The 50981-nt window shown below is 69.3% G+C and carries 50 protein-coding genes, 2 tRNA genes and 1 other RNA gene; 45 read left to right on the top strand and 8 right to left on the bottom strand.

Translation table 11 applies throughout. From position 1 onward, the window contains the following. Positions 1-145 precede the first annotated feature (145 nt). A complete protein-coding gene (locus tag ASG87_RS08875) occupies positions 146-544 on the top strand; it encodes a DUF6165 family protein (protein WP_056003967.1) in 399 nt (132 codons plus the stop codon). Positions 545-733: 189 nt separating this feature from the next. On the opposite strand, the gene ASG87_RS08870 is transcribed toward ASG87_RS08875, so the two are convergent. Beyond that, positions 734-1777 carry a glycosyltransferase family 9 protein gene (locus ASG87_RS08870; RefSeq protein ID WP_056003964.1) on the bottom strand — a complete coding sequence of 348 codons (1044 nt, stop codon included), beginning with the start codon at positions 1775-1777 and terminating at the stop codon, positions 734-736. 55 nt (positions 1778-1832) lie between these two features. Between ASG87_RS08870 and ASG87_RS08865 the strand changes: the two genes are divergently transcribed. The 9 genes from ASG87_RS08865 to ASG87_RS08830 all read left to right on the top strand — a co-directional run bounded on the left by ASG87_RS08865 (position 1833) and on the right by ASG87_RS08830 (position 7639). Further along, a complete protein-coding gene (locus tag ASG87_RS08865; protein WP_056003961.1) occupies positions 1833-2564 on the top strand; it encodes a 3-deoxy-D-manno-octulosonic acid kinase in 732 nt (243 codons plus the stop codon). Continuing rightward, positions 2561-3319 (top strand): MBL fold metallo-hydrolase, encoded by a 759-nt coding sequence (locus tag ASG87_RS08860; RefSeq protein ID WP_056003958.1) that lies wholly within the window; start codon positions 2561-2563, stop codon positions 3317-3319. The genes ASG87_RS08865 and ASG87_RS08860 overlap by 4 nt, the downstream gene beginning before the upstream one ends. 247 nt (positions 3320-3566) lie before the next feature. Next, a tRNA-Ser gene (locus ASG87_RS08855) sits at positions 3567-3659 on the top strand. Between the two features lie 56 nt (positions 3660-3715). After that, positions 3716-3812, top strand: an RNA gene (ffs, locus tag ASG87_RS19295) — signal recognition particle sRNA small type. Between the two features lie 264 nt (positions 3813-4076). Then, positions 4077-5777: a DNA polymerase III subunit gamma/tau gene (gene dnaX, locus ASG87_RS08850; RefSeq protein WP_056003955.1), complete on the top strand. Its 1701-nt coding sequence runs from the start codon at positions 4077-4079 to the stop codon at positions 5775-5777. 40 nt (positions 5778-5817) lie between these two features. Further along, positions 5818-6141 (top strand): YbaB/EbfC family nucleoid-associated protein, encoded by a 324-nt coding sequence (locus ASG87_RS08845; RefSeq protein ID WP_056003954.1) that lies wholly within the window; start codon positions 5818-5820, stop codon positions 6139-6141. A 111-nt stretch (positions 6142-6252) separates the two neighbouring features. Continuing rightward, the gene (gene recR / locus ASG87_RS08840; protein WP_056003951.1) at positions 6253-6855 is read left to right on the top strand and encodes a recombination mediator RecR; all 603 of its coding nucleotides are present in this window, start codon (positions 6253-6255) and stop codon (positions 6853-6855) included. A 7-nt stretch (positions 6856-6862) separates the two neighbouring features. Then, positions 6863-7276, top strand: coding sequence for a GNAT family N-acetyltransferase (locus ASG87_RS08835; protein WP_056003949.1), 414 nt, complete (start codon positions 6863-6865; stop codon positions 7274-7276). Positions 7277-7294: 18 nt separating this feature from the next. Then, complete coding sequence (locus ASG87_RS08830; protein WP_056003946.1) at positions 7295-7639, top strand: histidine triad nucleotide-binding protein; 345 nt, start codon at positions 7295-7297, stop codon at positions 7637-7639. A gap of 57 nt (positions 7640-7696) precedes the next feature. Here the strand turns inward: ASG87_RS08830 and ASG87_RS08825 are convergent, their stop codons facing one another. The 4 genes from ASG87_RS08825 to ASG87_RS08810 are packed head-to-tail and all read right to left on the bottom strand — an operon-like array spanning position 7697 to position 12198. Continuing rightward, positions 7697-8278 (bottom strand): Slp family lipoprotein, encoded by a 582-nt coding sequence (locus tag ASG87_RS08825; RefSeq protein ID WP_056003942.1) that lies wholly within the window; start codon positions 8276-8278, stop codon positions 7697-7699. Positions 8279-8330: 52 nt separating this feature from the next. Next, positions 8331-10304: a DUF3488 and transglutaminase-like domain-containing protein gene (locus ASG87_RS08820; RefSeq protein WP_082582856.1), complete on the bottom strand. Its 1974-nt coding sequence runs from the start codon at positions 10302-10304 to the stop codon at positions 8331-8333. Then, positions 10301-11257 carry a DUF58 domain-containing protein gene (locus ASG87_RS08815; protein WP_056003939.1) on the bottom strand — a complete coding sequence of 319 codons (957 nt, stop codon included), beginning with the start codon at positions 11255-11257 and terminating at the stop codon, positions 10301-10303. The genes ASG87_RS08820 and ASG87_RS08815 overlap by 4 nt, the downstream gene beginning before the upstream one ends. Beyond that, a complete protein-coding gene (locus tag ASG87_RS08810) occupies positions 11257-12198 on the bottom strand; it encodes an AAA family ATPase (protein WP_056003936.1) in 942 nt (313 codons plus the stop codon). Before ASG87_RS08810 ends, ASG87_RS08815 begins: the two co-directional genes overlap by 1 nt. On the opposite strand from ASG87_RS08810, the gene ASG87_RS08805 reads away from it, so the two are divergent. Continuing rightward, a complete protein-coding gene (locus ASG87_RS08805) occupies positions 12197-13828 on the top strand; it encodes a glycosyltransferase family 39 protein (RefSeq protein WP_056003983.1) in 1632 nt (543 codons plus the stop codon). The two genes, ASG87_RS08810 and ASG87_RS08805, sit on opposite strands and share 2 nt — an antisense overlap. Positions 13829-13841: 13 nt before the next feature. Here the strand turns inward: ASG87_RS08805 and ASG87_RS08800 are convergent, their stop codons facing one another. Beyond that, positions 13842-14426, bottom strand: coding sequence for a Maf family nucleotide pyrophosphatase (locus tag ASG87_RS08800; RefSeq protein WP_056003932.1), 585 nt, complete (start codon positions 14424-14426; stop codon positions 13842-13844). Beyond that, a complete protein-coding gene (locus ASG87_RS08795; protein ID WP_056003931.1) occupies positions 14423-14878 on the bottom strand; it encodes a hypothetical protein in 456 nt (151 codons plus the stop codon). The genes ASG87_RS08800 and ASG87_RS08795 overlap by 4 nt, the downstream gene beginning before the upstream one ends. A gap of 137 nt (positions 14879-15015) precedes the next feature. Between ASG87_RS08795 and ASG87_RS08790 the strand changes: the two genes are divergently transcribed. From ASG87_RS08790 to ASG87_RS08640, 31 genes are all read left to right on the top strand, one after another. Next, complete coding sequence (locus tag ASG87_RS08790) at positions 15016-15534, top strand: YceD family protein (protein WP_082582855.1); 519 nt, start codon at positions 15016-15018, stop codon at positions 15532-15534. A gap of 34 nt (positions 15535-15568) precedes the next feature. Then, positions 15569-15760, top strand: coding sequence for a 50S ribosomal protein L32 (gene rpmF / locus ASG87_RS08785; protein ID WP_056003926.1), 192 nt, complete (start codon positions 15569-15571; stop codon positions 15758-15760). Positions 15761-15912: 152 nt separating this feature from the next. Then, positions 15913-16887: a beta-ketoacyl-ACP synthase III gene (locus ASG87_RS08780; protein WP_056003921.1), complete on the top strand. Its 975-nt coding sequence runs from the start codon at positions 15913-15915 to the stop codon at positions 16885-16887. 157 nt (positions 16888-17044) lie between these two features. Next, positions 17045-17842, top strand: a complete 798-nt coding sequence (locus ASG87_RS08775; protein WP_056003916.1) for a hypothetical protein — start codon at positions 17045-17047, stop codon at positions 17840-17842. Continuing rightward, the gene (gene fabD, locus ASG87_RS08770; protein ID WP_056003915.1) at positions 17839-18786 is read left to right on the top strand and encodes an ACP S-malonyltransferase; all 948 of its coding nucleotides are present in this window, start codon (positions 17839-17841) and stop codon (positions 18784-18786) included. The genes ASG87_RS08775 and fabD overlap by 4 nt, the downstream gene beginning before the upstream one ends. Positions 18787-18842: 56 nt before the next feature. Further along, positions 18843-19586, top strand: a complete 744-nt coding sequence (fabG, locus tag ASG87_RS08765) for a 3-oxoacyl-ACP reductase FabG (protein ID WP_056003980.1) — start codon at positions 18843-18845, stop codon at positions 19584-19586. 216 nt (positions 19587-19802) lie between these two features. Continuing rightward, the gene (gene acpP, locus ASG87_RS08760; RefSeq protein WP_056003912.1) at positions 19803-20042 is read left to right on the top strand and encodes an acyl carrier protein; all 240 of its coding nucleotides are present in this window, start codon (positions 19803-19805) and stop codon (positions 20040-20042) included. A 193-nt stretch (positions 20043-20235) separates the two neighbouring features. Next, positions 20236-21474 carry a beta-ketoacyl-ACP synthase II gene (gene fabF, locus ASG87_RS08755; RefSeq protein ID WP_056003909.1) on the top strand — a complete coding sequence of 413 codons (1239 nt, stop codon included), beginning with the start codon at positions 20236-20238 and terminating at the stop codon, positions 21472-21474. A gap of 7 nt (positions 21475-21481) precedes the next feature. Next, positions 21482-22825 carry an aminodeoxychorismate synthase component I gene (locus ASG87_RS08750; protein ID WP_056003907.1) on the top strand — a complete coding sequence of 448 codons (1344 nt, stop codon included), beginning with the start codon at positions 21482-21484 and terminating at the stop codon, positions 22823-22825. Beyond that, entirely contained in the window at positions 22825-23658 is an 834-nt protein-coding gene (pabC, locus tag ASG87_RS08745; protein WP_056003904.1) for an aminodeoxychorismate lyase, read from the top strand. Before ASG87_RS08750 ends, pabC begins: the two co-directional genes overlap by 1 nt. Continuing rightward, positions 23655-24692: an endolytic transglycosylase MltG gene (gene mltG / locus ASG87_RS08740; RefSeq protein WP_056003902.1), complete on the top strand. Its 1038-nt coding sequence runs from the start codon at positions 23655-23657 to the stop codon at positions 24690-24692. Before pabC ends, mltG begins: the two co-directional genes overlap by 4 nt. Further along, positions 24689-25330, top strand: a complete 642-nt coding sequence (gene tmk, locus ASG87_RS08735) for a dTMP kinase (protein WP_056003900.1) — start codon at positions 24689-24691, stop codon at positions 25328-25330. The genes mltG and tmk overlap by 4 nt, the downstream gene beginning before the upstream one ends. Continuing rightward, a complete protein-coding gene (holB, locus tag ASG87_RS08730; RefSeq protein ID WP_056003897.1) occupies positions 25327-26262 on the top strand; it encodes a DNA polymerase III subunit delta' in 936 nt (311 codons plus the stop codon). The genes tmk and holB overlap by 4 nt, the downstream gene beginning before the upstream one ends. Before the next feature lie 98 nt (positions 26263-26360). Further along, positions 26361-27986 carry a glycosyltransferase family 39 protein gene (locus tag ASG87_RS08725; protein WP_056003893.1) on the top strand — a complete coding sequence of 542 codons (1626 nt, stop codon included), beginning with the start codon at positions 26361-26363 and terminating at the stop codon, positions 27984-27986. Between the two features lies 1 nt (position 27987). Beyond that, the gene (locus ASG87_RS08720) at positions 27988-28917 is read left to right on the top strand and encodes a PIG-L family deacetylase (RefSeq protein WP_056003890.1); all 930 of its coding nucleotides are present in this window, start codon (positions 27988-27990) and stop codon (positions 28915-28917) included. Positions 28918-29020: 103 nt separating this feature from the next. After that, on the top strand, positions 29021-29374 hold the full coding sequence (locus ASG87_RS08715; RefSeq protein WP_056003887.1) for a PilZ domain-containing protein: 354 nt from the start codon (positions 29021-29023) through the stop codon (positions 29372-29374). Positions 29375-29612: 238 nt separating this feature from the next. Beyond that, positions 29613-29969, top strand: coding sequence for an NADH-quinone oxidoreductase subunit A (locus tag ASG87_RS08710; protein WP_056003978.1), 357 nt, complete (start codon positions 29613-29615; stop codon positions 29967-29969). Further along, positions 29960-30517 carry an NADH-quinone oxidoreductase subunit B gene (locus ASG87_RS08705; RefSeq protein WP_056003884.1) on the top strand — a complete coding sequence of 186 codons (558 nt, stop codon included), beginning with the start codon at positions 29960-29962 and terminating at the stop codon, positions 30515-30517. The genes ASG87_RS08710 and ASG87_RS08705 overlap by 10 nt, the downstream gene beginning before the upstream one ends. A gap of 11 nt (positions 30518-30528) precedes the next feature. Beyond that, positions 30529-31257 (top strand): NADH-quinone oxidoreductase subunit C, encoded by a 729-nt coding sequence (locus ASG87_RS08700; protein WP_056003882.1) that lies wholly within the window; start codon positions 30529-30531, stop codon positions 31255-31257. A gap of 25 nt (positions 31258-31282) precedes the next feature. Next, positions 31283-32512, top strand: a complete 1230-nt coding sequence (locus ASG87_RS08695) for an NADH-quinone oxidoreductase subunit D (RefSeq protein ID WP_235499599.1) — start codon at positions 31283-31285, stop codon at positions 32510-32512. A gap of 169 nt (positions 32513-32681) precedes the next feature. Next, a complete protein-coding gene (nuoE, locus tag ASG87_RS08690; RefSeq protein WP_056003876.1) occupies positions 32682-33248 on the top strand; it encodes an NADH-quinone oxidoreductase subunit NuoE in 567 nt (188 codons plus the stop codon). After that, positions 33248-34558, top strand: coding sequence for an NADH-quinone oxidoreductase subunit NuoF (gene nuoF, locus ASG87_RS08685; protein WP_056003872.1), 1311 nt, complete (start codon positions 33248-33250; stop codon positions 34556-34558). Before nuoE ends, nuoF begins: the two co-directional genes overlap by 1 nt. Positions 34559-34685: 127 nt before the next feature. Then, the gene (nuoG, locus tag ASG87_RS08680) at positions 34686-37028 is read left to right on the top strand and encodes an NADH-quinone oxidoreductase subunit NuoG (RefSeq protein ID WP_056003870.1); all 2343 of its coding nucleotides are present in this window, start codon (positions 34686-34688) and stop codon (positions 37026-37028) included. A 3-nt stretch (positions 37029-37031) separates the two neighbouring features. After that, the gene (nuoH, locus tag ASG87_RS08675; RefSeq protein WP_056003868.1) at positions 37032-38084 is read left to right on the top strand and encodes an NADH-quinone oxidoreductase subunit NuoH; all 1053 of its coding nucleotides are present in this window, start codon (positions 37032-37034) and stop codon (positions 38082-38084) included. An 8-nt stretch (positions 38085-38092) separates the two neighbouring features. Next, a complete protein-coding gene (gene nuoI, locus ASG87_RS08670; RefSeq protein WP_056003866.1) occupies positions 38093-38584 on the top strand; it encodes an NADH-quinone oxidoreductase subunit NuoI in 492 nt (163 codons plus the stop codon). A 10-nt stretch (positions 38585-38594) separates the two neighbouring features. Continuing rightward, positions 38595-39260: an NADH-quinone oxidoreductase subunit J gene (locus ASG87_RS08665; protein WP_056003976.1), complete on the top strand. Its 666-nt coding sequence runs from the start codon at positions 38595-38597 to the stop codon at positions 39258-39260. After that, positions 39257-39562, top strand: coding sequence for an NADH-quinone oxidoreductase subunit NuoK (gene nuoK, locus ASG87_RS08660; protein ID WP_056003863.1), 306 nt, complete (start codon positions 39257-39259; stop codon positions 39560-39562). The genes ASG87_RS08665 and nuoK overlap by 4 nt, the downstream gene beginning before the upstream one ends. Positions 39563-39566: 4 nt before the next feature. Then, positions 39567-41594 carry an NADH-quinone oxidoreductase subunit L gene (gene nuoL / locus ASG87_RS08655; RefSeq protein WP_056003860.1) on the top strand — a complete coding sequence of 676 codons (2028 nt, stop codon included), beginning with the start codon at positions 39567-39569 and terminating at the stop codon, positions 41592-41594. A gap of 15 nt (positions 41595-41609) precedes the next feature. Beyond that, complete coding sequence (locus ASG87_RS08650) at positions 41610-43118, top strand: NADH-quinone oxidoreductase subunit M (protein ID WP_056003856.1); 1509 nt, start codon at positions 41610-41612, stop codon at positions 43116-43118. Positions 43119-43130: 12 nt separating this feature from the next. Continuing rightward, complete coding sequence (nuoN, locus tag ASG87_RS08645) at positions 43131-44579, top strand: NADH-quinone oxidoreductase subunit NuoN (RefSeq protein WP_056003854.1); 1449 nt, start codon at positions 43131-43133, stop codon at positions 44577-44579. A 92-nt stretch (positions 44580-44671) separates the two neighbouring features. Continuing rightward, a tRNA-Met gene (locus ASG87_RS08640) sits at positions 44672-44748 on the top strand. Between the two features lie 213 nt (positions 44749-44961). On the opposite strand, the gene ASG87_RS08635 is transcribed toward ASG87_RS08640, so the two are convergent. Then, positions 44962-45264, bottom strand: a complete 303-nt coding sequence (locus ASG87_RS08635; RefSeq protein WP_056003851.1) for a hypothetical protein — start codon at positions 45262-45264, stop codon at positions 44962-44964. Positions 45265-45774: 510 nt separating this feature from the next. Here ASG87_RS08635 and rimP point away from each other — a divergent pair. The 3 genes from rimP (at position 45775) to infB (ending at position 50917) form a co-directional block, all read left to right on the top strand. After that, complete coding sequence (gene rimP / locus ASG87_RS08630) at positions 45775-46305, top strand: ribosome maturation factor RimP (protein WP_056003848.1); 531 nt, start codon at positions 45775-45777, stop codon at positions 46303-46305. Positions 46306-46459: 154 nt separating this feature from the next. Next, positions 46460-47965, top strand: a complete 1506-nt coding sequence (gene nusA / locus ASG87_RS08625; protein WP_056003845.1) for a transcription termination factor NusA — start codon at positions 46460-46462, stop codon at positions 47963-47965. 165 nt (positions 47966-48130) lie between these two features. Continuing rightward, positions 48131-50917 (top strand): translation initiation factor IF-2, encoded by a 2787-nt coding sequence (infB, locus tag ASG87_RS08620; protein WP_056003842.1) that lies wholly within the window; start codon positions 48131-48133, stop codon positions 50915-50917. Positions 50918-50981 lie beyond the last annotated feature (64 nt).

Raw genomic sequence — 50981 nt, 5'->3', positions numbered from 1 at the left:
AACACTGCGAGCGGCAAACTTCTCCTTTTGAGTGCGCTACTTGACGGGGAAGGCTACGGATGGCTGGAGGCGAGGTTATGATGTGCCCTTGTCCCTGGCCCTCACGGAGGGAGGGACTGCGTAATCCCCTTGTCCGGAGCCTTGCATGAGCCTGATCCAAACCCCCGTGTCATACGGCGAGCTGATCGACAAGATCACCATCCTTGAGATCAAGTCGCGGCAGATCCGCGACGAGGCGAAGCTGGCCAATGTGCGCAACGAGCTGGACCTGCTCAATGCGACGTGGGCGAACGATGCGGCGTCGCAGACGGACATCGCGGACGAGCGGGCGCGGCTGTTGGCGGTGAACGAGGAGCTGTGGGACATCGAGGACCGCATCCGGCTGAAGGAGAAGGCGCAGGCGTTCGATGCCGAGTTCATCGAGCTGGCGCGCTCGGTGTATTTCCGCAACGACGTGCGCGCGGCGGTGAAGCGCGAGATCAACCTCAAGCTGGGTTCGCAGTTGGTGGAGGAGAAGTCGTACCAGGATTATCGGGCGGTCTAGTTCCGCGCGGGCGTCGTGCCGTAGGCGGGACGGGCGTGATGCGCCGGTGGACCCGCTTCAATCGCAGCGCTTTTGCGGTATTCCCGATCGGCTCGCTGCGGCTCAAGCATTCTCGCCCGTTTCCCATGCAGAGTGTTGCCCCCACGGTCTCCAGTGCAGGATTCCAGCCTCCTTGCGCGGGGAGCCTTGCTACGGCAGATCGAGATGACGGGCCGCGGCCTCGAAGCGCTCGACCACGTCGTCCACGCCGATCAGCTCCATCACGCCGGGTCGCTCGATCTTGCGGCCCCAGGCGATCTCGCTGGCCGGCTTGCCCAGGTATCGGCGCGCGGCCTCGTCGTATTTGTTCACGCACCAGCGTCGGTCGGAATAGGGGCCGGAGCGGTCGGGATTGCTCGCGGCGTGCAGCCCCAGCACCTTGGTGCCGACGGCGTTGGCCATGTGCATGGGGCCGGAATCGGGGGTGAGCAGCAACTGCGCGCGCCCGAGCATGGCGAGCAGGCGCTTGAGCGTGTCCTTGCCGGTGAGGTCCAGCGGCGCGCGCTTGCAGGCGGCGAGCACCGCATCGGCCATGCGGCGTTCGCCCGGCGACGGGCCGCCGACCAGGGCCACGCGCCAGCCGCGCGTCGCGGCATGGTCCATCACGGCGGCGTAGCGTTCCGGCAACCAGTTGCGCAGGGCGTGGCTGGAGGCGGGGCTGACCAGCAGGGTCGGTGCCTCGCCCGGCAATTGTTCGGCGGCCCAGGCGCGGGCTTCGTCGGGCACCGGGATATCCCAGCGCACCTCGGTCTGTTTCAGTCCCAGTGGCTCGCAGAAGCTTCCCAGTGCATCCAGCACATGCTCGCCGGTGCGCGCGGGGATGCGCTCGTTGACGACCAGGCCATGCAGGTCGCGCGAGCGGGCACGGTCGTAGCCGATGCGGCGGCCGGCCTGGATGCCGAGGCTGAGCAGGTTCGAGCGCATCGCCACCTGCATCTGCAGCAGCGCGTCGAAGCGGCGGTCGCGCAAGGCGGCATGCACTTCGCGCATGCCCGCCCAGCCCTTGCCCTTGTCGAAGGTGACGAAATCCACCCCGGGAAGGTCGCCGACCAGCTTGCGCTCCAGCTTGCCGACGATCCAGGTCAGCGCGGTATCCGGCCAGGCGCGTTGCAGCGTGCGCACCAGGGGGACGACATGGGTGACGTCGCCGATGGCGGAGGTGCGGAGCAGGCAGAGCGAGGCGGGAACGGTCATGGGCTTGGGCTAGAATCGCGGGACTTGGACTGATGGCGCCGCGGCACGGCCGGGCATGAAGATGCAGGAACGAATCCGCGAAGGGGCGGTCGGGGCGATTCTGTTCGACGCCGCGGTGTCCCCACAAGTCGACGACGACTGGTTCTCGCCCGCGTACTGGCGCGCGCAGGGCGGCCTGCACGTCCAGTCGGGCGGGCGCGGCGGCGTATCGGTCATCGCGACGCCGGCGGGGGAATGCGTGCTGCGGCATTACCGCCGAGGCGGCCTGGTGGCCGCCCTGATGGGCGACCGCTACCTGTGGACCGGCGCGGACAGGACGCGCTGTTTCGAAGAGTTCCGGTTGCTCGCGCGCATTGCCGAGCTGGGCCTGCCCGGGCCGCGGGCGGTGGCGGCGCGCTATGTGCGCCGCGGGCCGTTCTATACCGCCGACCTGATCACCGGCCGCATCGCGGACGCGGACACGCTGGCCGCGCGCCTGGCCGCAGGGCGGCTGGATGCCGGGCTGGCGGAGGAAGTCGGCGCGCTGGTGGCGCGCTTCCACCGCGAGGGCATCTGGCATGCCGACCTCAATGCGCACAACGTGCTGGTCGCGCCGGGCGGGCTGTACCTGCTGGATTTCGACCGCGGCCGGCTGCGTCGGCCGGCCGAGTCCTGGCGCCAGGCCAACCTGCTGCGGCTGCGCCGGTCGCTGCTGAAGCTGGGGGCGGCCAGCGAGGGCGAGGCGCGGTTCGAGGAAACGCTGTGGCAACCCCTGGTCTACCGTTACGAGCGTACGCTGGCCGCATGAACTGGTCCCTGCATTTCCTTGGCGTCGGCGCGGCGCATGCCGTCGAACTGGGCGCGTCGGCCGCGGTGCTGGAGCGCGATGGCGAGCCGGTGCTGCTGATCGACTGCGGCCCGGATACGCTGGACCGTTACCTGGCCGCCTACGGCGCGCTGCCGCGCGCGCTGTTCATCACCCATACGCACATGGACCACGTGGCGGGGATGGAGCGCCTGTTCATCCGCCTGTGGTTCGACGAACGGCTGCGCGGCAAGACGCGGGTATTCCTGCACGCCCGCCTGCTGCCGTGGTTGCAGGCGCGGGTGGCCGACTACCCGGGCGTGCTGGCCGAGGGCGGCGTGAACTACTGGGAGGCGTTCCAACTGGTGCCGTGCACGCGCGGGTTCTGGCTGGACGGCTTGTGGTTCGATGTGTTCGCCACCCGGCACCACGTGCCCGGCACGTCCTACGGCATCGCGCTGCCCGGCAGCTTCGCCTACACCGGCGACACCCGGCCCATTCCCGAGGTGCTGGAGCAGCATGCCGGCGGCGGCGAGCTGGTCGCGCACGATTGCGGCCTGACCGGCAACCCCTCGCACACCGGCATCGACGACGTCGAGCGCGAGTACCCGCCCGCGCTGCGCGAGCGGCTGCTGCTCTACCACTACGGCAGCGCGGCGGACGGCGCAGCGCTGCGCGGGCGCGGCTACCGCATCGCGGCCGCCGGCGAGCGCGTGGCGTTGCCCGCGCCGTCGGTGCCGCGGGCCGATGCCGGATAGCGGCCGGGAATACCGCAGTCATCCAAGGGTAGGGCGCATCATGGTGTGCGGCTGCGACCCTTCGCTTCCCGTGTGGAGTGAATTCGCCGGGCGTCGCGGCGGAAGCCGGCCAAAGGCCGGCCGCGGAAGGCCGCGCGTGCGCGTCCGTTTTTCGCCCCGGCTCGCTCTTGTCCCCGCGCGGGGCTCCCGCTATCCTTCCGCTTCTTTGCCGCGGCCTGAGTGCCGGGCAAGGCGGTTTCACCCATGCGGAGAGGTGTCCGAGTGGTTGAAGGAGCACGCCTGGAAAGTGTGTATACGGCTTATCCCCGTATCGCGGGTTCGAATCCCGCCCTCTCCGCCAGTGTGAAACCGCGCAGCGGCCCCGGCCGGTGCGACAGCACGTCTCTATGGTGACCCTGTCGGTCCCCCCGCGACGATAGTTCGTAAACTCCGCCAGGTCCGGAAGGAAGCAACGGTAGCGAACGATTCGGGTGCCGGGGTGTGGCTGGCAGGGTCGCCGCCTTTTGGGCTCCCGATTTGCCCCCATCTGGAATGAGTCAGCGATGACCTGGCGACAGTCCGGACAAGCCGTTTTCGTCCGTCATTCCCGCGCAGGCGGGAATCCCGTGTCCTTGCGTTCCATGGATCGAGGACGCCGGATCCCGGCTTGAGCAGCCCTTCGGCTGTTGAAAAGCAGCGCGCCGGGACGACGGGCAAAATCGGACCTTCCTTAGTGGCACAATCGACCTCCGATCCAAGGCAAGCAGGCTTCCGACGCATGTCCTATCAGGTACTCGCCCGCAAGTGGCGGCCCCGCAAGTTCGCCGAGCTGGTGGGGCAGGAACACGTGGTGCGCGCGCTCACCAACGCGCTGGATTCCGGGCGCATGCACCATGCCTACCTGTTCACCGGTACCCGCGGCGTGGGCAAGACCACCATCGCGCGCATCTTCGCCAAGTCGCTCAACTGCGAGCGCGGCGAGTCGGCCGATCCGTGCGGCGAGTGCGCGGTGTGCACGGCGGTGGACGCCGGCCGCTTCGTCGACCTGCTGGAGATCGACGCGGCCAGCAACACCGGCGTGGACGACGTGCGCGAGGTGATCGAGAACGCGCAGTACGCGCCGGCGCGCGGCCGCTTCAAGGTGTACCTGGTCGACGAGGTGCACATGCTGTCCAAGCCGGCCTTCAACGCGCTCCTCAAGACGCTGGAGGAGCCGCCGCCGCACGTGAAGTTCCTGCTGGCGACCACCGACCCGCAGAAGCTACCGGTGACCGTGCTGTCGCGCTGCCTGAAGTTCAACCTCAAGCGCCTGCTGCCCGAGCAGATCGCTGGCCAGATGCGGCACATCCTCGGTGCGGAAAACATCCCCTACGAAGACGGCGCGATCGGCGAGCTGGCGCGCGGCGCCGACGGCTCGCTGCGCGACGGCCTGTCGCTGCTCGACCAGGCGATCGCCTACGGCGGCGGCACGCTCAGGGCCGACGACGTGCGCGCCATGCTCGGCAGCGTGGCGCGCGGCCAGGTGCTGGGCCTGCTCGACGCGCTGGCGGCCGGCGACGGCGCGCAGCTCCTGGCCGAGTGCGAGCGGATCGCCTCGTTCTCGCCCGATTTCGGCGGCGTGCTCGACGATCTCGCCGCCACGCTGCATCGGCTCCAGTTGATCCAACTGGTGACGGGCTACCGCCACGAAGGCGGCGAAGCCGACGGCGACGACGCGCTCGGCACGCTGGCCGAGCGGATGGCGCCGGAAGACGTGCAGCTTTACTACCAGATCGCCACCACCGGCCGCCGCGACCTGGCGATGGCGCCGGATGCGCGCATCGGCTTCGAGATGGCCATGCTGCGCATGCTGGCGTTCCGGCCGGGCGAAGCGGGCGCGCCCACGCCGGCCGAGCGCGCGCCGCGTCCCGTGCCTGCGCCGCGCCCGGCGCCGGCTGCGCCCGTCGCGCTCGTCACGCCGCGCAACGAGTCGCCGGCCGTCCGCGCGGCGCCTTCGCACGCGCCGCCGGCCCAGCCGGCGCCAACGCCTGCCGCACCGGCACCCGCCGCCGCGGCGCCCAGCGTGCAGGCGCCGGTACCGGCCGATGCGCGCGGCCTGCCGCACTGGGAATCGCTGATCGAGCGGGCAGGGCTGCGCGGCGGCATGGGCCAACTCGCGCAGAACGCCGCCTTGCGCGAACGCGACGGCAACACCCTGGTGCTGGTCGTGCAGTCCATGTACATGGGGCTGGCGGTCGAGCCGATGGTCAGCCAGATGGCCGACCGCATCGGCGACGTGCTGGGCGAGCGGATCAAGCTGCGCTTCGTGGTCGACGGCCAGGGCGCCGCGCAGACGCCGGCGGCCCGCGCGGCGACCGTGCGCGAAGCGGCGCAGTCCGCGGCCGAGCAGGCGATCGAGGACGACCCGCTGGTGCAGTCGCTCAAGCGCGAGTTCGGCGCGCGGGTGGTACCGCAATCCATCAAGCCTTTTGAAAGCTGATTTTTGAAAGCTGATTATCGAAAACCGACGGAGCATCGAGATGAGAGGACAGATCGGCCAGTTGATGCAACAGGCCCAGCGCATGCAGGAAGACATGAAGCGCGCGCAGGAAGAGATCGCCAGGCTGGAAGTCACCGGCAGCGCCGGCGGCGGCCTGGTGTCCGTGCTGATGACCGGCGCGCACGAAGTGCGCCGGGTGCAGATCGACCGCAAGCTGTTCGCGGACGATCCGGAAATGGCCGAGGACCTGGTGGCCGCCGCGATCAACGACGCGGTGAACAAGGTGGCCGAGGCGAGCAAGAGCAAGCTGGGCGGGGTGACCTCCGGCCTGAACCTGCCGCCCGGCTTCAAGATGCCGTTCTGACAGAGCAGGAGTGAGTGGAGAGGAGTGAGGAGCGAGAGCAGGCACCAGCCTGCGCGCCTCTGCCTTTCTCTCGCTCCTCACTCCTCTCCACTCACTTCTCAGACCGTCCCCATGTCATCAGGCTCCCCTCTGCTCGCCGACCTCATCGAAGCCCTGCGCTGCCTGCCCGGCGTGGGCGGCAAGAGCGCGCAGCGGATGGCCTTCCACCTGCTGGAACGCGAGCGCGAGCGCGGGCTGAAACTGGCCGCGGCGATGGAGCAGGCGATGCGGCGCATCGGCAACTGCACGCGCTGCCGCAACTTCAGCGAGGAGCCGGTCTGCGCGCTGTGCGCTGGCACCGGCCGCGACCGCCACGTACTGTGCGTGGTGGAGTCGCCCACCGACCTGGCGGCGATCGAGCAGGCCACCGGCTACCGCGGCCAGTACTTCGTGCTGCTGGGCCGGCTGTCGCCGCTCGACGGCCTGGGGCCGGACGAACTGGGCCTGGCGCAACTGGCCGAGCGCCTTGGCGAAGGCGAGATCGAGGAAATGATCATCGCCACCAATCCCACCGTGGAAGGCGAGGCGACCGCGCACTACCTGGCGCAGTTGGCGCGCGCCGGCGGCGTCAAGCCGACCCGGCTGGCGCATGGCGTGCCGCTGGGCGGCGAGCTGGAGTTCGTCGACCGCGGCACGCTGGCGCATGCGTTCGGCAGCCGGCAGTCACTGGAATGAGGTTGCGATGAGCAAGAGCGAAGCCGTGTTGACCCTGGAGATTCCCGCGCCGGACGAATACCGCGCGCTGCGGACGGCGGCCGGCCTCAGCGCGATGAGCGGGCCGCAGGCCAGCCAGGGCCTGCCGGCGAGCTGGTGCGCGGTGTGCGTGCGCGACGGCGGCGAGCTGATCGGCATGGGGCGCGTGGTCGGCGACGGCGGCTGCTTCTTCCTGGTGGTCGACATCGCCGTGCGCCCGGACCGCCAGCAGCAGGGCATCGGCAAGCGCATCATGGCCGCGCTGATGGAGCAGTTGCATGCGCGCGCGCCGGCCGGCGCGATGATCGGCCTGTTCGCCGACGGCGAGGCCTACCGGCTGTACCAGCAGTACGGCTTCAAGCTGGTGGCGCCGGCGTCGCAAGGTATGCTGTTGCGCCTGTAGGTCCATCGGAGCATCCGCATGAGCGACACCCTTTTCGGCAAGATCATCCGCCGCGAGATTCCCGCCGACATCGTGTACGAGGACGACGAGGTGCTGGCGTTCCGCGACGTGAACCCGCAGGCGCCGGTGCACGTGTTGTTCATCCCCAAGCGCCCGCTGGCGACCCTGGACGATGCCGTCGCCGGCGACGCCGAACTGCTAGGCAAGCTGCTGCTGGCGTGCGCCGCCTACGCGAAGCGCGAAGGCTTCGCGCAGCAGGGCTATCGCACCGTCATCAACTGCAACGAGCACGGCGGGCAGACCGTGTTCCACCTGCACGTGCACCTGCTGGCCGGGCGGCGCATGCATTGGCCGCCGGGCTGAGCGGCACGGCCGCGGTACATGCGAAAACGCCGGCTTGCGCCGGCGTTTTCGTTTCGGTCACTTGTGCGGGTGGGGGTGTACCGTGCGGGGCACCACGATCACGCGCGGCTGATACCAGAACGGGTCGCCCCAGGGGCCCCAGTACGGGCCCCAGCCGGGACCCCAGAACGGATCGTAGTAGCCCGGCGGGTAGCGCACGGCGACGCGCTTGGGCCACAGGTAGACCACGTCGGCCTCGACCCGCGGATAGGCGTAGTCGTAGTCGCCGACCTTCTGCGAGACGGTGCCGTGCAGGGTGCCGGTCACGGTGACTTCGCGGCCGCGGACGAACACTTCCGGATCGTAGAAGCCCTGGTGGCAGGCGACGAAGCGCCCCTGGTTGTCGCCGTTGTCGCCGCTCTTCGGGCGCGCCTGGCTGTCGAGAGGTCGCGACAGCAGGAAGAAGCAGGTCTGCTGCTCGCCCGGCTCGGTCTTGATGATCTCGCCGCCCCAGCGAACCTTGGTGCCGCCGGCGCCGCCCTGCTGGGCGCTGCGGGTGGAGATATCGGTATACGTGCCCTGCAGTGGTTGGGGCACCGTCGCGCAGGCGGCCAGCACGGCGGTGCCGGCGGCCAGGATCAGGGGGCGGTACAAGGACATGGCGGCTTCTCCAGGTGGGGCGGTGGCATGCGATGCGTCACCGTGTTGCGGTTCATTTGACCACGCGGCGCGGCCGAAAATCCCGTGCCGCCCGTTGGAATGCGCGCGCCAGTTCAGGCGGTGGTTCGGCATGGGCGTAGCGCAGGTCCAGGTAGCGTCGCATCAGTCGTTCCAGTTCGCCGCGCTGCTGCGGCAAGGCGCGCGCCGCGCGGCTGAAGTAGTGCTGCGGGCCTTCGCTCGGGCGGCGCACGATGCCGCGGCCGGCCAGCTTCCTTTCCAGCATGCGCATGGCGGCGAGCACCGGGTCGCGTGCCTGCCGCCGGCGCAGCGCCCACAGCAGGCCGATGCCGGCGAACAGCCCGCACGCCGCCGCCAGCAGCGCGCCCAGTGTCGCCGAGTCGGTACGGCGCACGCCGAACGGCGTGAGCAGCCCGCGCTGGCGCAGCGCGTCGAAGCCTATAACGCCCTGGTTCCACCAGCGGTTGACGATGTCCCAACGGTTGCGCAGGTCGCGCAGCCAGCCGCCCCGGTACCAGCCGAGCTGGTTGCCGGCGGCCGCCGCGGCGCCGAGGCTGACCCGCTCCGGGCGGACCGCGGCGGTGGGATCGATGCGGACCCAGCCGCTCCCGGACAGCCAGACCTCGCCCCAGGCGTGCGCGTCGGAATTGCGCACCAGCAGGTAGCTGCCGGTCCTGTTCCAGTAGCCGCCCTGGTAGCCGGTGACCACCCGCGCCGGGATGCCGGCGGCGCGCATCAGCACGGCGAAGGCCGAGGCGTAGTGCTCGCAGAAACCTTCGCGGGTGTCGAACAGGAAATCGTCCATCGCGTCGCGGCCCAGCGGCACGGGCGCCAGCGTGTAGCGGAAGCCGCCGTCGTGGAACAGCGCGAGGGCGGCCTGCACAATGGCGCGGTCGTCGTTGCCGTATCGCTGCCGCCATTGCACGGCCAGGGCGATGGCGCGCGGGTTGAAGCCTTGCGGCAGCCGCAGCCCGCGCTGCCGTACCGGGTCCGGCAGGTCCGGCTGCAGGCGGTAATGCAGGGCCGAGCGCAGGCGATAGGTCAGGGCGTCCTGGCCGGAGCCGGCGCGGCGGAAGATTTCGCGGTCGGCGCTGAGCCGGGCCTGGGACGGGGCTTCCAGCGGCACGTCCAGCGCCGGCAGCACGCGCGTCGCGGCGGATTCCATGGCGACCTGGTAGCCGACCGCATCGGCGGCTACGAGCGGCGCCGGCGCCTGGCGGGTCTCGCCGCGGCGCCATCGGCGGCCGTCGTAGTCCCACATCACGTAGGCGCGGAAATAGCGCGATGCCGCGGGCGGCGGCGCGCCGTCGAAGTTGACGCGCAGCGCCGGGCTGTCGTCGACCAGCAGTTCGGAGAATTCGCCCGGCGACATCGTGTCGCCCAGGCCGGTGCGCGCCTCGCCCGTGTTCGGCGCGCCCCACAGCGGCGTGCTCAGGCGGGGCACCAGCAGAAAGGCGAGGATGGCCAGCGGCAGGGCGGCGGCCAGGAGGCCCAGCCCGGGCAGCAGCGTGCGCGGCAGGCTGGCCGGCGCATGCGCCGGTTCGAGCGCGCGCAGGGCGGCCAGGGCCGGCAGCAGGCCGAGCATGACGAGAATCGTCGCCAGCAGGCCCTGGCCGAACAACAGGGCCGCCATCAGGGCGAAGCAGCCGAAGCCGATGCCGACCCGCGCGTCGCGCGAGGCTTCGGTTTCCAGCAGCTTCAGCACCAGCAGGCCCACCGCCAGCGCCGAGCCGGGCTCGCGCCCGAAGATGGTGCCGTAGCTGAAGACCACGGCACCGGCGAGCAGGGCGATCAGGGGCAGCTTGAGCCATGGCGATGCGCGGCCAGGGCGCCTGCGCCGCTGCCACCAGCGGATGCCGAGCATCGCCGCCAGCGCGGCGGCCAGCCAGACCGGCAGGTGCGGCGCGTGCGCGACGAGCACCACCGCGATGGTCGCCGCCAGCAGGTCGAAGGCGCGCGCATCGATCGCCGGCTCGGCGGATGCGGCCATGCCGCGTGGCGCCGTCATGGCAGCTTCGCCAGGGCGTCCATGCAGCGCGCGTAGTGGAGCGGTCCGCTGCCGGTCGCGATGTGCTGGTCCGGCAGCCACAGGCTGCACGGGCGGCCCTGCGCCAGGGCCTCGCCGAGCCAGCGGGCCAGCCGGGCGATGCGCATCTCGTTGCCCAGGCCGGGCAACTGGCGCCAGTCCAGTCGCCATTCGCCGAGCGTCTCGGGCTGCTCGAAATCCTTGGTCAGCAGGTCCTGCTGCCGTGCGCTGGCCTTCCAGGCGATGTGCCGCCGCGGATCGCCGGCACGGTAGGGGCGAAGCGTGGCGAGGTCCTCGCCCTGGTGCAGGCGGAAACGCTGCCGCGCGTGCTCGGCCGGCGGCCGCGGCGGCGGGCCGCCGAACTCCGGTCGCGGCCATACCAGTACCTGCTGCTGCGGATGCAGCCAGCTCCAGGCGCGGAACAGGCCCAGCGGCCAGTGGGTCCAGAGGCGCAGCCTGGGCAGCGCCTGCCAGCCGCGCTGTGCGGTGGGCAACGGTATCTCCACGCGTGCCTTGCCGCCGTCATCGATGGCGAAAGCCTTGTGCGTGGCGTCGAGGTCGATGCGGATCGCGCTGCGCGGTCGCTGCGATTCGAATTCGAGAATGAGCGCCAGCGTTTCGCCGGCCACCGCGTGTCCCGCATGGATGTGGGTCAGGCGCAGGCCGTCGAGGGCGCGGAAGGCCACCAGCATGCTCGCCACGCTGGCGGCGCCGAGCAGGCAGGTCAGCAGCAGCGCTGCGTTGTTGGCGTAGTTGAGCGCGCCCAGCAGCATCACCAGCAGCAGGACACCGAAGCCGAGGCCGAAACCGGTGGGCACGATGTAGATGCGCCGGCGGTGAAGCTCGATCGGCAAGGCCTCGGGTCGGCGGTGGCGGGTCAGTGCCGGCAGCCGTTGTTCGCCCCATTGCTGGAGGCGGCGCCACGCCCCGCGCATCAATCCACCGCGACGTCGGCCAGCAGCGCGCGGGCCAGCGCGTCGCCGTTGGCGCCGCGCGCCGGCACCAGCCGATGCGCCGCCAGCGGCACGAACAGGGCCTGCACGTCCTCCGGCAGCACGTGGCGCCGCCCGCTGAGCAAGGCCCAGGCGCGGGCGGCGCCGAGCAGGGCCAGGCCGGCGCGCGGCGACAGCCCCACGCGGATGTCGGCGTGGCGGCGGCTGGCCAGCAGCAGGGCCTGCAGGTAATCGAGCAGGGCGGGGCTCGCGGTGACCGCCTGGCTTTGCCGGTGCAGCGCAGCCAGGCTTTCGCCGTCGAGCTGCGGGGTCAGCCGCGCGAGCAGGTCGCGGCGGTCGCTGCCGGTGAGCAGGGCGCGTTCGGCGGCGGCGTCCGGATAGTCCAGCGACAGCCGCAGCATGAAACGGTCGAGCTGGGAGTCGGGCAGCGGGAAGGTGCCGTGCAGGTCGAGCGGATTCTGCGTCGCCACCACGAAGAACGGTTGCGCCAGGGCGTGGGTCTGGCCGTCCACGGTGACCTGGCCCTCGGCCATCGCTTCCAGCAGCGCGCTCTGCGTCTTCGGCGTGGCGCGGTTGATCTCGTCGGCCAGCAGCAGGCCGGTGAAGATCGGGCCGGGATGGAAGCGGAACAGCCCCGTCTCGCGCTCGTAGACGCTGACCCCGATAATGTCCGACGGCAGCAGGTCGCTGGTGAACTGCACGCGCTGGAACTCCAGCGCGAAGCTCGCCGCGAGGGCATGGGCCAGGGTGGTCTTGCCGACGCCGGGCACGTCTTCCAGCAGCAGGTGGCCGCCGGCGATCAGGCAGGCGAAGGCCAGCTTGACCTGGCGCGACTTGCCGAGCAGCACGCGGTTGACCTGGGCGATGGCCGCTTCCAGGCGTTGTGGCAGGGTTTCTTCGGGCAGCGGAGTGGTGGCGGACATGGTTCCCTGGCAATGGACGCAAGCGGCGCGCTGCGGTGATCGGACGAGTGTAGCGGCCGGCCTCGCGCGCTGGCGAGCGGCCTTCGTCATCCTTTTCGCGGCGCTGCTGCTGGCCAAGCTGGCGATCGCCTGCACGCTGTCGCCGTTCGGCGACGAGGCGTTCTACTGGCAGGAGAGCCGGCGGCTGGCCTGGGGCTACAGCGACCTGCCGCCGTTGACGGCGTGGCTGATCCGGCTCGGCGAAAGCGTGGCCGGGCATGGCCTGTTCGGCATGCGCTGGCCCTTCCTGTTGCTGGGCAGCGCGCTGCCTTGGCTGGTGGTTGCGTTGGCGCGGCATGCGTTCGACGCGCGCGCCGGCTGGCAGGCCGGGCTGCTGTGCCTGCTGCTGCCGCTGGCCGGCACGCTCGGCGTGCTGGCGCTGCCGGACGTGCCGCTGACCGTGGCGATCCTGCTGGCGCTGTATGCGCTGCTGCGCGCGATGGCGGAGGACCGTGCATGGCAGTGGTGGTTGCTCGGCCTTGCGCTGGCGGCATGCTGGGTGACGCATTACCGCGCGGCGATGCCGATGCTGGTCGGCCTGCTGCTGTTCGCGCTGACGCCGCGCGGGCGCGCGCAGTGGCGCCGTGGCGGCTTCTGGCTGGCGATGGCGCTGGCCTCGCTCGGGCTGGTGCCGCTGGCGGTATCGAACTGGCAGCAGCGCGGTGCCGGCGTCGCGTTCCAACTGGTCGAGCGCAATCCCTGGCGGTTCCACGCCGACGCGCTGGTGCAGCCGCTGGAGCAGGCGCTGGCGTGCACGCCTTTGCTGTACGCGCTGCTGCTGTGGGCCGCATGGCGTTGCTGGAAGCGCCGCTCGGAAGGGGCGCCGTGGGACGTGTTCGCGGTGGCCTCGCTTGGCTTCATCGTGCTGTATTTCCTTCTGGGCCTGTTCGCCGACGACCTGCGCTTCCGCGCGCACTGGCCCTTGCCCGGCTACCTGCCGCTGCTGGCGGCGCTGCCCGCGTTGTGGCGGGGAACGCCGCGCGGCTGGCGGCGGTTCGTCGCCGCGGCGGGCGGGCTGGCCGCGCTGGGGCTGGCGCTGGGGCTGGGCTATCTCGCGCTGGCCGCCAGCAGCCAGGGCGCCGGCCTGCTGGCGAACGCCAAAGCGTTCCCGGGCAACTTCGTCGGCTGGCGCGAGAGCGCCGCGGCGGCGCGGGAACTGCTGGAACGGCAGCCGGCCGTGCTGGTGGCGGACAACTTCATGCTGGCGGCGGAACTCGATTTCGCGCTGGATCGCGGCCAGCCGGTCTATGCGCTGGACAACCCCCTGAACGTGAAGCACGGCCGCGCGCCGCAACTGGCGATCTGGCGGTACGACGAGGCTGGCCTGCGCGCGGCGCACGCCAGCCAGCCGGTCCTGCTGGCGGTGGACGAGGGCGCCTTGCGCGAGCGGGAGCGCGCCGCCTGGCTCGGCTCGGTCTGCGCGCGCATCGCCGACCTGCGGCCGGTGCGGCGGTTGAGCCTGTTCGGGGGGCGCAAGCGCATCGCGTTCTATCGCGGCACGGTGCCGCCGTCCGCGCTCTCGCCCGGCGCGCCCGCAGCGTCCTGCCTGGTCTGGCGGCAGGCGCACGCGGCCCAGTACGGCGGCGGCTGAGCCGGACGGACGCTCAGGGAAGTTCGAGGCCGGCCTCGCGCAGCAGGCGCGCCAGCGCGATCAGCGGCAACCCGATCAGGGCGCTGGGATCGTCGGTGTCAATGCGTTCGAACAGGCTGATACCCAGGCCCTCGCACTTGAAGCTGCCGGCGCAGTCCAGCGGTCGTTCGCGCGCCACGTAGCGGGCGATCTCGTCGTGCCGCAACGGGCGGAACCGCACCCGCGTCAGGTCGACGTGGGTGGTGCGGTGCCCGTTGCGGGTATCGAGCAGGCAAAGCGCCGTATGGAAGCGCACCTCGCGCGCCGAGCTGGCGGCAAGCTGCGCGCAGGCGCGCTCGCTGCTGCCGGGTTTGTCCAGCAACCGGCCATCGAGTTCGGCGACCTGGTCGGAACCGATCACCAGGGCGTCGTCCAGGCCGTCGCCGGCGGCTTCGGCCTTGGCGATGGCCAGGCGCAGGGCGCGGTCGGCCGGCGCCTCGCCGGCGATCGCGGCTTCGTCGGTGCCCGGGGCGCGCTGCCCGAAGTCGTCGAGCAGGCGCCGCAGCAGCTCGGCGCGGTAGTACGAGGTGGAACCGAGGATCACGCGCGGCCCGCTCATGCGCCCGGCTCGCGGCGGATGTGTTCGCGCATCGCGTCGTCCAGCGCGTGCTGGGCCTGGTCCAGCGCGCGCATCAACGGCTGCAGGCGGTCGCGCGTGCCGCTCATGGCGGCCGCCGCGTCGTCGAGTTCCTGCTGGCTGGCCCCGGGCGAGCGGTCGCGGATCCAGATGCGCTGCTGCAGCAGCGAGCGCAGGCCGGCATCGATCGCGTGACGGGCTTCCTGTTCGCCGGCCGCCGGCAGGTCGGGGTTGAGCGACATCACGGCGTGCGCCTGCTGCAGGCCGCTGCGGCAGGCCTTCAGGTCGGCCTCCAGCAGGTCGGCCAGCCGCACCAGTCGCTGCAGGCTGTCGGTGCGCCGGTCCAGCCGGCGCCGCCGCAGCAGGGCGAAGCAGACCGTTGCCAGCAGCAACAGGAAGAACGCGGCGATGCCGAACGTCAAAGGTCCATTCACGGAGGCATTCGGCGGGAGCGAAGGGGAACGGCAGTCTGCCGCAAGCGGCGGGCCGCAGGCAAAATGCCTGTCCGGCGGGGGCACGGCACGGCGGCCCGGTTGACTTGGGGCCACCGCAAACTTAAGATTTCGCGATTATGTCCGTGACACTGCCAGAGTCCGTGGACGCTTGGCGCATGGTCTCGGCGCGGCGTTCTTTCGCCGGGGCGCTGCCCGTTTCCGCCATGCCGCGCCTGTGCGAGGCCCTGGCGGGCACCGAAGGGGCCGTGGAATACGTGCTGGATTTCGGCCGCGACGAGTTCGGCACGGCCTACCTCGACGTTCGCGTCAAGGCGCCGCTGACCATGCTCTGCCAGCGGTCGCTGGAGCCGTTCGTGCTGCCGGTGGCGATCGAGAGCCGGCTGGGCCTGATCAGGGCCGAGCGCGAGGAGGCGGCGTTGCCGCCGGGTTCCGAGCCGCTGCTGGTCGGCGAGGACGGCAAGCTGAATCCGGCCGAGGTGATCGAAGACGAATTGCTGTTGGCGCTGCCGCTGGTCCCGGTCGATCCGGACAGCGCGCTGCCCGATGAAGTGGTAGGGCCCGGCCCGGAGGAGTCATCCGACGGCGAAGGGCGTTCCGACAATCCGTTCGCGGTTTTGCGCGAACTGAAGAAATAACCCAAGAAATTAACGATTTCGCTGGAGAACCATCATGGCCGTTGCCAAGAGCCGCAAGACCCCGTCCACCCGCGGCATGCGTCGTTCGCACGACAAGCTGCAGACCGTGCAGTTGTCCACCGACCCGACCAGCGGCGAGGTGCACCTGCGCCACCACGTCACCGCCGACGGTTTCTACCGCGGCAAGAAGGTGATCCAGACCGCCGCGGTGGTCGAAGAGGACTGATCGGTCCCCGCCAGGGGCCCGAATCCGCAAGGCGGCGCGGCGACGCGCCGTTTTGCGTTAAGGCGCACGTGAACGTAACTTTGCGGTCTGGCCGCGGCGTCGCCCGCCCACGCGGCGCGACCTGCCGGCCCGACCTCACCGACGGATAGTCAATGGCCCAGACCTACGCCCGCATCATCGGCACCGGCAGCGCGCTGCCCGAGCGCGTCCTCAGCAATGCCGACCTGGAGAAATTCGTCGATACCAGCGACGAATGGATCCGCACCCGCACCGGCATCCGCCAGCGCCACATCGCCGCCGAGGGCCAGACCACCGGCGACCTCGCGCTCCAGGCCGCGCAGCGCGCGCTGGAGGCGGCCGGGGTGAAGGCCTCCGAGCTGGACATGATCGTGCTCGGCACCACCACGCCCGACATCATCTTCCCGTCCACCGCCTGCCTGGTGCAGAACCGCCTGGGCGCGAACGGCTGCGCCGCGTTCGACGTCAACGCCGCCTGCTCGGGCTTCGTCTATGCGCTCGGCGTGGCGAACAGCTTCATCCGCAGCGGCCAGTCGAAGAAGGTGCTGGTGATCGGCGCCGAGACGCTGACCCGCATGATCGACTGGAACGAGCGCGAGACCTGCGTGCTGTTCGGCGACGGCGCCGGCGCGGTGGTGCTGGAAGCCTCCAGCGAGCCGGGCATCTACGCCACCTGCCTGCATGCCGACGGCGGCTACAAGGAGCTGCTGTGGAATCCGGTGGGCGTTTCCGCCGGCTTCCGCGACGAGCCCAACCACGGCGTGCGCATCAAGATGGCCGGGCGCGAGGTGTTCAAGGTCGCGGTGAAGACGCTGGACTCGCTGGTCGAGCAGACCCTGCAGGCCGGCGGCATGGAGGCGTCCCAGCTCGACTGGCTGATCCCGCACCAGGCCAACCTGCGCATCATCGAGGCCACCGCCAAGCGCCTGAACATGTCGATGGAGCAGGTGATCGTCACGGTCGACCAGCACGCCAACACCTCGTCCGGCTCGGTACCGCTGGCGCTGGACTACGCGGTGCGTTCGGGCAAGGTGCAGCGCGGGCAGAACCTGTTGCTGGAGGCTTTCGGCGGCGGTTTCACCTGGGCTTCGGCGCTGCTGCGCTATTGAGCGCGTCGCGCGGCGGGCCTGTCGCAGCCCGCCGCGCGACGAAACGAAAACTAGGGAGAGGGGTGTGCTTCGCAGGCGAAGCCGTTGCGTGCGCGCGCCCGTCATCCGGCAAACCGCTCCATCGGTGCGTCCTGCGCAATGGATGGAGGCAGGACCGATGGTGCAGAAGCTGCAGTTGGGAGCCCGCGACGTCTGGCTCAAGCGCTACGAGCGCAGCCCGCGGCCGCGCCGGGCGATGACCCGGCTATGGAATTTCGTCGCGAAGGAACTGGACGCGGAGCCGCTGCGCTCGCCGCCGCGCCACGAGGGAGAGCAGGCCAAGCTGCTGGAGTTGCGCCGCATCGGCGAATTGAGCGCGAGCGGCGTGCGGGTGCCCGAGGTGCTGGGCGAGGGGCACCGGACGCTGCTGCTGAGCGACATCGGCCCGTCGCTGTCGAACCGCCTGAAGCGGGCGGTCGACGACTCGCAGGTGGACCGGCTGGTGAAGAAGGCGGCCGGGGAGATCGCGGCCGTGCACGGCCGCGGCGCGTACCTCGGCCAGGCTTTTCCCCGCAACATCACGGTCGGCGACGAACGCATCGGCTTCCTGGATTTCGAAGAAGACCCGCTCGAGGTGATGCCGCTGCGCGATGCGCAGGCGCGCGACTGGCTGCTGTTCGCCGCCGGCGTGTCGCGCCACTACGCTGGACGCAGCGATGCGCTGGCCGGCATCCTGGGCGGCGTGCTGCCGCAGGCCGCCAACGACGTCACGCAGGAAGTGCGGCGTCTCGCCGAGCGGCTCGGCTTCCTCGACCGCTGCACGCGCTACCTGGGCACCCGCGCGCGCGCCGTCGGCGTGGCGGTGTTGTCGTTGCGCCAGAGCTTCGGCAAGCTGGCGCTGCTGGCATTGCTGCTCGTCGACTACGCCACCGACGGCGACATGGATACCTTCAACCTACTGTGGAACCTGCTATGAGCGATACACGACCCGACCTCGCGATGGTCTTTCCCGGCCAGGGCTCGCAATCCGTGGGCATGCTGGCCGAGTTGGCCGCGGCGCATGCCGAAGTGGGGCAGGCCTTCGACGAGGCGTCCGCCGGCGCCGGCCGCGACCTGTGGGCGCTCGCCGCGCAGGGTCCGGAGGACGAATTGAACCGCACCGAGAACACCCAGCCGGCGCTGCTCGCGGCGAGCGTGGCCGTGTGGCGCGTGTGGCGCAAGCTCGGCGGCGCGCAGCCGGCGCGGCTGGCCGGCCACAGCCTGGGCGAATACAGCGCCCTGGTCTGCGCCGGCGCGCTGTCGCTGCACGACGCCGCGGCGCTGGTGGCCGAGCGCGGCCGCCTGATGCAGGCGGCGGTGCCGGCCGGCGTCGGCGCGATGGCGGCGATCCTGGGCGGCGACGATGCGCAGATCGCCGCCGCCTGCGAAGAGGTGGCGGACGGCCAGGTGGTGGCGCCGGCGAACTTCAATTCGCCGGGGCAACTGGTGATCGCTGGCCATGCCGAGGCGGTCGACCGCGCGCTGGCGCGGCTGGCCGAGCTGGGCGTGAAGAAGGCGGTCAAGCTCGCCGTCTCGGTGCCGTCGCATTGCGCGCTGATGCGCGAGGCCGCCGACCGGCTGGGCGAGCGGATGGCCGCGATCGACTGGCGGGTGCCGTCGATCCCGGTGGTGCAGAACGCCGAGGCGCGCAGCTACGACGACATCGAAGAGATCCGCGGCGCGCTGCAGCGCCAGCTCTACCTGCCGGTGCGCTGGACCGAATGCGTGCAGGCCCTGGTCGCCGGCGGCGCCACGCGCATCGCCGAGTGCGGCCCGGGCAAGGTGCTGACCGGCCTGGCCAAGCGCATCGACAAGAGCGTCGAGGCGCGCGCGATCGCCTCGCCAGCGGAGCTGGACGCGGCCCTGGCCGAATGGGCCTGAGCGCCCGCCCGATGCAGACCTGGCCGAACGGCCGCATTCCCAAGGAATCGACACAGATGAGCAAGACATTGCAGGGCGAGATCGCGCTGGTCACCGGCGCCAGCCGCGGCATCGGCGCGGCGATCGCGGCCGAGCTGGCCGCGCAGGGCGCGACCGTGATCGGCACCGCGACCAGCGACAGCGGCGCGGCCGCGATCGGCGAGCGGCTGGCCGCGCAGGGCGGCCACGGGCGCAAGCTCGACGTGACCGACGGCGCCGCGGTCGCCGCGCTGATCGATGCGATCGGCAAGGAATTCGGTGCGGTCTCGATCCTGGTCAACAACGCCGGCATCACCCGCGACCAGTTGCTGATGCGCATGTCCGACGACGACTGGCAGGCGATCCTCGACACCAACCTCAGCTCGGTCTACCGCACTTCCAAGGCGGTGATGCGCGGCATGATGAAGGCGCGCAAGGGGCGCATCATCTCGATCGCCTCGGTGATCGGGCTCACCGGCAATCCGGGCCAGGCCAACTACGCGGCGGCCAAGGCCGGGATCATCGCGTTCTCCAAGTCGCTGGCGCGCGAGATCGGCTCGCGCGGCATCACCGTCAACGTGGTGGCGCCTGGCTTCATCGACACCGACATGACGCGCTCGCTGCCGGAGGAGTCGAAGCAGGCGCTGCTGGGGCAGATCGCGCTGGGCCGCCTGGGCGAGGCCGACGACATCGCCAAGGCGGTGGCTTTCCTCGCCTCGCCGGCGGCGGCCTACATCACCGGCGAGACGCTGCACGTCAACGGCGGCATGTACATGCCGTGATCCGGCCGGGCGACGCCCGCGTTCAGGCACGGGGGTTGTCGCCAGCGGCCGCGTTTTAGGCGACAATTGCCCTTTCGCGCCGACCCGGCAGGGGCACGGCGTTTACCATCGCCGGCGGAGCCGTGGCGGCCTGAGGGCTTACCCACTACAATCCGCCGGCCTTGCCGGACCGTACCGGCGTTGAACAAGCAATTTCTCCTTGGGAGGTTTGGCAACATGAGCACCATCGAAGAGCGCGTCAAGAAAATCGTCATCGAGCAGCTGGGCGTGAAAGAGGATGAAGTCACGGCGAACGCTTCGTTCGTGGACGATCTGGGCGCCGATTCGCTGGACACGGTGGAGCTGGTGATGGCCCTCGAGGAAGAGTTCGAGACCGAGATCCCGGACGAGGAAGCGGAAAAGATCACCACCGTGCAGCAGGCCGTCGACTACATCAAGGCCCACTCCAAGGATTGATCGCCGGTGCCGGCAGGGGCGCGCCGCGCCGCCGTCCGCCACGAAAGCGATGTCGAAAGCTGCGCCTCCCGGCGCAGTTTTCGTTTCTGCATTTTGCAACGTCCGATCCCGTATGGTTTACGGGTTGGACGGCGCCCGCCGGTACGGGCGCCAGCCCGATGCAGTTCCCGAAGAACCACGAAGGAAGGACAGCATGAGCAAACGACGTGTGGTAGTGACCGGCATGGGCATCATCTCGCCGGTCGGCAACGATATCGCCACCGCCTGGGAGCATGTTCTCAAAGGTGCCAGCGGGATCGGCCCGGTGACCCACTTCGATGCCTCCGGCTATGCCACCCGCATTGCCGGCCAGGTGAGCGGTTTCGATCCGTCGCAATGGATGGCCGCGAAAGACGTCAAGAAGATGGACCCGTTCATCCACTACGGCGTGGCCGCCAGTACGCAGGCCCTGCGCGACTCCGGTCTGGAAGTGACGGAAGCCAACGCGCCGCGCATCGGCGTGGCGGTGGGCGCCGGCATCGGTGGCCTCTACACCATCGAGGCGACCACGCTGGAGCTGGCCGCGAAGGGGCCGCGCCGCGTGTCGCCGTTCTATGTGCCCAGCTCGATCATCAACATGGTCTCGGGCCAGTTGTCGATCATGTTCGGCCTGAAGGGTCCCAACATCGCCTGCGTCACCGCCTGCACCACCGGAGCCCACAACATCGGCCTGGCGGCGCGGATGATCCAGTACGGCGATGCCGACGCGATGATCGCCGGCGGCGCCGAGTTCGCCACCACCGGCACCGCGATGGCGGGCTTCTGCTCGGCCAAGGCGATGTCCACCCGCAACGACGAGCCGACCCGGGCTAGCCGCCCGTGGGACAAGGATCGCGACGGCTTCGTGCTGTCCGACGGCGCCGGCGTGCTGATGCTTGAAGAATACGAACACGCCAAGGCGCGCGGTGCGCGCATCTACGCCGAGCTGGTCGGTTTCGGCATGAGCGGCGATGCGTTCCACATAACCGCGCCCAGCGAAGGCGGCGAAGGTGCGGCGCGCTGCATCCAGACCGCGCTGGACGATGCCGGCCTCAATCCCACCGACGTGCAGTACGTCAACGCGCACGGCACTTCCACTCCGCTGGGCGACCTGGGCGAGGTGCTTGCGGCGAAGAAGGTGTTCGGCGACCACGCCTACAAGCTGGCGATGAGCTCGACCAAGTCGACCACCGGCCACCTGCTCGGCGCGGCCGGCGGCGTGGAGGCGATCTTCTCGATCCTCGCGCTGCGCGACCAGGTGCTGCCGCCCACGATCAACCTCGACGAGCCGAGCGAGGGCTGCGACCTGGATTTCGTCGCCCACACCGCGCGCGAGGCGAAGGTCGACGTGGCGATCTCCAACTCGTTCGGCTTCGGCGGCACCAACGGCACCCTGGCCTTCCGTCGCGTCTGAGCGACGCGTGGGCTGCCATCGCAGGGTCCTGCAAGGCCGGCGCGACCTGCTCGCGCCGGCCGCCGCGTTTCCGCAGCGCTATCCGGGCCTGCTCGAAAGCGTGGTGCGCGGCACGCCGCAGGCGCGCTACGACATCCTGTTCGCGTTTCCGCAGCACGGCCTGAGCCTGCAGGCGGACGGCCGCCTGCACGGCGCCATGCCGGGGGAAACGCGTTTCCTCGACGCGCTCGACGCCGCCTGGCGGGCCGAACGGCTGCCGCACGATGCGGACGACGGCCTGCCGTTCCACGGCGGCTGGGTGCTGCTGCTGGCCTACGAGCTGGCCGGCGAGATCGAGCCGCGGTTGCGGCTGGCGCCGCCTGCCGGCCTGCCGGTGGCGCTCGCGCTGCGTTGCCCGGCGGCGGTGATCGTCGACCACCGCAACGACTGCACGATCCTGGTGGCGGAGCAGGGGCACGAGCCGCTGCTCGACCGGCTCGCGGCGGACCTCGAGGCCGCGCCGGCCATCGCGCCGCTGCCGTTGCCGGCCGTGCTGGAAGAGGACGAGCCGGGACGCTTCCTCGACGGCGTCGCACGCATCCACGAACACCTGCAGGCGGGCGACATCTTCCAGGTGAACCTGTCGCGCGAGTGGCGCGCGCGCTTCGCGCAGGTCCCCGCGCCGGCATCGCTGTACGCCGCCCTGCGCCGGGCCAACCCGGCGCCGTTCGCGGGATTGCTGCAGCAGCCCGGCTGGGCGGTGGCCAGTTCCTCGCCGGAGCGGCTGGTGGAAGTGCGCCGCGGCCTGGCGCAGACGCGGCCGATCGCCGGCACCCGCCCGCGCCACGCCGGCGACGACGACCTGGCGCGCATCCGCGAACTCAGCACGCATCCCAAGGAGCGCGCCGAGCACGTCATGCTGATCGACCTGGAACGCAACGACCTCGGCCGCGTATGCGTGCCGGGCTCGGTCGAGGTGGACGAGCTGATGGTGGTGGAGAGCTACGCGCACGTGCACCACATCGTCTCCAACGTGCGCGGCCGCCTGCGCGACGGCACCGCGCCGGGCGAGGTGATCGCCGCCACCTTTCCCGGCGGCACCATCACCGGCTGCCCCAAGGTGCGCTGCATGGAGATCATCGCCGCGCTCGAAGGCGCGCCGCGGGGCGCCTACACCGGCGCGCTGGGCTACCTGGACCGCAACGGCGACCTGGACCTGAACATCCTGATCCGCACGCTGACCCAGCACGGCCGCGAAGTGGGCCTGCGCGCCGGCGCCGGCATCGTCGCCGACTCGGTGGCGGAGAAGGAACTGGACGAGACCCGCGCCAAGGCGCGCGGATTGCTGCGCGCGCTCGGGGACGCGGACTGATGGCCGTACCGGGCCTTCGGATGCTGGTCGATGGCGTGGCGGCGTCGAGCGTCTCGGCCACCGACCGCGGGCTGGGCTACGGCGACGGCTTGTTCGAGACGATCCGTTTCCGCGCGGCCGATGCGCCGCTGTGGCCGCGCCACATGCGGCGGCTGCGCGAAAGCTGCGCGCGGCTGCACCTGCCGCCGCCCGACGAGGCGGTGCTGCTGGGCGAGGCGCGTACCGTCATCGCGGGCCTGGCGCAGTCGGTCGTGCGCATTACCGTGACCCGCGGCAGCGGCGCGCGCGGCTACGCGCCGCCGCCCGACGCGCGGCCGACCCGTATCGTCGCGGGCTTCGCGCTGCCGATGTTGAATGCCGACGATTACCGGCACGGCGTGCGCGTACGGCTGTGCCGCCTGCGCCTGGCCGAGCAGCCCCTGCTCGCCGGCATGAAGCACCTCAACCGGCTCGAACAGGTGCTGGCGCGGGCCGAGTGGGACGATCCGGCGGTCGCCGAGGGCCTGCTGTGCGACGGGCACGACCGGGTGATCGGCGCGACCATGGCCAACCTGTTCGCCGTCGTCGATGGCGTGCTGGTGACGCCGGCGCTCGACCGCTGCGGCATTGCCGGCGTGGCGCGGGCCGAGATCCTGTCCGCGCAGCCGGCCGCCCGGGTGCGCGAGCTGAAGCTGGGCGAACTGGCGCAGGCCAGCGAACTCTTCCTATCCTCGAGCGTGCGCGGCATCCTGCCGGTTCGCGAACTGGACGGCCGCCCCTGCGCGGCCGGGCCGGTGGCCCATGCGCTGCAATTGCACTGGCGCGGGCTGGGTTTTCCGATGGAGGCCGAATGAGGCACAGAAAGATGCGGGGCGGTGCGTTGTTTCGTGCCTTGATGCTGGTCGTGCTGCTGGCGGTGGCCGCCGCCGTCGCGTGGGGCTGGTACGACTTCGACCGCTTCAGCCGCGCGCCGCTGGACGTGGCCGGGCAGGGCGAGACGATCGACGTGGAGCGCGGCAGCGGGCTGCGTACCATCGTCGAGCAGTTGCGCCAGCGCGGGGCGACACACGCACTGCCGCTCTACTGGCGCGTGCTGGCCGAGCAGATGCGCGTGGCCGGCCGGCTGCACGCCGGCGAATACGCGCTGCCGGTGGGCATCACGCCGCGCGCGCTGCTCGCCAACATGGCCGGCGGCAAGGTGCTGCAGCGCAATTTCACCATCGTCGACGGCTGGACCTTCAGCGAACTGCGCCAGGCGCTGGCGCGCGCGGACAAGCTGCGCCACGACAGCGCCGCGCTGGACGACGCGGCCCTGATGCAGCGGCTGGGCGCGGCCGGCGAGGCGCCGGAAGGGCGCTTCCTGCCGGAAACCTATGCCTACGTGAAGGGCGACAGCGACCTGGACGTGCTCAAGCGCGCCTACGCCGCGATGCGCAAGACCCTCGACGCCCTGTGGCCGCAGCGCGCCAAGGACCTGCCGCTGGCGACGCCGTACGACGCCCTGATCCTCGCCTCGATCGTGGAAAAGGAAACCGGCCGCGCCGACGAGCGGCCGCAGATCGCCGGCGTGTTCCTGCGCCGGCTGCAGAACCACATGCTGCTGCAGACCGATCCCAGCGTGATCTACGGCATGGGCGCCAGCTACGCCGGCAACATCCGCAAGAGCGACCTGGCCGCCGACACACCCTACAACACCTATACGCGGGCCGGCCTGCCGCCGACGCCGATCGCCTTGCCCGGCAAGCCGGCGATCGAGGCCGCGCTGCACCCGGCGCCCGGCACGGCGCTGTACTTCGTCGCGCGCGGCGACGGCAGCCACGTGTTCGCCGATACGCTGGAAGAACACAACCGCAACGTCGCCTGCTACCAGTTGAAGCGTTGCCCATGACCATGCGGCGCGGACGTTTCATCACGCTCGAAGGCGGCGAAGGGGCAGGCAAGAGCACCCTGCTGTCCGGCCTGGCCGGCCATTTCGCCGGGCGCGGCATCGACCTGGTGCAAACCCGCGAGCCGGGCGGCACCGCGATCGGCGAAGCGGTGCGCGCGATCGTGCTCGATCCGTCGCGGGCGGCGATGGCGGCGGAGACCGAACTGCTGCTGATGTTCGCCGCGCGCGCGCAACTGGTGCGCGAGGTGATCGAGCCGGCCCTGGCGGCCGGGCGATGGGTGCTGTGCGACCGCTTTGCCGACGCCAGCCACGCCTACCAGGGCGGCGGCCGCGGCCAGCCGGCCGAGCGCATCGCCGAACTGGAGCGCTGGGCCTGCGCCGGGCTGAAGCCCGAGCGCACCCTGCTGCTCGACCTGCCGGTGGCGGACGGTCGCGCGCGCGCCGCGGGGCGCGGCGAGGCGGACCGGATCGAGGCCGAGGCGGACGGCTTCTTCGAGCGGGTGCGCGCGGTCTACCGCCAGCGCGCCGCCGCCGAGCCGCAGCGTTTTCGCGTGATCGACGCCAGCCTGCCGCCGGACGGCGTGCTGCAGGCGGCCATCGCGGCGGTCGCCGACCTGTTCGCGGAGCCGGGCCGATGAACGCGCGTCCCTGGCATGCCGAGCACTGGCGGCGCCTGCAGGCGCGCCGCACCCGCGATGCGATGCCGCATGCGCTGCTGCTGTGCGGCCCGGCCGGGCTCGGCAAGCGGGATTTCATGCGGCGCTTCGTGCGCGGCCTGCTGTGCATGCAGCCGCGCGACGGCGATGCCTGCGGCACCTGCCGCAGTTGCCTGCTGCTGGACGCCGGCACCCATCCGGATTTCGTCGGCATGAGCTACGGCCTGCGCAAGGACGGCGTGCAGCGCAGCGAGATCGTGGTCGACCAGGTGCGCGAGCTGTCGGCACGCCTGGCCATGGCCAGCCAGTTCGGAGGGTGGCAGGTGGTGGCGATCGATCCGGCCGATGCGATGAACGCCGCCGCCGCCAATGCCTTGCTGAAGACGCTGGAGGAACCGGCGCCGCAGACCCTGCTGATCCTGCTGGCCGACGCTCCCTGGCGCCTGCCGCAGACCATCCGCAGCCGCTGCCAGCGGATCGAGTTCCAGTTGCCCGCGCGCGACGAGGCGCTTGCGTGGCTCGAATCCGCCGGCATGGAAGGCGCCGCCGCCGCGCTCGATGCGGCGAGCGGCAACCCCGGCCTGGCCCGCGCCTGGCTGGAGGAGGGCGCGCTCGCGCGCCGGCAGGAAGTGCGCAAGGACCTGGCCGCGCTTGCCGCCGGCCGCGGCGAGACGATGGAAGTGGTGAAGCGCTGGCTCGACAGCCAGCCCGAACAGCGCCTGTGGTTCGCCGCGCAGGCGGCTTCCGACGAAGCCAGGGCGCAGGCCGTGGCGGCATCCGGTCCGCTCGCCAGCGCCCTGGACGCCGAGGCGCTGGGCGACTGGTACGTGGCGGCGAACCGCGCCCGCGACGCGCTGCGCGGTCCGTTGCGCGGCGACCTGCTGCTGCTGGAACTGCTTGCGCGCTGGCGTTGAGGGCCGGTCCGGCCCGGCGGGTCCGGAAACCGCCGAGGCATGAAAACCCATGGGGATCGGAAAGCTGATCGACAGGCGGCCTGCCTACGCTGCCCGGCATGACGCCTTCGTTCGGCATGGGCCGCCATTGGCCGTGGCTGCTTCCCTTGCTCCTGCTGGCCGCGTTGCGGCTGTGCTGGATCGACGCCTATCCGCTCAATTCCGACGAAGCCCAGCACGCGCACGTCGCCTGGGCATGGACGCAGCACGGCCTGATGCCCTACCGCGACGTATTCGACAACCACGGCCCCTTGTTCGGCTGGCTCCACTCGCCGCTGCTGGCGCTGCTGGATGGCCGCGCCGACGTGCTGGCCTGGCTGCGCCTGGCGATGCAGGCCTGGTATGCGCTGGCGCTGTTCGCCACGTGGCTGGTGGGGCGACGCCTGTACGGTCCGCGCGTCGCGCTCGCCGCCGTGCTCGTGGCCGGCCTGTTTCCGCATTTCTTCCTGGTCAGCGGGCAATTCCGTACCGACGACCTGTGGTCGGCCGCCTGGCTCGCGGCGCTGGCCGCGGTGGCCGGCGCGCCGGCGCGCGCCTGGCGCTGGTTCGTCGCCGGCCTGTTGGCGGGAGCCGCGCTTGCGGTCTCGCAGAAAACCCTGGTGCTGCTGGTCGCCGCCCTTGCGGCTGCGGCGACGGTGCGCCTGGCACGGCCGGTGCGCACGCCGCTGCCCTTGCGGCACGGTCTGGCCGGCATCGCCGGCTTGCTGCTGGTTCCGCTGCTCTTCGCGCTGTGGCTGGCCGCGCACGGCATCCTCGGCGCCGCCTGGTACGACATCGTCGGGTACAACGTCGACGGCGCCTGGAAGCACGATGCCGCGATCAACCTGGCGGCCTTTTTGCTGCTGGCCGCCGGCTTGTCGGCGGCGGCTGCCCGGCTGGTGCGGCGCCGGGGTTCGCAGCCGTTCGACTGGGAGGTCTTCCTTGCGCTCCAGGCAGGCATCTACCTGTCGCTGATCTGGTTCGTCTGGCCATTGATCACCGCGCAGGATTTCCTGCCGGCGATCCCGCCGCTGCTGCTGGCGTGCTGCGGCGGGATCGCCGGCATGCCCTGGCTGCGCGGGCGCGACGGGCTTTGCCGGAGCCTGGTCGTCGTGGCGGTGGCCGCCGAGCTGCTGTCGCTGTTTTCGAGGTCACCGCCGTGGCGGGACCGGCTGGCTGCGCAGCGCGCCGAACTGGCGCAGGTGCTGCGCTATACCGACGGCAGCGACACGGTGATGGACGCCAAGGGCGATGCGATTTTCCGCATGCGTCCTTATTACCCGGTCCTGGAGAGCCTCGCCCGGCGCCGGCTTAAAGACGGTCGGATGCGGGACACGATCGCCGCCCAGTTGGTGAGTCATCGCACCATGCTGGTCGTGCTGGGGCGGCTGCCGCGCGCGGACGAATCCTTCGTCGAAGGCAATTACCTGCCGGCAGGCGGGAACCTGTGGATCGCCGGCCGCCTGCTTCCCGCGGGGAACGGCAGCCGCGTGGTCGTGGTGGTGCAGCCGGGCGAATACACGCTGACCGACGGCGCGACGGCGGTGAGCGCCAGCCTCGACAGCGGGGCGCCCGCCGACCACTGGTTCCTGAAGCAGGGCGTCCACCATATCGCCGTGGCATCCGGGCACGCGTTCGCGCTGATCTGGAGCAAAGCCTGGGATCGCGGGTGGCGGCCCGATATGCTTCCGGAGAAAAGGCCTTGAGATGCCGTTGAACCTGAATGCACGGACCCGCCTGCTGGTGGTGGCGCCACACCCCGACGACGAGTCCATCGCGACCGGCGAGCTGATCCAGCAGGTCCGTGCGGCCGGCGGCGAGGTGCGGATCCTGCTGCTGACCGACGGCGACAACAATCCGTGGCCGCAGCGCTGGCTGGAGCGTCGCCTGCGGGTGGGGCCGGCGGACCGGCGACGCTGGGGCCGGCGGCGGCGCGACGAGGTGGAGCAGGCCCTGCGGCTGCTCGGCGTGGAGCCGGCGGCCCTGCATGCGTTCGGCTGGCCGGACATGGGCCTGACCGGGATGCTGCGCGGGGGTACCGGACGGCCGCTGCAGGCGATCGGTGCCTGCCTCGGCGCCTACGCGCCCGACATCGTGGCGATGCCGGCGCTGGCCGACCGCCATCCGGACCATGGCGCCGCCCACGTGCTGGTGCGGCTGGCGCTCGCGCAGTGCGCCGGGCTGCGGCCGCAACTGCTCGGCTACCTGGTGCACGGGCGCGAAACCGGTACGGGCGGCACGATCGCGCCGGCATCCTCGCCGGCCCTGCATGCCGGCAAGCTGGCCGCGCTGGAGCGGCACCACAGCCAGATGGTCCTGAGCGGCGGCCGCATGCGCCGGCTGGCCGAGCGGCCGGAACGCTACCTCGAGGTGGCGGCGCCGGAGGGCGGTTCCGGCACGGGCGCATTGCCGTGGCGCCCCGCCGCCTGGCTGCGGCCCTGGCTGCGCCTGACCGTGGCCGATGCGGACGGCGTACGCGAATGGCCATGGAACCGGGCGCCGTTCGGGCGCGACGGGGAAGGGCGCTACGTGCTGGCGCCGGCAGGCGGCCCGCGCGGCGCGCCGCGCTTCGCCAAGCTGCACATGGAACTGCCGTCGCCGTGGATCTTCGACCGCTGGGGCTGGTGCGAACTCTAGAAACTGCGCGCTGCGGCATGTCAGGCGCTTTGCGTGGGGCCGCCGGCATCGCTACGATGCAGGCGCCGCGGGCATCCGGCCCGGCGGCAGGTCAGGAGCAGGCATGAATCCCGTCGCGGCCCGCCAGGGCATCATCTCGCTGAAGATCAAGGACGCCGCTTCGCTGTACAACGCGTACATGCCGTTCCTCAAGCAGGGCGGGCTGTTCGCGCCGACCGCGCAGCGCTACGCCCTGGGCGACGAGGTGGTGCTGCTGATCACGCTGGCCGACGAGACCGAGCGCCTGTCGGTGGCCGGCAAGGTGGCATGGATCAGCCCGGTGGGCGCGCAAGGCAACCGCACCGCCGGCATCGGCGTGCATTTCAACGAGTCCAGCGACGGCGAGGTCGCGCGCCAGCGCATCGAGAACATCCTGGCCGGACTGCTCGCCTCGGAGCGTCCGACCCACACCATGTAGCGCGCGCCGCCGCGCTATCGATCGCTGTCACGGCAGTCAAGGCTTGTCGCGGCACCCGCACGCGCTGATACAATGCCGCGATTCCCGAACTGATTCGTGGAAAGTCGGACGCTCGTAGCCTAAGTGCCCGCGATCGTGGCCGGACCGCCCATGCCGCATGCGGCATGCCGAACCGAAGTTGCCGGACCGTCACCCCACGGTCACTGATGCGCCGGATGGCGCGGAGGTACGTTCCATCGTGCTTGCCGAATATTGGCCCGTTCTGTTGTTCATCGGCGTTGCCACCGGCCTCGGCCTGGTGCTCCTCGCGATCGGCATGCTCGTCGGTCCGCGCCGCCCCGAACCGGAGAAACTCGCGCCCTACGAGTGCGGCTTCGAAGCCTTCGAAGACGCGCGCATGCGCTTCGATGTCCGCTACTACCTGCTGGCCATCCTGTTCATCATCTTCGATCTGGAAATCGCCTTCCTGTTTCCGTGGGCGGTGGTGTTCGAGAAGATCGGCATGGTCGCGCTCATCGAGATGGCGCTGTTCCTGCTGCTCCTGGTGATCGGGTTCGCCTACGTCTGGAAGAAGGGAGCGCTGGAATGGGAGTGATGGAATCCGTCAGCCGGGTGATGCACAACCCGCAGCCGCTGGACCTGGTCGACGACATCCTGCTGCCGGCCGCTGACAACCCGGTCGTGCAGCGCGGCTTCGCCACCACCTCGGTGGACGCGCTGATGAACTGGGCGCGCACCGGCTCGATGTGGCCGGTCACCTTCGGCCTCGCCTGCTGCGCGGTGGAGATGATGCACGCCGGCATGGCGCGCCTGGACCTCGACCGCTACGGCGTGATCTTCCGCCCCAGCCCGCGCCAGAGCGACGTGATGATCGTGGCCGGCACCCTGGTCAACAAGATGGCCCCGGCCCTGCGCAAGGTCTACGACCAGATGCCCGAGCCGAAGTGGGTGATCTCGATGGGAAGCTGCGCCAACGGCGGCGGCTACTACCACTACTCCTACTCCGTGGTGCGCGGCTGCGACCGCATCGTGCCGGTGGACATCTACGTGCCGGGCTGCCCGCCCACGGCCGAAGCCCTGATCCACGGCATCCTGCAGTTGCAGAAGAAGATCCGCCGCACCAGCACCATCGCGCGTTCCTGAAGGCGCAGTCCATGACCGATACGCAACCCATCTCGCTGGCCGAGCGGCTCGTCGCACGATTCGGCGACACGCTCTCGCTCGCCGCCGCGCGCAACGAAATCACCGCCGAGCTGGCCGCGGGCGACCTGCTCGGCGTGGCCACCGCGCTGCGCGACGAGCCGGGCTTCCGCTTCAGCGAGCTGGTCGACCTGTGCGGCATCGACTACCTGGGCTACGGCCAGACCGAGTGGGACACCGAGACGGTGTCCGGTACCGGCTTCTCGCGCGGCGTGGAAGGGCAGGCGGTGGGCCGCTTCGACTGGGCCGGCCGGCCGCGCGCGACGGACCGTCCGCGCCGCTTCGCCGCGGTGGTCCACCTGCTGTCGATCGAGCTGAACCAGCGCCTGCGCCTGCGCGTGTTCTGCGACGACGACTCGTTGCCGGTGGTGCCCTCGCTGACCGGCGTCTGGCCGGGCGTGAACTGGTTCGAGCGCGAGGCGTTCGACCTGTACGGCATCCTGTTCGAAGGCCACCCGGACCTGCGCCGCATCCTCACCGACTACGGCTTCGTCGGCCATCCGTTCCGCAAGGACTTCCCGCTGATCGGCAACGTCGAGGTGCGCTACGACCCCGAGCAGAAGCGCGTGGTGTACGAACCCGTGTCGATCGAGCCGCGCGTGCTGGTGCCGCGCGTGATCCGCGACGACGCCGACCTGGCGCAGGCACAGGCCGAAGCCGCAGACGACTGGCGGAGCAACTGACGTGCAAGAAATCCGCAACTACACGATGAACTTCGGCCCGCAGCATCCGGCCGCGCACGGCGTGCTGCGCCTGGTGCTGGAGATGGACGGCGAGACCGTGGTGCGCGCCGACCCGCACGTGGGCCTGCTCCACCGCGGCACCGAGAAGCTGGCCGAGTCCAAGCCGTTCAACCAGTCGATCGGCTACATGGACCGCCTCGACTACGTGTCGATGATGTGCAACGAGCACGCCTACGTGAAGGCGATCGAGAACCTGCTGGGGATCGAGGCGCCGGAGCGCGCGCAGTACATCCGCACCATGTTCGACGAGATCACCCGCATCCTGAACCACCTGATGTGGATCGGCTCGAACGCGCTCGACCTGGGCGCGATGGCGGTGATCCTGTACGCGTTCCGCGAACGCGAGGAACTGATGGACGTGTACGAGGCGGTGTCGGGCGCGCGCATGCACGCGACCTACTACCGCCCGGGCGGCGTCTACCGCGACCTGCCGGACCAGATGTCCAAGTACCGCGAGTCGCCGTGGCACAAGGGCAGCGACCTCAAGCGCATCAACAGCTGGCGCGAAGGCTCGATGCTGGACTACCTCGAGGCGTTCACCGCCGACTTCCCGTCCAAGGTGGACGAGTACGAGGAACTGCTCACCAACAACCGCATCTGGAAGCAGCGCACCGTCGGCATCGGTGTGGTCTCGCCGGAGCTGGCCCAGCAGTGGGGCATGACCGGCGCGATGCTGCGCGGCTCGGGCATCGCCTGGGACCTGCGCAAGAAGCAGCCGTACGCGAAGTACGCCGAGATGGATTTCGACATCCCGGTCGGCGTCAACGGCGACTGCTACGACCGCTATCTGGTGCGCGTCGAGGAAATGCGCCAGTCCAACCGCATCATCCAGCAGTGCGTGAAGTGGCTGAGGGCCAACCCCGGCCCGGTGATGCTGAAGAACTTCAAGGTGGCGCCGCCTTCCCGTGTCGAGATGAAGGACGACATGGAAGCGCTGATCCACCACTTCAAGCTGTTCACCGAGGGCTACGGCGTGCCCGCCGGCGAGACCTACGCCGCGGTCGAGGCGCCCAAGGGCGAGTTCGGCTGCTACCTGGTGTCCGACGGCGCCAACAAGCCGTTCCGCGTCCACCTGCGCGCCCCGGGCTTCGCCCACCTGTCGTCGATGGACACCATCGTGAGCGGCCACATGCTGGCCGACGTGGTGGCGATGATCGGCACCTACGACCTCGTGTTCGGCGAAGTCGACCGATGAATACGGGAATCGGGAATCGGGAATCGGGAATGGGTAGAGCGCATCGCGGCAGCTCCTACCTTTACGCATTGAATGGCCGCAATTGTTGCAGTGGAGTTGGAATCGCCGAGAAACGGGTGGGCTTTTTCCCATTCCCGATTCCCGATTCCCGATTCCCGGAGTTCCACCCATGAAAGCCACCGGAAACTACGAGCAGGTCAGGTACGTCGACCCGCTCGTCGCACTTACCGAGCACACCCGCCAGCACATCGATGCGTGGGTGGCCAAGTTCCCGCCCGACCGCAGGCGCTCGGCGCTGATCCAGGCGCTGTTCGCGGCGCAGGAGCAGAACCGGGGCTTCCTCACCGACGAGCTGATCACCGCGGTGGCGAAATATCTCGACCTGCCGGCCGTGTGGGCCTACGAGGTGGCCAGCTTCTATTCGATGCTGGAGACCAAGCCGGTCGGGCGCAACAACGTGGCGATCTGCACCAACATCTCGTGCTGGCTCAACGGCGCCGAGGACCTGGTGCGCCATTGCGAGAAGAAGCTCGGCATCAAGCTGGGCGAGAGCACGCCGGACGGCCGCGTCTATCTGAAGCAGGAAGAGGAATGCATCGCCGCCTGCGTGTACGCGCCGGCGATGACGGTGAACGGGCACTATTACGAGCGGCTGACCATCGAGAAGCTCGACGCCATCCTGGATGGCCTGAGCGTCGATGGCCCCGCGCACGGGCACGATGAGGGGAAGCACTGATGGCCGTCGGACCCGCCCCGCAGGAACACCAGGTCGTCTACACCACGCTGCATTTCGACACGCCGTGGTCGATGGACAGCTACGAGAAGGTGGACGGCTACAAGGCGTGGAGGAAGATCCTCGCCGAGAAGCCCGATCCGGCTTCGCTGATCGAGGAAATCAAGAAGAGCAGCCTGCGCGGCCGTGGCGGCGCGGGCTTCCCGACCGGCCTGAAGTGGTCCTTCATGCCGAAGGGCGACATGCAGAAATACATCCTGTGCAACTCGGACGAATCCGAGCCGGGCACGGCCAAGGACCGCGACATCCTGCGCTACAACCCGCACGCGGTGGTCGAGGGCCTGGCGATCGCCTGCTATTGCACCGGCTCGACGGTGGCCTACAACTACCTGCGCGGCGAGTTCCACCACGAGCCGTTCGAGCATTTCGAGGCGGCGCTGAAGGAAGCCTACGCCGCCGGCCTGCTCGGCAAGAACGTGCAGGGCAGCGGCGTCGACGTGGACATCTACGCCGCGCTCGGCGCCGGCGCCTACATCTGCGGCGAGGAAACCGCGCTGATGGAGTCGCTGGAAGGCAAGAAGGGCCAGCCGCGCTTCAAGCCGCCGTTCCCGGCCAACTTCGGCCTGTACGGCAAGCCGACCACGATCAACAACACCGAGACCTACGCCTCGGTGCCGGCAATCCTGCGCAATGGCGCCGACTGGTTCCTGAACCTCGGCAAGCCCAACAACGGCGGCCCGAAGATCTTCTCGGTCTCCGGCCACGTCAACAATCCGGGCAACTTCGAGATCCGCCTGGGCACCCCGTTCACCGAGCTGCTGGCGATGGCCGGCGGCGTGCGCAATGGCAACAAGCTCAAGGCGGTGATCCCCGGCGGCTCCTCGATGAAGGTGCTGCCGGCCGACGTCATGCTCGAGAGCACGATGGACTACGACTGCCTGCAGAAGGCCGGCTCGGGCCTGGGCTCCGGCGCGGTGATCGTGATGGACGAGACCACCTGCATGGTCAAGGTCTGCCAGCGCATCGCGCGCTTCTACAAGGCCGAGTCCTGCGGCCAGTGCACGCCGTGCCGCGAAGGCACCGGCTGGATGTACCGCGTGCTCACGCGCATCGTCGAGGGCAAGGGCACGCAGGACGACCTGCATCGCCTCAAGGCGATCGCCGGCCAGATCGAGGGCCACACCATCTGCGCGTTCGGCGAGGCCGCCGCGTGGCCGGTGCAGGGTTTCCTCGCGCGTTTCTGGAACGAATTCGAATATTTCGTGCAGCACGGCCGCTCGATGGTGGATTCGCGCGAGGAGGTTGCGGCATGACGATGGTCTCTATCGGCGCGAATCGGGAATCGGGAATCGGGAGTCGGGAATCGCACCGCAGCATCCCGCGGCTCTTCCCATTCCCCATTTTCCATTCCCCATTCCCTGCTCCCCAAGGAGTTGCTGCATGAGTGCGCAGCCGACCGGCACCGCGCCCGACCTGCTGAACATCGAGGTCGACGGCAAGCCCACGCAGATCCGCAAGGGCGCGATGATCATCGAGGCCGCCGACGCCATCGGCGTGTCGATCCCGCGCTTCTGCTACCACCGCAAGCTCCCGATCGCCGCGAACTGCCGCATGTGCCTGGTCGACGTGGAGATGGGCGGCAAGCTGATGCCCAAGCCGCAGCCGGCGTGCGCCACCCCGGTGGCCGAGGGCATGAAGGTGATGACGCGCTCGGACAAGGCGCTGAAGTTCCAGAAGGACGTGATGGAGTTCCTTCTGATCAACCACCCGCTCGACTGCCCGATCTGCGACCAGGGCGGCGAGTGCGAGCTGCAGGACGTGGCGCTGGGCTACGGCCGCAGCGTGTCGCGCTTCACCGAGCGCAAGCGCACCATCGCCGACGAGAACATCGGGCCGCTGGTCGCCACCGAGATGACCCGCTGCATCCAGTGCACGCGCTGCGTGCGCTTCACCAGCGAGATCGCCGGCACCTACGAACTGGGCGGCATGAGCCGCGGCGAGAACCTGCAGATCGGCACCTACATCGGCAAGACGGTGGAGACGGAGCTGTCGGGCAACATCATCGACGTGTGTCCGGTGGGCGCGCTCACCAACAAGCCGTTCCAGTTCAAGGCGCGCGCCTGGGAGCTGATCGCCAAGCCGTCGATCGGCTACCACGACGCGCTCGGCTCCAACCTGTGGCTGCACACCCGCCGTGGCGAGGTGCTGCGCACGGTGCCGCGCGACAACGAAGCGGTCAACGAGTGCTGGCTGTCCGACCGCGACCGCTACAGCCACCAGGGCATGTACGCCGCCGACCGCCTGCACGCGCCGGAAGTGAAGCGCAACGGCCAGTGGCAGGCGACCACCTGGGAGGACGCCCTGGGCGCGGCCGCCGAGGCGCTGAAGAAGGCGCCGGGCAGCGAGCTCGGCCTGCTGGTGCATCCGGCCACCTCGAACGAGGAGGGCGACCTGCTGGTGCGCCTGGCGCGCGGCCTCGGCAGTGCGCACGTCGACCATCGCCTGCGCCAGCTCGATTTCGCCGACAACGCGGTGGCGACCCGCTTCGGCCTGCCGGTAGCGGACGTGGCAGGGGTCAAGGCGGCGCTGCTGGTCGGCTCGGACCTGCGCCACGAGATGCCGCTGCTCAACCACCGCCTGCACCAGGCAGTGAAGAAGGGCGCCAAGGTCTACGCCGTCAACCCGGCCCGTTTCGACTTCAACTACGCGCTGGCCGGCGAGGCGGTGGTCGCGCCGCAGGCGCTGGTCGATGCGCTGCTGGCCCTGGCCAAGGCTGCCGTCGCCGACGGCGCCGCCGCTCCGGCCGCGCTGGCCGCTCCGGCCGCGCTGGCCGCGGCGATCGACGGCGCCGCCTTCGACGAGGGCGACAAGGACGCGATCGCCGCGCTCAAGAGCGGCCGGGCCGTGGTGATCCTCGGCGAGGCCGCGGTCACCCATCCGCAGGCGTCGTGGCTGCGCGCGGTGGCCCGCTTCGTCGCCGAGGTGACCGGCGCGGGCTACGACGAACTGCCGGTCGGCGCGAATGCGCTCGGCCTCGGCAGGCTCGGCGTGGTGCCGGGCAACGGCGGCCTGGATGCCCACGCGATGCTGGCGCAGCCGCGCAAGACCTACCTGCTCTACGGCGTCGAGCCGCCGCACGACTTCGCCGACGGCGCGCTGGCGCTGAAGGCCCTGCACGGTGCGGAGCGGGTGGTGGCATTCGCCGCCTTCGCCAGCCCGGCGCTGCGCGACGTGGCCGACGTGATCCTGCCGATCGCCCTGTTGCCGGAGACCGACGCCACCCTGGTCAACGTGGACGGCCTGGCGCAGGGCGTGCAGGCCGGCGCGAAGGCGCCGGCGCAGGCGCGCTCGGGCTGGAAGGTGCTGCGCGCGCTGGGCGGCCTGCTGCAACTGGCCGGCTTCGAGTTCGACGACCTCGCCGGCCTGCGCGACGGCATCGCCGAGCGGGCCGTCGCCGGCCGCGACGGGCTTGCCGCGCGCGAGCCCGTGCAGGGCCTCGCCCGCCTGGCGACCTGGCCGATCTACCGCGGCGACGCGGTGCTGCGCCGCGCCACCGCGCTGAACGCCCATCCGCTCAACCGTGCGCCGGCCGTGCGCCTGAACGCCGCCGAGGCGCAGCGCCTGGGCCTGGCCGGGGGCAATCCGCTGCGCGTGGGCGACGCCACGCTGCCGCTGGTGATCGATCCCGCCGTGCCCGACGGCGCGGCCTGGATCGAGGCCGCGCAGGACGCAACCGCCACGCTGCCGCCTTACGGCGCGGCCATTACCTTGAGCAAGGCGTAATCCATGGGCGAGCAGATTCTCAACCAGTTGGTCTGGCCGATCATCTACATCCTGTGCATTGCGGTGCCGCTGATCCTGGCGGTGGCGATGTTCGTGTACTGGGAGCGCAAGGTCATCGGCTGGATGCACGTGCGCATGGGGCCGAACAAGATCGGCCCGCTCGGCCTGCTGCAGGCCTTCGCCGACGTGGTCAAGCTGCTGATCAAGGAAGTGATCCTGCCGAGCAGTGCGAACAGGTTCCTGTACTACCTGGCGCCGCTGCTGGCGCTGGTGCCGGCGTTCGCGGCCTGGGCGGTGATTCCGTTCGGCGAGCGGATGGTGCTGTCCAACGCCAATGCCGGCGTGCTGTACCTGCTGGCGATGACCTCGCTGGGCGTGTACGGCATCATCCTCGCCGGCTGGGCCTCCAACTCGCGCTACGCCCTGCTCGGCGCGATGCGCTCGGCGGCGCAGGTGATCTCCTACGAGCTGGCGATGGGCCTGTGCCTGGTCTGCGTGCTGGTGCTGGCCGGCTCGCTCAACCTCACCGACATCGTGCACGCGCAGGCCGGCGGCAAGGGCTTTCTGGACTGGTTCTGGCTGCCGCTGCTGCCGGTGTTCGTCATCTACTTCATCTCCGGCGTGGCCGAGACCAACCGCGCGCCGTTCGACGTGGCGGAGGGCGAGTCGGAGATCGTGGCCGGCTTCCACGTGGAGTATTCCGGCTCGGCCTTCGCGATCTTCTTCCTGGCCGAATACGCCAACATGATCCTGGTCAGCTTCCTGGCCTCGGTGCTGTTCCTCGGCGGCTGGCTGAGCCCGTTCCAGGGCTGGATCACCGCCGACGTCTCGCCGTGGGTGAACTGGATCTGGACCGGCGGCTTCATCTGGCTGTTCATCAAGGCCTTCCTGTTCGCCTTCATGTTCCTGTGGTTCCGCGCCAGCTTCCCCCGCTACCGCTACGACCAGATCATGCGGCTGGGCTGGAAGGTGTTCATTCCCATCGCCATCGCATGGGTCCTCGTCGCCGGCTGCATGAAGTATTTCGGCTGGGTCAGCATCGGCACGGGGGTCTGAAGAAAGCCATGTCCCGCATTACGCACTATTTCAAGAGCCTGCTCCTGATCGAGCTGTTCAAGGGCATGTGGCTGACCATCCGCTACATGTTCAAGCCCAAGTACACGATGCGCTACCCGATGGAGCACATCCCCAAGTCGAACCGCTTCCGCGGCCTGCACGCGCTGCGCCGCTACGCGAACGGCGAGGAGCGCTGCATCGCGTGCAAGCTGTGCGAGGCGGTGTGCCCGGCGCTGGCGATCACGATCGACTCGGCGCCGCGCGCGAGCGACGGCCAGCGCCGCACCACGCGCTACGACATCGACCTGTTCAAGTGCATCTTCTGCGGCTTCTGCGAGGAGAGCTGCCCGGTCGATTCGATCGTGGAGACGGCGGTGCACGAGTACCACTTCGAAAACCGCGGCGAGAACGTGGTGACCAAGCCGCAGTTGCTCGCCATCGGCGACCGCTTCGAGGCGGACATCGCCGCGGCCCGTGCGCAAGACGCGGCGTACCGCTGAGGCGACCGACATGATCGATCCGAACCTGTTCCAACTCATCTGCTTCTACGCCTTCGGCGTCGTCACCGTGGGCGCCGCGCTGGCGGTGATCACGCTGAAGAACTCGGTGCACGCCGTGCTGGCCCTGGTGCTGACCTTCTTCAGCACGGCCTGCATCTGGCTGCTGGCCGAGGCGGAGTTCCTCGCCATCGCGCTGATCGTGGTCTACGTGGGCGCGGTGATGGTGCTGTTCCTGTTCGTGGTGATGATGCTCGACATCAAGCAGGAGCAGGTGCGCGAAGGCTTCATCCGCTACCTGCCGGTGGGCATCGTGGTGGCCCTGGTCATGCTGGTGGAAATGCTGGCGCTGATCGGCGTGCGCGCGATGCAGGCGATCCCGATGGGTGCCAATCCGGCCGCGGCGGCGGGCATGTCCAACACCGCATGGCTGGGCACGGCGCTGTACACGCAGTACCTGCTGCCGTTCGAGATCGCCGCGCTGATCCTCACCGTGGGCGTGGTGGCGGCGGTGGCATTGACCCTGCGCCAGCGCGCCGACCGGCGCCACGAGTCGGCCAGCCAGCAGGTGCGGGTGAACGCGCGCGACCGCGTGCGCATCGTGAAGATGGCCGCCGAACAGCCTGCCCGGACCACCGCGCAGCCGCAGCAGCCGGGCGACCAGGAGGCCAAGCCATGATCACGCTTTCGCATTTCATCGTGCTCGGCGCGGTGCTGTTCTGCATCGCCGTGGCCGGCCTCTTCATCAACCGCAAGAACGTGATCGTGCTGCTGATGGCGATCGAGCTGATGCTGCTTGCGGTGAACATGAACTTCGTGGCGTTCTCGCGCTTCCTCGGCGACGTGTCCGGCCAGGTGTTCGTGTTCTTCATCCTCACCGTGGCCGCCGCGGAATCCGCGATCGGCCTGGCGATCCTGGTGCTGCTGTTCCGCAACCGCAGCACGATCAACATCGCCGAAATCGACTCGATGAAGGGCTGAGCCGATGACCTTGTCCACTTCCATCCTGCTGACCATCGCGCTGGCGCCCCTGGTGGGCTGCCTGCTGGCCGGTTTCCTCGGCAAGCAGATCGGCCGGGTCGGCGCGCACAGCGTGACCATCCTCGGCCTGCTGGTGTCCTGCGGCCTGTCGTTCTACGTGCTGTACCAGATCACCGCGGGCGGCGCGCCGGCCTACAACCACAACCTGTACACCTGGTTCGAGATCGGCCGCTTCAGCGCCAGCGTCGGCTTCCTGGTCGACCGGCTCACCGCGATGATGATGGTGGTGGTCACCTTCGTGTCGCTGCTGGTGCACGTGTACACCATCGGCTACATGGCCGACGACGACGGCTACCAGCGCTTCTTCAGCTACATCTCGCTGTTCACCTTCTCGATGCTGATGCTCGTGATGAGCAACAACTTCATGCAGCTGTTCTTCGGCTGGGAGGCGGTGGGCCTGGTGTCGTACCTGCTGATCGGCTTCTGGTACAAGCGGCCGACGGCGATCTTCGCCAACCTCAAGGCGTTCCTGGTCAACCGCGTGGGCGACTTCGGCTTCCTGCTCGGCATCGCCGCGGTGCTGTACTTCCTCGGCTCGCTCGACTACCAGACCGTGTTCGCCGCGGCGCCCGGGCTGGTCGGCAAGACGTTGCAGATCACCCAGAACCATGCCTGGGACGCCGCCACGGTGATCGGTGTGCTGCTGTTCATCGGCGCGATGGGCAAGTCGGCGCAGGTGCCGCTGCACGTGTGGCTGCCCGATTCGATGGAAGGCCCGACCCCGATCTCCGCGCTGATCCACGCGGCGACGATGGTGACCGCCGGCATCTTCATGGTCGCGCGCATGTCGCCGATCTACGAGCTGTCGCAGGGTGCGCTCAGCTTCGTCATGGTGATCGGCGCCACCGGCGCGCTGTTCACCGGCCTGATCGGCATCGTGCAGAACGACATCAAGCGGGTGGTGGCGTACTCCACGCTGTCGCAGCTCGGCTACATGACGGTGGCGCTGGGCGTGTCGGCGTATTCCGGCGCGGTGTTCCACCTGATGACCCACGCCTTCTTCAAGGCGCTGCTGTTCCTCGGCGCCGGCTCGGTGATCATCGCGATGCACCACGAGCAGGACATGCGCTACATGGGCGGCCTGCGCAAGTACATGCCGATCACCTGGATCACCATGTGGATCGGCTCGCTGGCGCTGGTGGCGATCCCGTTCACCTCGGGCTTCTACTCCAAGGACGCGATCATCGAGGCGGTCGGCGCGTCGCATCGCTGGGGCTCGGGCTATGCCTACTTCTGCGTGCTGGCCGGCGCCTTCGTCACCGCGCTGTACACCTTCCGCCAGATGTACCTGACCTTCCACGGCAAGGAGCGCTTCACGGTGGTGGAGCACCACGGCCATGGCCATCACGACCATGACGACCACGGCCACCACAAGCCGGGCGAGCTGGCGCACGCGCCGCACGAGTCGCCCTGGGTGGTGACGCTGCCGCTGATCCTGCTGGCGATCCCGTCGCTGCTGGTGGGCTTCTTCACGATCGGGCCGATGCTGTTCGGCGGCTGGTTCGGCCAGGCGATCCACGTGGAAGAGGCCAACAACGTGCTGGGCGAGCTGGCCGGCGAATTCCACGGCGCCGCCGCGATGGCGCTGCACGGGTTCTGGAGCTGGCCGTTCGGGCTGGTGGCGCTGGCCTTCGTGATCACCACCTACATCTACCTGTTCAACCCGGCCATGGCCGGGAAGATCAAGACCGCGTTCAAGCCGCTGTGGACGGTGCTGGATCGCAAGTACTGGGTCGACGACGTGTATTTCGCGGTCTTCGCCCGCGGCGGCGTGAAGCTGGGCCGGCTGTTCTGGAAGGCCGGCGACGCGGCCGTGATCGACGGCGCGCTGGTCAACGGTTCGGCTGGCGTGGTGCAGCGTATTGCGGCCGGTATGCGCAAGCTGCAGTCCGGCTACCTCTACCACTACGCCTTCGCGATGATTCTCGGCCTGATCCTGCTGTTGGGCGGTTTCTGGCTGGTCGGGCAATAAAGGGAACTCAGCTCCATGTTCAATCATTTGCTCAGCCTGCTGATCTGGCTACCCGTCGTCGGCGCCGTGCCCGTGCTCCTGGCCGGTTCGGCGCGTCCCAACCTGGCGCGCTGGCTGGCGCTGCTGATGGCGGTGCTAACCTTCGTGGTCAGCCTGTTCCTGCTGCCGCAGTTCAATGCGGCCGACAGCGCCATGCAGTTGACCGAGAGCCACATGTGGATCGCCTCGCTGGGCGTGCACTACGGCCTGGCGGTGGACGGCATCTCGATAGCGCTGATCCTGCTCACCACCTTCGTCGGCATCCTGGTGATCGTCGGTGCGTGGGAAGTGATCCAGGACAAGCCGCACCAGTACATGGCCGCCATGCTGGTGCTCGAGGGCCTGATGATCGGCGTGTTCTGCGCCACCGACGCCTTGCTGTTCTACGTGTTCTTCGAGGCGATGCTGATCCCGATGTTCATCCTGATCGGCATCTGGGGCGGCCCGCGCCGCGTCTACGCGACGCTGAAGTTCTTCATCTACACCTTCCTCGGCTCGATCTTCATGCTGATCGGGCTGATCTACCTGTACCTGAAGGCCGGCACCTTCGACCTGCACACGCTGGCGGCGCTGCCGCTGACGATGCAGGAGCAGAGCTGGCTGTTCTTCGCCTTCCTGATCGCCTTCGCGGTGAAGGTGCCGATGGTGCCGGTGCACACCTGGCTGCCCGACGCCCACGTGGAGGCGCCGACCGGCGGTTCGGTGGTGCTGGCGGCGGTGATGCTGAAGATCGGCGGATACGGTTTCCTGCGCTTCTCGCTGCCGATCGTGCCGGACGCCTCGGAGCACTTCGCCTGGCTGGTGATCGCGCTCAGCCTGGTCGCAGTGGTCTACATCGGCTACGTGGCCCTGGTGCAGGAGGACATGAAGAAGCTGGTGGCGTATTCGTCCGTGGCGCACATGGGCTTCGTCACCCTGGGCATCTTCATCGCCTTCATGCTGGTGCGGGGCGCCGGCGACGTCGACATGGCCAAGCTCGGCATGCAGGGCGCGATGGTGCAGATGATCTCGCACGGCTTCGTCTCCGGCGCGATGTTCACCTGCATCGGCGTGATGTACGACCGCCTGCACACCCGCTCGATCAAGGACTACGGCGGCGTCATCAACGTGATGCCTTGGTTCGGCTTCTTCTACGTGCTGTTCGCGATGGCCAACTCCGGCCTGCCGGGTACCAGCGGCTTCGTCGGCGAGTTCATGGTGGTGCTGGCGAGCTTCAAGGCCAATCCCTGGATCGCGCTGTTCGCCGCGTTCACCCTGATCATCGGCGCGGCGTACACGCTGTGGATGGTCAAGCGCGTGCTGTGGGGCGACATCACCAACCCGCACGTGCGCGAGATGAAGGAGATCAACGGCCGCGAGGCGTTCGTGCTGATCGCCTTCGCCGCCGCCGTGCTGGCGCTGGGCATCTGGCCGCAGCCGCTGATCCACCTGATGGACGCCTCGGTGTCGCAGCTGGTGCAGCAGCTCGCCGTTCACAAGATCTAAGCGGGACGAACCATGCCGAATTTCAATGACATCCTGGTCCTGCTGCCGGAGTTCTACCTGGTGGCGGCGGCGTGCCTGCTGTTGCTGCTGGACGCCTTCATGAAGCCGGAGCAGCGCGGCCTGCTGCACTGGCTTTCCATCGCGGTGCTGCTGGTGGCGGTCTACCTGGTGGTCGCCGGCCAGCCGGACGGTACGGCCACCGCGTTCAACGGCATGTTCGTGCGCGACCGGGTGGCGGAGATCCTCAAGGTCTTCGCGCTGCTGTGCACGGTGCTGGTGTTCGTCTACGCGCGGCCGTACCTGGCCGACCGCAAGCTGTTCGTCGGCGAGTTCTACACGCTGGCGATCTTCGCGGTGATCGGCATCATGCTGCTGGTGTCGGCGGGCAACCTGGTCACCGTATACCTCGGCCTGGAACTGCTGACGCTGTCCTCCTACGCACTGGTGGCACTGAACCGGGATTCGCCGCTGTCCTCCGAGGCGGCGATCAAGTACTTCGTGCTGGGCGCGCTGGCCTCGGGCATGCTGCTGTACGGCATGTCGATGGTCTACGGCGCCACCGGCACGCTGTCGCTGGCCCAGTTGCACGGCGCGGCGGCGCACAGCGCGATGCCGAACCTGCTGCTGTTCGGCCTGATCTTCATGATCATCGGCATCGGCTTCAAGCTCGGCGTGGCGCCGTTCCACATGTGGATTCCCGACGTCTACCAGGGCGCGCCGACGGCGGTCACCGTGTTCATCGGCTCGGCGCCCAAGCTGGCCGCGTTCGGCATGGCCTACCGTCTGCTGGAATCGGGGCTGGGCGACCTGGCACAGCACTGGCAACTGATGCTGGCCGTGCTGGCCGTGCTGTCGCTGGCGATCGGCAACCTGGTCGCCATCGTGCAGAGCAACCTCAAGCGCCTGCTCGCCTATTCGACGATCTCGCACATGGGCTACCTGCTGCTGGGCCTGGTCAATGCCGGCCCGGAAGGCTATGCCGCGGCGATGTTCTACGCGATCAGCTACGCGCTGATGAGCACGGCGGCGTTCGGCGTGATCCTGGCGCTGGCCCGCGCGGGCTTCGAGTGCGAGGAGATCGACGACTTCAAGGGGCTCAACCAGCGTTCGCCGTGGATGGCGTTCCTGATGCTGCTGGCGATGTTCTCGCTGGCGGGCGTGCCGCCGCTGTTCGGCTTCTTCGCCAAGCTGCTGGTGCTGCAGGCGGCGATCGACGCGAACATGCTGTGGCTGGCCATCGTCGGCGCGGTGTTCGCGATCATCGGCCTGTACTACTACCTGCGCGTGGTCAAGGTGATGTACTTCGACAAGCCGCAGGACGGCGTACGGCTGGAAGTGCAGCAGGACGTTTCGCTGCGCTGGATGCTCTCGCTCAACGCGCTGCTGCTGCTCGTGCTCGGCCTGTGCTGGGGCCCGCTGCTCGGCTGGTGCCGTGCGGCCTTCGGGCTGGTGTCGGCCTGAGCCTGCGTCGCGGGCTATCCGCTTTTTTGCGACGGATATGCGCAACGAGGCTTGCAGGAAATCGGCCACGTCGCTATAGTGGCTGACTCTGGTGCGGGGTGGAGCAGTCTGGCAGCTCGTCGGGCTCATAACCCGAAGGTCGCAGGTTCGAATCCTGCCCCCGCTACCAATTATTCAATCGAAGCGGCGGCCTCTGCGAAGAGGTCGCCGTTTTCGTTTCGGCGGGCGATGCGAGCGCAAAGCGGTTCGCGAAGTTCGTGCTGTTTGTATGGCAGGCGTGAAATCAAAGACGCGACCCATGGGGTCGCGTCTTTTCGTGCTCCTCACCGTTATTGTCCGCGCCAGTTCATCCACCTCCCGGACGTGCCGGTGCGGAATCGCTTCAGGGAGCCTGGTCCACCAGGGCGAGGGCGGCCGTCCGGGCTCCAGGCGAAACGCGGTTCATCTTGAAGTCGCTCTTGCTCTCGATACCCGAGAGCGCATTTCCGGTGCGGCTCAGCGGCATCGGGCGCTGCTTTTTGCAGGCACCCGTCCAGCAGGTTTCGTCCGTGCCGCCGGCAGCTATACATGCAGCGTAGCTCTCCTCGCAGCCCCGGCAGTCGATGTGCGCGCGTGCCGGCGAAGCGTGGAACAGGCCCCCGGCGGCAACGATGGCGAGGGCGACGAAGGATGATTTCATGCTCATTGGCTAGATCCCCTATGGCAAAGGCTCCGTTGCGGAGCGTTGCCGAAGCTAGCCCACAAAAAACCGCGGGAAGGGTATGTGGATCATGGATAGGATTTTCCCTACATCGATTATCGGTATCGGCTTACATGCCGGTTCGAGGGCTGGCCTGCCGCCACGGTGTCGCGATGTCAGGTCGGTCGCAAGGCACGCCCGTTGCATTGAAAGGTGCGTGGGTCTATCATCGAGAGCTTGATAGTGCGGGGAAAGGCTGCAGCGGGCTCGCCGGTTGCAGGCTTGGATGCCTCTCTTGGCTATCGGAACTTTCTTAGACCAAGAAAGCCTCCTCGTGGGGCTTTTTTGTTGGACGCTAGGGATGTTTGCCGGTTCGGCGGCCGTCGTGAGCCGTCGCCAGGGAAAGGTGGCCGGGACATCGGCGCGGTAAGGGAATGGGCCGTTTCGAGCCCATTTTTTGTTTCTGGCGACCGTATGTCGCCGCCCATTCGGCACGGTTGATCGAAAGACGACGACATGGATACGCAGGCACTGGCACAACGCTTCACCGAGATCCTGGCCGATTTGCGGCTGGAATGCATCGGCGTCGAGTTTTCCCCGTCGCAGGGGCAGAGTACCCTGCGCGTCTACCTGGACGTGCTCGACCATGGCGACGGGCGAGAGGTGACCCTCGACGACTGCGAGGCGGCCAGCCGCGAACTGTCGGCGATGCTCGACGTGGAGGACCCGATCCCGGGCCACTATGTGCTGGAAGTGTCCTCGCCCGGCATCGACCGCCCGCTGTTCAACGCGGCGCAGTTCGCCAAGGTCGTGGGGCAGGAAGTGAAGATCCTGCTGAAGGCGCCGCTCGACGGGCGCCGGCGGCTGCGGGGCAGGTTGGTGAAGGTGGATGGCGAGCAGGTCACGCTGGAAGCCGAGGGCAAGACGTTCGAGTTCGAGCACGCGGCGGTGGAAAGCGCGCGGGTGGTGCCGGACTGGGCCGCGCTCGGCTACGTGCCGCAGCCCAAGCGCGGCGGCAAGCCGCCGGCCGGGAAGGCGGCGAAGTGACCGGCGGCGTGGCTACGGCCACGCCCGGCCGGCCGGACATTGAAAGAACATTGAATAGTGCGGCCATGCACGGCCGCTTTGCGATCCTGGCGCCCTCGGACGGGCGCAAAAGTAAACGATCTGGCGTCCCGACGGCGTCTATGGAGTTGCTGCAATGAGCAAAGAGCTTTTGCTGGTGGTCGACGCGGTTGCCAATGAAAAGGGCGTGTCGCGCGAAGTGATCTTCGAAGCGATGGAGGCCGCGCTGGCATCGGCGGCGAAGAAGCGCTACCCGGAAGAGGATCCGGACATCCGCGTCGAGATCGACCGCAACAGTGGCGAATACGAGACGTTCCGCCGCTGGGAAATCATCGCCGACGACGGCGAGATGGAATCGCCGTACTTCCAGGTGCGCCTGATGGACGCGCTGGACGAGCGCGACGACGCGCAGGTCGGCGAATTCATCGAGACGCAGATCGAGAACGCCGAGTTCGGCCGCATCGCCGCGCAGGCCGCCAAGCAGGTGATCGTGCAGCGCGTACGCGAGGCCGAGCGCCAGCAGGTGGTCGATGCGTTCCAGGAACGGGTCGGCGAGCTGGTCACCGGCATCGTCAAGCGCGTCGAGCGAGGCAACGTCTACCTCGACCTGGGCAGCAACGCCGAGGCCTTCATCCCGCGCGACAAGACGATTCCGCGCGAGTCGGCCCGCGTCGGCGACCGCGTGCGCGGCTACCTCTACGAGGTGCGCTCGGAAGTGCGCGGCCCGCAGTTGTTCGTGTCGCGCGCGGCGCCGGAATTCATGATCGAGCTGTTCAAGCTCGAAGTGCCGGAAGTGGGCCAGGGCCTGGTCGAGATCAAGGGCTGCGCCCGCGACCCCGGCGACCGCGCCAAGATCGCCGTGCTCGCCCACGACAGCCGCACCGATCCGATCGGCGCGTGCATCGGCATGCGCGGCTCGCGCGTGCAGGCGGTGTCCAACGAGCTCAACGGCGAGCGCGTGGACATCATCCTGTGGCACGAGAACCAGGCACAGTACGTCATCAACGCGATGGCGCCGGCCGAGGTGCAGTCCATCATCATGGACGAGGAAAAGCACTCGATGGACATCGCGGTGGCCGAGGACAAGCTGTCCCAGGCGATCGGCCGCGGCGGCCAGAACGTGCGCCTCGCCAGCAAGCTCACCGGCTGGCAGCTCAACGTGATGACCCAGGACCAGGTCACCGCCAAGAGCGAGGCCGAGCAGGAAGCCGCGCGGCAGTTGTTCATGGACAAGCTGGAAGTGGACCAGGAGATCGCCAACATCCTGGTGCAGGAAGGCTTCTCCAGCGTCGAGGAAATCGCCTACGTGCCCAGCGCCGAGTTGCTGGCGGTCGAGGGCTTCGACGAGGACATCGTCGAGGAGCTGCGCGCCCGCGCCCGCGATGCGCTGCTGACCGAGGCGCTGGCGGTGGAAGAGGGCATCGACGAGCACCAGCCGTCCGAGGAGCTGCTCGCGCTGCCGGGCATGGACGAGGCCACGGCCTATGCGCTGGCCGCGCGCGAGATCGGCACGGTGGACGACCTAGCCGACCTCGCGGTCGATGACCTGATCGACATCGAGGGCATGGACGAAGAGCGTGCCGCGGCGCTGATCATGGCTGCGCGCGCGCCGATGATCGAGCGCCTGGAGAAGGGCGGCTAACCGCGGGCCGGCAGCGCCCGGGATGGGCGCGCCGAGGAAGGCTCCAGGGGGTCTTCCACCACGGATGGAGGTGGCTGTGCGGCCGAGGCCGCATCGCCGGTAAGGGCCGATGAAGGCCCGAGGACCGTAGAAGGCCCAAGCGCGGAACGGCGGAGAAAGAACACGATGTCGGATGTCACGATCAAACAACTCGCCAAGGTACTTGGCATGCCGGTGGACAAGCTGCTCGGCCAGCTTGGCGAAGCGGGCATGAAATTCTCCGATCCGGAGCAAGTCATCAGCAGCACCGAAAAGGTGAAGCTGCTGGGCTTCCTGCGCCGCACGCACGGCAAGGCCGGTGCGGTGGCCGAGGCCGACGACAGCGCGCCGCGCCAGATCACCCTCAACCGCCGCAAGGTCAGCGAACTGAAAGTCGCCACGCCGGGCGGCCGCGGCGCCGGTGCCGGCGCGGCCAAGACGGTGAACGTGGAAGTGCGCGCCAAGCGCACCTACGTCAAGCGCAGCGTCATCGCCGAGGAGGCCGGTACCGACAGCGAGCGCGTCGAGGCCGCGCGCAAGCTGCAGGAATCCCAGCAGCAACGCGAGCACGAGGAAAACGAGCGCATCGAGGCCGAGCAGCGCCGGCAGGAAGAGGCGCGCCAGCGCGCCGCCGAGGAACAGCGCCAGGCCGAGGAGGCACGCCGCCTCGCCGAGGCGCAGCAGGCGGCCGCCAGCATGGAGGCCGCGAGCGCCGAGCCGGCGTCCGATGCGCCTGTCGCGAAGGACGCTCCTGCGCCCGAGCCGGCCAAGGAAGCCGCCGCATCGGCGCCCGCCGCCGCGCCCGCGCCTGCGGCCAGCACTTCGACCGACCATAGCTCGTTCGGCATGATCGTGCCGCGGATCCATGAGCCGCGCCGCCGCGAGAAGAAGGTGGCGGCGCCTGCACCGGCGCCGGCCCCGGCCCCGGCTCCCGCACCGGCCCCTGCGGCCGCGGGCGACAGCCGCAATGCCAAGGCCAAGTACGGCCGCGACCGCGACGAAGGCCCGGGCGGCAAGCGTTTCGCCGGTGGCGAACTGCATCTTTCCGAAGCCGATCGGGCGCGCCGCTCGAGCAAGCGCGGCAAGCCCGGCAGGGGCGGCGGCCGCGACGTGTCGCGCAGCGGCGGTGCCGCTGCCGGCGCGCACGGCTTCACCCGTCCCACCGCCGCAGTGGTGCGCGAGGTGGTGGTGAGCGATGCCAACGTCGTCGCCGAGCTGGCGCAGAAGATGGCGGTCAAGGGCTCGGAGGTGGTCAAGGCGCTCTTCAAGATGGGCGTGATGGCCACCATCAACCAGACCATCGACCACGATACCGCCGTGCTGGTGGTGGAGGAACTGGGGCATACCGCGGTCGTCGCCAGCGAGAACAACGCCGAGGCGGCTCTGGCCGCGCACACCCAGAACGCCGAGCTGGAAGGCGAGAAGAAGCCGCGTCCGCCGGTGGTCACCATCATGGGCCACGTCGACCACGGCAAGACCTCGCTGCTGGACTACATCCGCCGCACCAAGGTGGCCTCGGGCGAGGCGGGTGGCATCACCCAGCACATCGGCGCCTACCACGTGGACACGCCGAAGGGCGTGATCACCTTCCTCGACACCCCGGGCCATGCCGCGTTCACCTCGATGCGCGCGCGCGGCGCCCAGTCCACCGACATCGTGGTGCTGGTGGTGGCGGCCGACGACGGCGTGATGCCGCAGACCGCCGAGGCGGTGCAGCATGCGCGCGCCGCCAAGGTGCCGCTGATCGTGGCGGTCAACAAGATGGACAAGTCCGACGCCAACCCGGACCACGTCAAGCAGGGCCTGGGCAACCTCGAGGTCATTCCCGAGGAGTGGGGCGGCGATACGCCGTTCGTGCCGGTATCGGCCAAGACCGGCATGGGCATCGACGACCTGCTGGACGCCATCTCGGTGCAGGCCGAGGTGATGGAGCTGACCGCCGTCGAGGACGGCCCGGCTTCCGGCGTGGTGATCGAGTCGAGCCTCGACCGCGGCCGTGGCCCGGTGGCTACCGTGCTGGTGCAGCAGGGCACGCTCAAGCGCGGCGATTTCGTGGTCTGCGGCGTGGAATACGGCCGCATGCGCGCGCTGGTCGACGAGACCGGCAAGACCGTGCAGGAAGCCGGCCCGTCGATCCCGGTGCAGGTGCTCGGCCTTTCCGGCGTGCCCGAGTCCGGCGACGACTTCGTGGTGGTGGCCGACGAGCGGCTGGCGCGCGAGGTGGCGGCGGAGCGTACCCAGAAGCGCCGCGATTCGCGCATGGTCAGCAAGGCCAACCGTCTCGAGGACATCATGGCCCAGATGGGCCAGGGCGCCGACATGCAGACGCTCAACATCCTGGTCAAGGCCGACGTGCAGGGTTCGGTGCAGGCGCTGCGCGAGTCGCTGAGCCAGATCGGCAACGAGAACGTGAAGGTGAACGTGATCGCGGCCGGCGTCGGCGGCATCACCGAGTCCGACGCGACGCTGGCGGCGGCCTCGAAGGCGCTGGTGATCGGCTTCAACGTGCGCGCCGATGCCTCGGCGCGCAAGGTGATCGACACCTCGGGCCTGGACGTGCGCTATTTCTCGATCATCTACGACGTGATCGACCAGGTGAAGCAGGCCGCTTCGGGCCTGCTGGGCATGGAAGTGCGCGAGGAGATCATCGGTCTGGCGCAGGTGCGCGAAGTGTTCCGCAGCTCCAAGTTCGGCGCGGTGGCCGGTTGCATGGTCACCGAGGGCCACGTCAAGCGCAGCAAGCCGATCCGCGTGCTGCGCGACAACGTGGTGGTGTTCGAGGGCGAGCTGGAGTCGCTGCGGCGCTTCAAGGACCTGGTCGACGAGGTGCGCAACGGCATGGAATGCGGTATCGCCGTGAAGCAGTACAACGACGTCAAGGTCGGCGACCAGATCGAGTGCTTCGAGCGCACCGAAGTGGCCCGCACGCTGTAATAAGGCGAGGAGTGAGAAGGATGAGTGAGAAGTGAGAGTAAAGCCTCGTTCCTCGCGTTCTTCT

This window comes from Frateuria sp. Soil773, from assembly GCF_001428405.1.
Classification (GTDB): Bacteria; Pseudomonadota; Gammaproteobacteria; order Xanthomonadales; family Rhodanobacteraceae; genus LMSL01.
The sequence above is the reverse complement of the archived record's forward strand: the minus strand, read 5'-3'. Positions and strand labels throughout refer to the sequence as shown.

Coding starts and splice junctions, on each gene's coding strand:
- ASG87_RS08635 (WP_056003851.1), bottom strand. CDS start 45,264: ATGAGCATGAAATCATCCTTCGTCGCCCTCGCCATCGTTGCCGCCGGG.
- ASG87_RS08820 (WP_082582856.1), bottom strand. CDS start 10,304: ATGACGGCGCCACGCGGCATGGCCGCATCCGCCGAGCCGGCGATCGAT.
- ASG87_RS08700 (WP_056003882.1), top strand. CDS start 30,529: ATGACCGATACGCAACCCATCTCGCTGGCCGAGCGGCTCGTCGCACGA.
- ASG87_RS08830 (WP_056003946.1), top strand. CDS start 7,295: ATGAGCGACACCCTTTTCGGCAAGATCATCCGCCGCGAGATTCCCGCC.
- mltG (WP_056003902.1), top strand. CDS start 23,655: ATGAGGCACAGAAAGATGCGGGGCGGTGCGTTGTTTCGTGCCTTGATG.
- recR (WP_056003951.1), top strand. CDS start 6,253: ATGTCATCAGGCTCCCCTCTGCTCGCCGACCTCATCGAAGCCCTGCGC.
- nuoF (WP_056003872.1), top strand. CDS start 33,248: ATGGCCGTCGGACCCGCCCCGCAGGAACACCAGGTCGTCTACACCACG.
- ASG87_RS08695 (WP_235499599.1), top strand. CDS start 31,283: ATGAACTTCGGCCCGCAGCATCCGGCCGCGCACGGCGTGCTGCGCCTG.
- ASG87_RS08650 (WP_056003856.1), top strand. CDS start 41,610: ATGTTCAATCATTTGCTCAGCCTGCTGATCTGGCTACCCGTCGTCGGC.
- ASG87_RS08720 (WP_056003890.1), top strand. CDS start 27,988: ATGCCGTTGAACCTGAATGCACGGACCCGCCTGCTGGTGGTGGCGCCA.
- fabD (WP_056003915.1), top strand. CDS start 17,839: ATGAGCGATACACGACCCGACCTCGCGATGGTCTTTCCCGGCCAGGGC.
- tmk (WP_056003900.1), top strand. CDS start 24,689: ATGACCATGCGGCGCGGACGTTTCATCACGCTCGAAGGCGGCGAAGGG.
- nuoI (WP_056003866.1), top strand. CDS start 38,093: ATGTCCCGCATTACGCACTATTTCAAGAGCCTGCTCCTGATCGAGCTG.
- ASG87_RS08705 (WP_056003884.1), top strand. CDS start 29,960: ATGGGAGTGATGGAATCCGTCAGCCGGGTGATGCACAACCCGCAGCCG.
- fabF (WP_056003909.1), top strand. CDS start 20,236: ATGAGCAAACGACGTGTGGTAGTGACCGGCATGGGCATCATCTCGCCG.
- ASG87_RS08725 (WP_056003893.1), top strand. CDS start 26,361: ATGACGCCTTCGTTCGGCATGGGCCGCCATTGGCCGTGGCTGCTTCCC.
- nuoG (WP_056003870.1), top strand. CDS start 34,686: ATGAGTGCGCAGCCGACCGGCACCGCGCCCGACCTGCTGAACATCGAG.
- acpP (WP_056003912.1), top strand. CDS start 19,803: ATGAGCACCATCGAAGAGCGCGTCAAGAAAATCGTCATCGAGCAGCTG.
- dnaX (WP_056003955.1), top strand. CDS start 4,077: ATGTCCTATCAGGTACTCGCCCGCAAGTGGCGGCCCCGCAAGTTCGCC.
- fabG (WP_056003980.1), top strand. CDS start 18,843: ATGAGCAAGACATTGCAGGGCGAGATCGCGCTGGTCACCGGCGCCAGC.
- rimP (WP_056003848.1), top strand. CDS start 45,775: ATGGATACGCAGGCACTGGCACAACGCTTCACCGAGATCCTGGCCGAT.
- ASG87_RS08825 (WP_056003942.1), bottom strand. CDS start 8,278: ATGTCCTTGTACCGCCCCCTGATCCTGGCCGCCGGCACCGCCGTGCTG.
- rpmF (WP_056003926.1), top strand. CDS start 15,569: ATGGCCGTTGCCAAGAGCCGCAAGACCCCGTCCACCCGCGGCATGCGT.
- ASG87_RS08835 (WP_056003949.1), top strand. CDS start 6,863: ATGAGCAAGAGCGAAGCCGTGTTGACCCTGGAGATTCCCGCGCCGGAC.
- ASG87_RS08865 (WP_056003961.1), top strand. CDS start 1,833: ATGAAGATGCAGGAACGAATCCGCGAAGGGGCGGTCGGGGCGATTCTG.
- ASG87_RS08805 (WP_056003983.1), top strand. CDS start 12,197: ATGGTTCCCTGGCAATGGACGCAAGCGGCGCGCTGCGGTGATCGGACG.
- nusA (WP_056003845.1), top strand. CDS start 46,460: ATGAGCAAAGAGCTTTTGCTGGTGGTCGACGCGGTTGCCAATGAAAAG.
- pabC (WP_056003904.1), top strand. CDS start 22,825: ATGGCCGTACCGGGCCTTCGGATGCTGGTCGATGGCGTGGCGGCGTCG.
- ASG87_RS08775 (WP_056003916.1), top strand. CDS start 17,045: ATGGTGCAGAAGCTGCAGTTGGGAGCCCGCGACGTCTGGCTCAAGCGC.
- holB (WP_056003897.1), top strand. CDS start 25,327: ATGAACGCGCGTCCCTGGCATGCCGAGCACTGGCGGCGCCTGCAGGCG.
- ASG87_RS08800 (WP_056003932.1), bottom strand. CDS start 14,426: ATGAGCGGGCCGCGCGTGATCCTCGGTTCCACCTCGTACTACCGCGCC.
- ASG87_RS08715 (WP_056003887.1), top strand. CDS start 29,021: ATGAATCCCGTCGCGGCCCGCCAGGGCATCATCTCGCTGAAGATCAAG.
- ASG87_RS08875 (WP_056003967.1), top strand. CDS start 146: ATGAGCCTGATCCAAACCCCCGTGTCATACGGCGAGCTGATCGACAAG.
- nuoN (WP_056003854.1), top strand. CDS start 43,131: ATGCCGAATTTCAATGACATCCTGGTCCTGCTGCCGGAGTTCTACCTG.
- ASG87_RS08815 (WP_056003939.1), bottom strand. CDS start 11,257: ATGCGCGGGGCGTGGCGCCGCCTCCAGCAATGGGGCGAACAACGGCTG.
- nuoK (WP_056003863.1), top strand. CDS start 39,257: ATGATCACGCTTTCGCATTTCATCGTGCTCGGCGCGGTGCTGTTCTGC.
- infB (WP_056003842.1), top strand. CDS start 48,131: ATGTCGGATGTCACGATCAAACAACTCGCCAAGGTACTTGGCATGCCG.
- ASG87_RS08860 (WP_056003958.1), top strand. CDS start 2,561: ATGAACTGGTCCCTGCATTTCCTTGGCGTCGGCGCGGCGCATGCCGTC.
- ASG87_RS08845 (WP_056003954.1), top strand. CDS start 5,818: ATGAGAGGACAGATCGGCCAGTTGATGCAACAGGCCCAGCGCATGCAG.
- ASG87_RS08870 (WP_056003964.1), bottom strand. CDS start 1,777: ATGACCGTTCCCGCCTCGCTCTGCCTGCTCCGCACCTCCGCCATCGGC.
- ASG87_RS08790 (WP_082582855.1), top strand. CDS start 15,016: ATGTCCGTGACACTGCCAGAGTCCGTGGACGCTTGGCGCATGGTCTCG.
- nuoE (WP_056003876.1), top strand. CDS start 32,682: ATGAAAGCCACCGGAAACTACGAGCAGGTCAGGTACGTCGACCCGCTC.
- nuoH (WP_056003868.1), top strand. CDS start 37,032: ATGGGCGAGCAGATTCTCAACCAGTTGGTCTGGCCGATCATCTACATC.
- ASG87_RS08780 (WP_056003921.1), top strand. CDS start 15,913: ATGGCCCAGACCTACGCCCGCATCATCGGCACCGGCAGCGCGCTGCCC.
- ASG87_RS08665 (WP_056003976.1), top strand. CDS start 38,595: ATGATCGATCCGAACCTGTTCCAACTCATCTGCTTCTACGCCTTCGGC.
- nuoL (WP_056003860.1), top strand. CDS start 39,567: ATGACCTTGTCCACTTCCATCCTGCTGACCATCGCGCTGGCGCCCCTG.
- ASG87_RS08810 (WP_056003936.1), bottom strand. CDS start 12,198: ATGTCCGCCACCACTCCGCTGCCCGAAGAAACCCTGCCACAACGCCTG.